The organism is Veillonella sp. oral taxon 158 (assembly GCF_018376515.1).
In the GTDB taxonomy this organism is placed as follows: Bacteria; Bacillota; Negativicutes; order Veillonellales; family Veillonellaceae; genus Veillonella; species Veillonella rogosae.
This window is the reverse complement of record NZ_JAHABE010000013.1, coordinates 1-52,308: the sequence shown is the minus strand read 5'-3', so window position 1 is coordinate 52,308 and position 52,308 is coordinate 1. Positions and strand designations below refer to the sequence as shown.

At 36.8% G+C, this 52,308-nt stretch carries 42 protein-coding genes; 10 read left to right on the top strand and 32 right to left on the bottom strand.

The annotated features are described in order from the left end of the window. Nucleotides 1-182: 182 nt before the first annotated feature. The 14 genes from KH364_RS08070 to KH364_RS08005 form a co-directional block, all read right to left on the bottom strand. Nucleotides 183-8,396 carry an ESPR-type extended signal peptide-containing protein gene (locus tag KH364_RS08070; protein ID WP_273299278.1) on the bottom strand — a complete coding sequence of 2,738 codons (8,214 nt, stop codon included), beginning with the start codon at nt 8,394-8,396 and terminating at the stop codon, nt 183-185. Nucleotides 8,397-8,769: 373 nt separating this feature from the next. Beyond that, a complete protein-coding gene (gene trxA / locus KH364_RS08065; protein WP_009351711.1) occupies nt 8,770-9,090 on the bottom strand; it encodes a thioredoxin in 321 nt (106 codons plus the stop codon). 9 nt (nt 9,091-9,099) lie between these two features. Continuing rightward, nucleotides 9,100-9,474 (bottom strand): CoA-binding protein, encoded by a 375-nt coding sequence (locus KH364_RS08060; protein ID WP_273299277.1) that lies wholly within the window; start codon nt 9,472-9,474, stop codon nt 9,100-9,102. Nucleotides 9,475-9,612: 138 nt separating this feature from the next. Further along, nucleotides 9,613-10,581: a tRNA glutamyl-Q(34) synthetase GluQRS gene (gene gluQRS, locus KH364_RS08055; RefSeq protein ID WP_273299275.1), complete on the bottom strand. Its 969-nt coding sequence runs from the start codon at nt 10,579-10,581 to the stop codon at nt 9,613-9,615. A gap of 79 nt (nt 10,582-10,660) precedes the next feature. Beyond that, nucleotides 10,661-13,570 (bottom strand): insulinase family protein, encoded by a 2,910-nt coding sequence (locus KH364_RS08050; protein WP_273299274.1) that lies wholly within the window; start codon nt 13,568-13,570, stop codon nt 10,661-10,663. Between the two features lie 138 nt (nt 13,571-13,708). Continuing rightward, the gene (locus tag KH364_RS08045) at nt 13,709-14,026 is read right to left on the bottom strand and encodes a hypothetical protein (protein ID WP_009351749.1); all 318 of its coding nucleotides are present in this window, start codon (nt 14,024-14,026) and stop codon (nt 13,709-13,711) included. 7 nt (nt 14,027-14,033) lie between these two features. Beyond that, a complete protein-coding gene (locus KH364_RS08040; RefSeq protein ID WP_009351703.1) occupies nt 14,034-15,263 on the bottom strand; it encodes an aspartate kinase in 1,230 nt (409 codons plus the stop codon). 190 nt (nt 15,264-15,453) lie between these two features. After that, on the bottom strand, nt 15,454-15,843 hold the full coding sequence (locus tag KH364_RS08035) for a class II SORL domain-containing protein (RefSeq protein ID WP_273299270.1): 390 nt from the start codon (nt 15,841-15,843) through the stop codon (nt 15,454-15,456). Nucleotides 15,844-16,077: 234 nt separating this feature from the next. Then, nucleotides 16,078-16,620, bottom strand: coding sequence for a cob(I)yrinic acid a,c-diamide adenosyltransferase (cobO, locus tag KH364_RS08030; protein ID WP_105098684.1), 543 nt, complete (start codon nt 16,618-16,620; stop codon nt 16,078-16,080). 2 nt (nt 16,621-16,622) lie between these two features. Next, complete coding sequence (locus KH364_RS08025; protein WP_273299268.1) at nt 16,623-18,002, bottom strand: cobyrinate a,c-diamide synthase; 1,380 nt, start codon at nt 18,000-18,002, stop codon at nt 16,623-16,625. 29 nt (nt 18,003-18,031) lie between these two features. After that, nucleotides 18,032-18,739 carry a precorrin-2 C(20)-methyltransferase gene (gene cobI, locus KH364_RS08020; RefSeq protein WP_273299266.1) on the bottom strand — a complete coding sequence of 236 codons (708 nt, stop codon included), beginning with the start codon at nt 18,737-18,739 and terminating at the stop codon, nt 18,032-18,034. Nucleotides 18,740-18,824: 85 nt separating this feature from the next. Then, nucleotides 18,825-19,679 carry a sirohydrochlorin cobaltochelatase gene (locus tag KH364_RS08015; protein ID WP_273299265.1) on the bottom strand — a complete coding sequence of 285 codons (855 nt, stop codon included), beginning with the start codon at nt 19,677-19,679 and terminating at the stop codon, nt 18,825-18,827. Nucleotides 19,680-19,883: 204 nt separating this feature from the next. After that, nucleotides 19,884-20,765 carry a sirohydrochlorin cobaltochelatase gene (locus tag KH364_RS08010; RefSeq protein WP_273299264.1) on the bottom strand — a complete coding sequence of 294 codons (882 nt, stop codon included), beginning with the start codon at nt 20,763-20,765 and terminating at the stop codon, nt 19,884-19,886. Between the two features lie 119 nt (nt 20,766-20,884). Next, entirely contained in the window at nt 20,885-21,241 is a 357-nt protein-coding gene (locus tag KH364_RS08005; RefSeq protein WP_273299262.1) for a hypothetical protein, read from the bottom strand. A gap of 1,173 nt (nt 21,242-22,414) precedes the next feature. Between KH364_RS08005 and KH364_RS08000 the strand changes: the two genes are divergently transcribed. After that, nucleotides 22,415-23,404 (top strand): sirohydrochlorin cobaltochelatase, encoded by a 990-nt coding sequence (locus tag KH364_RS08000; RefSeq protein ID WP_273299260.1) that lies wholly within the window; start codon nt 22,415-22,417, stop codon nt 23,402-23,404. Between the two features lie 51 nt (nt 23,405-23,455). Beyond that, entirely contained in the window at nt 23,456-24,397 is a 942-nt protein-coding gene (locus tag KH364_RS07995) for an ABC transporter substrate-binding protein (protein WP_273299259.1), read from the top strand. Nucleotides 24,398-24,465: 68 nt separating this feature from the next. Here the strand turns inward: KH364_RS07995 and KH364_RS07990 are convergent, their stop codons facing one another. The 12 genes from KH364_RS07990 to KH364_RS07935 form a co-directional block, all read right to left on the bottom strand. After that, nucleotides 24,466-25,248, bottom strand: a complete 783-nt coding sequence (locus tag KH364_RS07990) for an ABC transporter ATP-binding protein (protein WP_273299257.1) — start codon at nt 25,246-25,248, stop codon at nt 24,466-24,468. Continuing rightward, entirely contained in the window at nt 25,248-26,243 is a 996-nt protein-coding gene (locus KH364_RS07985; protein WP_008601262.1) for an iron ABC transporter permease, read from the bottom strand. Before KH364_RS07985 ends, KH364_RS07990 begins: the two co-directional genes overlap by 1 nt. A gap of 70 nt (nt 26,244-26,313) precedes the next feature. Continuing rightward, a complete protein-coding gene (locus KH364_RS07980) occupies nt 26,314-26,979 on the bottom strand; it encodes a precorrin-8X methylmutase (RefSeq protein ID WP_105082102.1) in 666 nt (221 codons plus the stop codon). Further along, nucleotides 26,966-27,754, bottom strand: a complete 789-nt coding sequence (cobK, locus tag KH364_RS07975; RefSeq protein ID WP_273299255.1) for a precorrin-6A reductase — start codon at nt 27,752-27,754, stop codon at nt 26,966-26,968. Before cobK ends, KH364_RS07980 begins: the two co-directional genes overlap by 14 nt. Beyond that, nucleotides 27,751-28,440, bottom strand: a complete 690-nt coding sequence (cobJ, locus tag KH364_RS07970; RefSeq protein ID WP_273299282.1) for a precorrin-3B C(17)-methyltransferase — start codon at nt 28,438-28,440, stop codon at nt 27,751-27,753. The genes cobK and cobJ overlap by 4 nt, the downstream gene beginning before the upstream one ends. A 29-nt stretch (nt 28,441-28,469) precedes the next feature. Continuing rightward, nucleotides 28,470-29,615, bottom strand: a complete 1,146-nt coding sequence (locus tag KH364_RS07965) for a cobalt-precorrin 5A hydrolase (RefSeq protein ID WP_273299281.1) — start codon at nt 29,613-29,615, stop codon at nt 28,470-28,472. Between the two features lie 4 nt (nt 29,616-29,619). Further along, nucleotides 29,620-30,381 carry a precorrin-4 C(11)-methyltransferase gene (gene cobM, locus KH364_RS07960; RefSeq protein WP_273299253.1) on the bottom strand — a complete coding sequence of 254 codons (762 nt, stop codon included), beginning with the start codon at nt 30,379-30,381 and terminating at the stop codon, nt 29,620-29,622. Between the two features lies 1 nt (nt 30,382). Continuing rightward, nucleotides 30,383-30,970 (bottom strand): precorrin-6Y C5,15-methyltransferase (decarboxylating) subunit CbiT, encoded by a 588-nt coding sequence (gene cbiT / locus KH364_RS07955; RefSeq protein WP_273299251.1) that lies wholly within the window; start codon nt 30,968-30,970, stop codon nt 30,383-30,385. After that, a complete protein-coding gene (cbiE, locus tag KH364_RS07950; RefSeq protein WP_009351756.1) occupies nt 30,967-31,593 on the bottom strand; it encodes a precorrin-6y C5,15-methyltransferase (decarboxylating) subunit CbiE in 627 nt (208 codons plus the stop codon). Before cbiE ends, cbiT begins: the two co-directional genes overlap by 4 nt. Next, nucleotides 31,569-32,687 (bottom strand): cobalt-precorrin-5B (C(1))-methyltransferase CbiD, encoded by a 1,119-nt coding sequence (gene cbiD / locus KH364_RS07945; protein ID WP_273299249.1) that lies wholly within the window; start codon nt 32,685-32,687, stop codon nt 31,569-31,571. The genes cbiE and cbiD overlap by 25 nt, the downstream gene beginning before the upstream one ends. A 71-nt stretch (nt 32,688-32,758) precedes the next feature. Continuing rightward, on the bottom strand, nt 32,759-33,253 hold the full coding sequence (locus KH364_RS07940; RefSeq protein ID WP_004696277.1) for a YajQ family cyclic di-GMP-binding protein: 495 nt from the start codon (nt 33,251-33,253) through the stop codon (nt 32,759-32,761). A 293-nt stretch (nt 33,254-33,546) separates the two neighbouring features. After that, nucleotides 33,547-35,163 (bottom strand): WG repeat-containing protein, encoded by a 1,617-nt coding sequence (locus tag KH364_RS07935; RefSeq protein ID WP_273299248.1) that lies wholly within the window; start codon nt 35,161-35,163, stop codon nt 33,547-33,549. A 173-nt stretch (nt 35,164-35,336) separates the two neighbouring features. Here KH364_RS07935 and KH364_RS07930 point away from each other — a divergent pair, with 173 nt between their 5' ends. The 3 genes from KH364_RS07930 to KH364_RS07920 all read left to right on the top strand — a co-directional run bounded on the left by KH364_RS07930 (nt 35,337) and on the right by KH364_RS07920 (nt 39,035). Next, entirely contained in the window at nt 35,337-36,305 is a 969-nt protein-coding gene (locus KH364_RS07930) for an RluA family pseudouridine synthase (protein WP_273299246.1), read from the top strand. Between the two features lie 240 nt (nt 36,306-36,545). Then, nucleotides 36,546-37,475: a class II fructose-1,6-bisphosphate aldolase gene (gene fba / locus KH364_RS07925; protein ID WP_265138839.1), complete on the top strand. Its 930-nt coding sequence runs from the start codon at nt 36,546-36,548 to the stop codon at nt 37,473-37,475. Between the two features lie 3 nt (nt 37,476-37,478). Next, nucleotides 37,479-39,035 (top strand): polysaccharide biosynthesis protein, encoded by a 1,557-nt coding sequence (locus KH364_RS07920; RefSeq protein ID WP_273299245.1) that lies wholly within the window; start codon nt 37,479-37,481, stop codon nt 39,033-39,035. A 67-nt stretch (nt 39,036-39,102) separates the two neighbouring features. On the opposite strand, the gene KH364_RS07915 is transcribed toward KH364_RS07920, so the two are convergent. After that, nucleotides 39,103-40,140, bottom strand: a complete 1,038-nt coding sequence (locus tag KH364_RS07915) for an AEC family transporter (protein ID WP_273299244.1) — start codon at nt 40,138-40,140, stop codon at nt 39,103-39,105. Nucleotides 40,141-40,346: 206 nt separating this feature from the next. On the opposite strand from KH364_RS07915, the gene KH364_RS07910 reads away from it, so the two are divergent. Continuing rightward, nucleotides 40,347-41,078 carry a gamma-glutamyl-gamma-aminobutyrate hydrolase family protein gene (locus KH364_RS07910; protein ID WP_009351763.1) on the top strand — a complete coding sequence of 244 codons (732 nt, stop codon included), beginning with the start codon at nt 40,347-40,349 and terminating at the stop codon, nt 41,076-41,078. Between the two features lie 49 nt (nt 41,079-41,127). Here the strand turns inward: KH364_RS07910 and KH364_RS07905 are convergent, their stop codons facing one another. Then, complete coding sequence (locus KH364_RS07905) at nt 41,128-41,958, bottom strand: hypothetical protein (RefSeq protein ID WP_273299242.1); 831 nt, start codon at nt 41,956-41,958, stop codon at nt 41,128-41,130. Between the two features lies 1 nt (nt 41,959). Further along, a complete protein-coding gene (locus KH364_RS07900) occupies nt 41,960-43,303 on the bottom strand; it encodes a hypothetical protein (RefSeq protein WP_273299240.1) in 1,344 nt (447 codons plus the stop codon). 124 nt (nt 43,304-43,427) lie between these two features. Here KH364_RS07900 and KH364_RS07895 point away from each other — a divergent pair, with 124 nt between their 5' ends. From KH364_RS07895 to KH364_RS07880, 4 genes are all read left to right on the top strand, one after another. After that, complete coding sequence (locus tag KH364_RS07895; protein WP_273299239.1) at nt 43,428-44,087, top strand: HAD family hydrolase; 660 nt, start codon at nt 43,428-43,430, stop codon at nt 44,085-44,087. Nucleotides 44,088-44,523: 436 nt separating this feature from the next. Next, entirely contained in the window at nt 44,524-45,135 is a 612-nt protein-coding gene (locus tag KH364_RS07890) for an acetate uptake transporter (RefSeq protein WP_273299280.1), read from the top strand. Between the two features lie 247 nt (nt 45,136-45,382). Further along, nucleotides 45,383-46,786 carry a hypothetical protein gene (locus KH364_RS07885; protein ID WP_273299238.1) on the top strand — a complete coding sequence of 468 codons (1,404 nt, stop codon included), beginning with the start codon at nt 45,383-45,385 and terminating at the stop codon, nt 46,784-46,786. Between the two features lie 14 nt (nt 46,787-46,800). Next, nucleotides 46,801-48,030 carry a threonine/serine exporter family protein gene (locus KH364_RS07880; protein WP_273299237.1) on the top strand — a complete coding sequence of 410 codons (1,230 nt, stop codon included), beginning with the start codon at nt 46,801-46,803 and terminating at the stop codon, nt 48,028-48,030. 125 nt (nt 48,031-48,155) lie between these two features. Here KH364_RS07880 and KH364_RS07875 read toward each other — a convergent pair whose 3' ends face one another. From KH364_RS07875 to KH364_RS07865, 3 genes are all read right to left on the bottom strand, one after another. After that, on the bottom strand, nt 48,156-48,752 hold the full coding sequence (locus KH364_RS07875) for a hypothetical protein (protein ID WP_273299235.1): 597 nt from the start codon (nt 48,750-48,752) through the stop codon (nt 48,156-48,158). Nucleotides 48,753-48,876: 124 nt separating this feature from the next. Further along, a complete protein-coding gene (locus tag KH364_RS07870; protein WP_265138823.1) occupies nt 48,877-50,223 on the bottom strand; it encodes a hypothetical protein in 1,347 nt (448 codons plus the stop codon). A gap of 541 nt (nt 50,224-50,764) precedes the next feature. Continuing rightward, on the bottom strand, nt 50,765-52,054 hold the full coding sequence (locus tag KH364_RS07865; protein WP_273299234.1) for a hypothetical protein: 1,290 nt from the start codon (nt 52,052-52,054) through the stop codon (nt 50,765-50,767). Nucleotides 52,055-52,308: the final 254 nt, after the last annotated feature.

Sequence of the window (52,308 nt, the reverse complement as noted above, 5' to 3'; positions counted from 1 at the left end):
AACTTCATTCTATCACTAGGAGGTTCTTTCCTTTTCTCTAAGAATTTTTACCGACCCCCAGTTTAACTGGGGGTTTAGTCATGCCTATTCGGCGTACAAAAAGAAAACCGCGTAACATTGCTGTTACGCGGTTTCTATACCTACGATAGATCAAAGAATTAATCTATCAATTGGGAGGCTAATTATTTAGTTGTTTTTACAGCTGCTTGTGGAGCTTGTTGTGGTTGTTGTGCAAGCACTTTATCAAGAAGATCACGGATTTCTTTATTTTGAGCTTGTAAATCAGCCACTTTATCCTCAAGAACTTTTACAGTTGCTGGGGATGCTTTAGGAGCTGTAGGAGCATTACCAATACCGATTGTTACACCAGCATTTGCCATTACACTATGGTCACCACCATAAGCTGCGCCAGCATGGATTAACAAATCAGGATTTGCATAATGAGCTACACCCAATGCAGTAGATGTTTTACCTTTGTAAGTACCAACAGCTGCCATAATTTGAGCTTTTTGACCTTCGTGGTATTCGATAGGTTTCAATGCTGCCAATGCGGCTGCATTAGCACCAACTGCTTTCACATCGCGTTCTACACTGCTAATACGGCGAGAGTTTTCTGCGATTTGAGCATCGTGTTGAACAAGAGTTGCATGGTCTTGAAGAGCTATATTAGAAGCTTTCAAGCTGTAGTTTGCAGCCTCTGCTAAAGTACCGATGTCTTGAGTATTTTTGTTTACTTGTAAGCCTAATACATTAACTTTTTCATTGTTTTCTAATGCCAATGTACCTACTGCTTTAGTCAATTTAACGTTTTCATCAACTTTAGTATTTACATTTGCAATTGCTGCTGCATTGTTAGAAATGTCTTCTGTATTTTTGTTTACCTGTAAACCTAATACACTAACTTTTTCATGATTTTCTAGTGCTAGAGTACCAACAGCTTTAGTTAATTGTGCATTTTCATTAACTTGGTTAGCTACTGCAGTTACACGGTTATCTACCTTAGTGATATTTGAAACATTAGTATCTACTTTAGCATTGAGAGTGTTGATGTTTGTAGTATTTGTATTAACTTGGCTAGATACTTTGCTAATATTGCTTGTATTTGCATTAACTTGGTTAGTTACATTTGTAATATTAGTTGTATTTTGGTTAACAACATTATTAATATTAGCAATATTAGTTGTATTAGTATTAACTTGTTTAGATACATTGTTAATAACTTTACTATGTTCATCAACTTTGTTGATTACTTTTTCTACAGTTACATTAGTATTTTGAATTGCTTCAGCATTTTGCTTGATCGCTGCTTTGTTAATATTGATGTTTTCAGTGTTATGTTTGATTGCTTCAGTATTAACAGAAACTTGGCTTTGAACAGTTTTAATGCGTTCTTCGTTAGCATTTGCTTTTTGAGTATTAGCATTAACTTGTTCTTTCACTTTGCTTACATCAGCACCTACGTTTTGTAAGTTTTTGATTGCTTCAGTGTTTTTGCCAACTTGGTCTTTCAAGCCAGATACATCAGTTTTGATATTGTTGATTACAGTATTTTGATTATTTACTCTTACATCAATATCAGTCACTTTGTTGTCAATATTAGTTACTTTGTTATCGATGTTAGTCACTTTATTATCAATGTTTGTAACTTTTGCATCAATATTCTTAACATCATTTTGAACATTAGTAATATTGTTGTTTACAATATTAAGTTGTTTATCAACTTTAGCACTAATATTGTTGATATTGTTATTTACAATATTGATTTTTTGATCAACTTTAGCATTGATGTTTGTGATATCAGCTTTAACTACTGTCACATCAGCTTTAATATTGTTTACATTCTTTTCAACGTTAACAACATTAGCTTTAATGTTATTAATATTGGAAGTGTTATTTTGAATGTTTACAGTATTAGCTTGGATGTTGCTGTTTTGAGCGTTAATGTTTTGAGTGATATTTTCTACTTTTTGAGCTACATTAACGATTGTAGTATTACCTTTACCAACTTGACCTTTTAAGGACTCAATAGCTTGAGCATTAGCATCAACTTTACCGCTTAAGTTGTTAATAGTAGTTGTATTAGATTCAATACGACCAGTATTAGCATTTACTTTAGCAGTTACATCAGTAATGTTAGCAGTGTTACCAGCAACTTGCTTACTAATGTTTGCAATAGCTGTTGCATTATTAGAAATGTTAGTTGTATTATTTGTAACTTGTTTACTTACATTAGCAATAGCTGCAGTGTTATTAGCAATATTAGTAGTGTTGTTAGTTACATCTGTGCGGATAGCTTTGATATCTGCAGTGTTAACATCTACTTTATTGCTGATGTTTGTCACATTAGCTTTAATGTCAGTAATAGCTTTACTATTATCAACGATTGCTTTTGTGTTAGCATCAACTTTAACATTTACTTCATTAACTTTACTGTTGATAGTTTTATTGATTTCTGTGTTGTTATTAGCAATCTTAGCATCAATATTTTGGTCAACTTTGTTAATGATTGTTGTGTTGTTTTCGCTAATAGCATTTGCAATATTTTTATTAATAATAGTGTTGTTATTATTAATTGCAGTGCTGATATCGTTTCTAATTACTGTGTTGTTAGCTTCAAACTTAGCATTGATTGTGTTTTCAACATTAGTAACTGTTGTACCAACTTGGCCTTTTAATGCTTTAATAGCATCTTCATTAGCACTGATACGTGTAGAGTTATCTACAATATTACCTTGTAAGTAGTCTAAACGTTCATCATGACGATCTACACGACCTTTAAGGCCATCCAAATCACCTTTAACGCCATCAATCTTAACATTTACATCACCAATCTTAGTATTGATTGTATTGTTGATTTGTTTGTTGTTTTCATTGATTTTTACATCGATGTTTTTATCAACTTTGTTAATGATTGTTGTGTTATTAGCAGTAATCTTAGCATCGATATTTTGATCTACTTTGTTAAGAATTGTAGTATTGTTAGCTTCAATCTTGTTATTGATAGTAGATTCGATGTTAGTGATAGTAGTACCAACTTTGCCGTTCAATGCTTCGATAGCTTTTGTATTCTTGTCGATAGCAGCTTTGTTATCACCAATGAATTTACGGTTTTCGATAGCAATTGTACCAGCTACATTAATATCTTTTTCATTTTGGTCAACACGTTTAGTAAGACCATTCAAATCACCTTTAATACCGTCAACTCTAACATTTACATTGTTGATTGTATTGTTAATCGCTTTGTTGTTTTCAGCGATCTTAACATCTACAGATTTATCAACTTTGTTAATAATTGTTGTGTTATTTTCGTTGATTGCATTTGCAATGTTTTGGTTAATTACAGTGTTGTTAGCTTCAATCTTAGTATCGATATTTTTATTAATAACTACATTGTTTTCAGTAATTTTGTTATTAATAGTAGTTTCGATATTTTGAACTGTTTTACCAACTTGACCTTTTAATTCATCAATAGCTTTTTTGTTATCGCCAATGAATTTACGGTTTTCGATAGCAATTGTACCAGCTACATTGATATCTTTTTCATTTTGATCAACACGTTTAGTAAGACCATCCAAATCACCTTTAATACCGACAACTTTTACATTTACATTGTTAATAGCTGTAGTGTTATTAGCAATGTTTGTAGTGTTGTTTGCGATGTTTGTAGTGTTTTCAGTGATGCGTTTGCTATTGTCAGCAATTGCTACTACATTAGCTTGAATATTTGTAGCATTGTTAGCAATGTTAGTAGTGTTATTTTCTACTTTACCATTGATATTAGTAATTTGGTTTTTAATATCGTTGATTACTGTAGAAGATTTACCTACTTGACCTTTTAATTCATCAATAGCTTTTGCATTAACATTGATATTTGTAGTGTTATTTGCAATTGCAGCTTTGTTATTTGCAATAGCAGCTTTGTTATCGCCAATGAATTTACGGTTTTCAATTGCAATTGTACCTGCTACGTTGATGTCTTTAGTGTTTTGTTCAACTTTAGCAGTAAGGTCTTTCAAGTCACCCTTAACACCGTCAACTTTAACGTTTACATTGTTGATTGCAGTAGCATTGTTAGCAATGTTAGTAGTGTTAGCATCTACTTTCACATTAGTTGCATCAATACGTTTGCTATTATCTACGATAGCCTTTGCATTAGCATCAACTTTAACGTTTACGTTGTTAATCGCAGTTGTATTGTTAGCAATGTTTGTAGTGTTAGTATCTACTTTCACATTAGTTGCATCGATACGTTTGCTATTATCTACGATAGCCTTTGTATTAGCATCAACTTTAACGTTTACGTTGTTAATTGCTGTAGTATTTTTAGCAATATTAGTTGTGTTATTAGCAATATTTGTAGTGTTGTTTTCTACTTTACCGTTGATATTAGTAATTTGTTTCTTAATATCGTTGATAACTGTAGAGGATTGACCTACTTGACCTTTTAACTCATCGATAGCTTTAGCATTGATATTGATATTTTTAGTGTTGTTTGCAATAGCAACTTTATTATCGCCAATGAATTGACGGTTTTCCATTGCAATTGTACCGACTACATTAATATCTTTTGCATTAGCTTTCACACCATCTTCTACTGCGGAGATACGTGTGGAATGATCAACAATGTTACCTTGTAAGTAATCTAAACGTTCATCATGACGATCTACACGACCTTTAAGGCCATCTAAATCACCCTTAAGACCTTTCAAGTCACCCTTAACGCCATCAATCTTAACATTTACATCACCAATCTTTGTATTGATTGTGTTGTTGATTTGTTTGTTGTTTTCATTGATTTTTACATCGATGTTTTTATCAACTTTGTTAATGATTGTTGTGTTATTAGCATTGATTTTTGCATCAATATTTTGATCTACTTTATTAATGATTGTTGTATTGTTGCTGTTAATTTTATTATCAATGTTTTGGTTGATAACAGTGTTGTTAGCCTCAATCTTAGTATCGATATTTTTATTAATAGTTACATTGTTTTCAGTAATCTTGTTATTAATTGTAGTTTCGATATTTTTAATTGTAGTGCCAACTTGACCTTTTAATGCATCAATAGCTTTTGTATTTTTATCAATAGCAGCTTTGTTATTGCCGATGAATTGACGATTTTCCAAAGCAATATTGCCAACTACATTGATATCTTTAGCATTAGCTTTAACACCATCTTCTACTACAGTAATACGTGTAGAATTATCTACAATATTACCTTGTAAGTAGTCTAAACGTTCATCATGACGGTCTACACGACCTTTAAGGCCATCCAAATCACCTTTAACACCATCAATCTTAACATTCACATCACCAATTTTTTTGTTGATTGTATTGTTAATTTGTGTGTTATTTTCGTTGATTTTCACATCAATGTTTTTATCAACTTTGTTAATGATTGTTGTGTTGTTAGCATTGATCTTAGCATCAATATTGTTATCTACTTTATTGATAATAGTAGTATTGTTAGCTTCAATCTTATTATCGATAGTTTTATTAATTACTGTATTGTTTTCGTTGATTTTATTAGTAATTGTATTTTCGATATTTGTGATTTGATTGCCAACATGACCTTTTAATTCATCAATAGCTTTTTTATTGTCGCCGATGAATTTACGGTTTTCAATAGCAATTGTACCAGCTACATTGATGTCTTGTGTGTTTTTCTTAACTTGAGCTTCAAGATCTTTTAAGTTACCTTTAACACCATCAATCTTTTGATCAATTTTGATGTTATTGGAATTAATCTTAACATCGATATTATTATCTACTTTGTTAAGAATTGTAGTATTGTTAGCTTCAATCTTATTCTCGATATTTTTGTTAATTACTGTATTATTTGCGTTGATTTTATTGGTAATTGTATTTTCGATATTTGTGATTTGTGTGCCAACATGACCTTTTAATTCATCGATAGCTTTTTTGTTGTCACCAATGAATTTGCGGTTTTCAATAGCAATTGTACCAGCTACATTGATATCTTTTTCCGCTTTATCTACACGTTTAGTAAGACCATCCAAGTCACCTTTAATACCATCAACTTTAACGTTTATGTTGTTGATATTATTGTTGATTACTTTATTATTTTCAGTAATCTTCGCATCAATATTTTTATCTACTTTATTGATGATTGTAGTATTGTTAGCTTCAATTTTATTGTTGATTGTAGTTTCAACATTTGTAATTTGTGTACCAACATGTCCTTTCAAATCATTAATCGCTTTTTCATTGTTGGAAATACGAGCAGAGTTAGCATCGATGCGTTTACTATTATCTACAATGTTTGTAGTATTAGTTTTCACATTATCCTCAACAACGGAAATACGTGTAGAGTTGTCAGTAATATTATCTTGTAAGTAGTCTAAACGTTGATCATGGCGATCTACACGACCTTTAAGACCATCTAAGTCACCTTTAACACCGTTAACCTTTACATTAACGTTATTAATTGCAGTTACATTTGCGTCCACTTTGCTATTGATATTAGTAATATTGTTTTTAATATCTTTAATATCTACTTGAACATTGCCGATGTTTTGACCAACTTTACCTTTTAAATCAGCAATATCTTTAGTGTTGATATTAACTTGGTTTTGAGTGTTGGATACATCAGTTTTGATAGTTTTGTTATCTTGTTCAAGCGCCTGGATGCGACCTTCATGATTGCTTAACGCTTCATTGTGATAGTCGAATCGCTTCATCAAGTCAGTATAATTTTTATCAACTTTAGTATTTAATTCAGTGATTGCAGTCGCATTTTTGTTGATATTTGTAGTGTTATTAGTGATGTTAGTAGTATTAGCATCAACTTTTGCACTTACATTATTTACATTATTAGTAATTTTTGTAATGTCTGTTTTTACTACATTGATCTTAGCATCTACATCATTATTGACTTGATTAATAATTTTTGTGTTATTTTCAGTAATTTTATTGTCAATTGTTGTGTTGATGTTAGTAATCGTTGTACCAACTTTACCTTTCAAGTCTTCGATGGCTTTTTTATTTTCACCGATAGCTTTTTTGTTATCAATGATACCTTTGCGGTTTTCCATCGCAATAGTATTGTTGAAAGTAATGTTGTTAGTGTTTTCTTCAACTTTAGCAGTCAAATCAGTAATAGCTTTGCTATTATTGTTAACGTTAACAGTTAAATTATTGATAGCTTGTTTGTTGTCGTTAACTTTAATCTCAACGTTGTTAATGTTATTGTTCAACTCAGTTTTAACATTAGTAATATTGTTATTTAACTCAGTTTTCACATTGTTGATATTTGTTTTAATATCAGCAATTTTAACATCTACATCTTTGTTAACATTATTGATAATAGTTGTATTGTTATTTTCAATAGTCTTATTAACTTGATTTAAAATTGTAGTGTTATTATTTTTAATTTCAGTATTAATGTTTTGATTTACTTGGTTAATAATATTAGTATTATTAGCTTCGATGTGTTTTTTAACACTTGCATCGATATTAGTGTTTACATTATTAACAACATTGTTCGTGATGTTAGTAACTTGTTTATTGATTTTTGTATCGATGTTGTTGTTGATTTCAGTAAATCTAGCATCGATATTATTGTTAATATTCGTAATATCTTGTCGAATATTAGTAATTTGAGTACCAACTTTACCTTTTAGGCCTTCAATATCTTTACTATTTTGATTAACTTTAGCATTGATATTAGTAATATCATTTTTAATGCCTGTAATGTCAGTTTTAACATTACCAACTTGCTTGTTAATATTCGTAATATTAGTAGTATTATTTTCTACTTTTTGGTTAAGAATATTAATGTTAGCTGTGTTTTTCTTAACATTTTCAACATCAGTAGTTACATATGTATTGTAGTTATTAACAATAGTAACTCCGTTAGAACCACCTTTTTTAGGTTCTTGTTGTTGCTGTTGTTGTGGCACTTGTTGTTGCCATTGTTGTTGCTGTTGTTGTTGCTGCTGCTGTTGTTGCTGTTGTTGCGGCACTTGTGGACGTGGACGTCTTTGTTGCTGCTGTTGTTGTTGTGGCACTTGTTGTTGCCATTGCTGCTGCTGTTGCTGCTGTTGTTGCTGCTGTTGTTGTTGCTGTTGTTGTTGCTGTTGCTGTTGTTGTTGCTGTTGTTGCTGACTTTGCGCTTGTGGATCAATTGGATGTTGATATTGGTTATGACCCCAAGCATTTTGCTCAGGTGTTATCCATCTTTGGCTACCAATAAGATCAGCTCTAGCCCAATCCTCAGGGCTGGATGCATTAGCAACACCTCCAGAAAAGCTAGCCGCCAAAATAACCGCTGCTACGATTGTAGTAGCGGATTTTTGATGTGACTTAGCCAACTCAGACGTTACTACGTAAGCGTGCTTAGTTGCACTCCAAACAACTTTGAATACCTTATTCATATAAGTTCCCTCCCAACATTTGTGGCTCTCACCCCACAATGAAGAAATAAATCAAATATTGCACTCTTTTCACTAAATATTCACAATATTTAACATAATATTACCATATAATATTTTAAACTTCCATAAAAAATTTAATAAGTTAAACTTATGCTTCATTTTTTATTCATCGTAAAATCAATAGAAACACATATAAATACTAGGGGTTTGAGTTAAGAGCATCGTATAAAATGAAATTTTAAATTTTAAACTAAATTTACTTTTATAGTTTTCATTTTATTCCTAAGTATTCAAAACATGAAAAAGACCTCATCAATGTATCACTTATACATTGATGAGGTCTTTTTTACTCTATATAGTTTTATCTATAATATTAGAATTTAGATTCGATAGCACCTTGAAGGTCGCCTTTTGGCAAGAAACCAATTTTACGATCTACAACTTCGCCATCTTTCAAGATAACGAATGTAGGCAATACTTCTACTTGCATATTACGTGCTAATTCTGGTTCTTCATCAGCATTTACTTTTACAAAGTTAGCTTTACCTTCAAGCTCACCTGCGATTTCTTCGATGATTGGCATCATACGTACGCAATAACCGCACCATGGAGCCCAGAAATCAATAACAGTAACGCCACCTTGATTTACTAAATCTTGATATTCAGCAGTTTTTAATTCTTTTAATTCGCTCATTGTACCCTCCTACGGTAATTGAACTAATACACAATCTTGAATGACATGCAGGTTTAAAGCATGTGCTTTTTCAACAACAGATGGTTTATCCGCTCCTGGTTGCAACCACACAGTAGAAATGCCAAGTTCTTTACATTCATCTAATGCAGCCAAACCCGCTGCTTCTGGTACAACAAAATCTACCACAGCTGGTACAACAGGAAGTGCAGAAAGACTAGAGTAACATTTGTCTCCATCTATTTCTGCAATATTAGGATTAACTGGATATACTTCATATCCGTGATCTTTAAGACGTTTATAAATCTTATAGCCGAACTTTTCGGTTTTATGAGTGGCTCCAATAACGGCCCACACTTTTTGATCTAAAGCTTGTTGAATTGTCATTTTGACCACCTCTTATATACTATTATATAGGAATATCGAATATTGTCAATATAATATATCGAATTTTATAACCAAAGAATTATTCTCTTTTAGCAAACATCCTATAAGATAAAGCAATAGCCGTTTTATGCTCTTTATCTATATTTTTATCTCAATCGTTTTCTGACTAAGACTAGGTAAATTTAAATCAATCTTAATTAATTCAGAAATACTTATTTCCCGATTATTTAATGTATTAGCATTAACTAACCCGCCTACGATAGCTAATTCACCGACGATTCTATTAGCAGACCATTGATTATCACGCAATTCCCGAATAGTAATACTCTTCTGTCGTTTAGACAATCTATGCCCTTCAGAATCAATTAAGAGCGGTGCATGACCATACGATGGTACTTTTATATGTTTAGAGTGTAAACACTGTTGTAATGTTTTATATAAATATATTTGCTGTCCTGTAGTATCTAGCAAATCATCTCCACGAATGACCTCCGTGATTCCCATTGCAATATCGTCTAGAACAACGGCTAAATTATAGGCATACATACCATCACCACGACGTAATACATAATCATCTAGCTCACCTTCTAAATGAATATGTTGAACACCTTGCCAGCGATCTGTAAATTCTATATCACAAGAATCTATGGATAAGCGCAACGAAGGATCCTTTTCAGCAGAAAACGTTTTCACCTTTTCCTCATCTATATGGCGACAATGTCCATCATATCGATGAACTACCTCTCCCACATGAGGGGCTGAAGCAATAGACTGTAATCTAGCACGATTACAAAAGCATGGATAAATTAGTTTTTCTAATGCAAGACTTTCTAATATATTAGCATAGTATTCTTGTCGTTCACTTTGCCAATATGTTGATTCTGGTCCGCCAATACGCGGACCTTCATCCCATTCAAAGCCAAGCCACTCTAAATCATCTAAGAGTGCGTCCCCTAATTCCCGTTTAGAACGTTGAAGATCTATATCCTCCATTCGAACTACATAAGTTCCCTTTTGTTGTCGCGTAGAAATATATGATAATAAAGCAATCCACACATTGCCAAGATGGATATATCCTGTTGGGCTTGGTGCAAACCGGCCTTTCATATTAGCCCTCCTACATTACAAAACAAGTGGCATATTCTGTACAATCAAACAGAATATGCCACTATATTATATTAAATAATTAGCCTAAAGAAATGATATTATCAAATACATCACCAGCGTCTTTAATTTTTTGTTCGTTACCCATTGTACAAATATAATTATCCTTTAATACAGGTTCAACCACATCTGCTAAAGCAACAATATCCTCTGGCTTACAAGCGATAACTTGTTTACGGAACTCTACCTTATCCTCTAGTTTAGCACCGCTAAAGTACATGCCCATTGCACGTGGACCACGCAACGCTGGAGTCATAGGCAAGTCTAAGGAGCTCATCGTACCAATAATATATTTACGCATTTCACGGTCAGTTAAGGTAAACTCACGAAGGTACTGAGGTAACTCTTTGTACACATTCAATGTTTCTACCAAATTTGGATCGCGATAGCTACAGAAAATCATATTACCATCGTCATAGAAATTAGCAAAGGCACCGTAAGCACCACCTTGAACACGAATTCGAATCCAAAGGTACTCATACCGCAAAATCGTTTCTAGTACACTCATAGGACCAACATGCTTAAACCCATGATCGACAAAGTTACCACCTTGTGCTACGTATTGCACCTTACCAGCTGTAACGATACCGTCATTACCGGAAAGTCGAGTAATTTGTAATACATTATTGCTTAACTCAGTAGTATCCCAAGTTTCAACTAATGGTTTCATTAGGTTTTCAAAAGCCTCTAATTCGCCTTCTTCACCAACAAACATAATATCTACGTTGTTAGCACGGAAAATCTTACGAGCTACGTCGGCTAATTTTTCTGGCAGTAATGGTAATGCTGCGGGGTTAGAAGCTAATTCGCTAATCTTCTGATAGTAACCAAAGTTCCCATTGTCTCTAAATTTACCAACCGCAGATACTTGTGCCATAACGCGTTGGCTTACGATGGAGTTACCGCGACGGAATGCTTCGTTATCCCAAATGGCTTTACTTTCTTGAACAAGCTCAGTCAAACGACGATCATCGCTATAATCTGCTTTTTGTACTACTTCATTTATCAAGCGACACAAATCAGGTAATTTAGAATGCAATGCTTTAGCACGTACAATCATAAGTGGTGTAAATTCATCGCGCTTACCATCTTTGCTGATTGCTGTAACATCAGAGCTTAAACCACCAAGATTCATATTGATATCTTTAGCCAATGCTTCATAGCCGCGTTCAGATGTATCAATGCGACCAAGGATATCACTTAAAATATCCGCGTAAAACAATTCATCTTCTGTGAGGCAACTCAAGTTAAAGTATAAACCTACATAGTTAATACCTTTTGTGAAAGTTGGCACAAAGTGTACTTTCGTATCGCCAATCTTGCTTTCACGGCGTTCTACAGCTTCAATATTAGGATTTAAATCAGATAACTCAAGCAATGGAATCGATGCCAATGCTTCTTCACTATCTGGAGTTTCTTGACGGATTTTAAGGCGTTTTGTTTGTTCTACAATCACGTCAATCTCCTCTTTTGTCATATTCGCTTTTACAGCAGCTAAATGTTCTTTAACCTCTGCATCTTTGCGCTCTTGAAGTCCACGTTCAGGATAGATAGATACGAGTACTTTGTGATTGTTATTTAAAATAGATTGACGAATCAAATCTTCAAAGTACGTACCAGATAAGCCTTTTCGAATATTCACTAGCGCTTCTTCGTAGTGTAAGAGCTCAAGCGGATCATTATCGTATAACCAGTTATCCATCATGCGGATGACATAGGCAAGACCGATTGGACGACCACCAAAGTCGCTTTCACGAAGAGCAAACTCAATGCTATTCAAGGAAGCTTCTAATAATTCTTTATCTAAACCTTTATCACAAAGCTCTTGCAATGTAGATTCTACAATGCGTTGCAAGTCAGCTTGTTTATCTAGATTAGAGCCAGTTGCTTGTACAGTCCACATAGGTTGGCGAATGCTATCTAAATAATAGCCACTCACATCAGAGCCGATACCTGCTTTTACTAAAGCCTGTTTTAAAGGCGCCGCTGGGGACGTTAATAAAGCATGTGTTAAAACCTCGAAGGCCAAGCTATGCTCAGGAGTCACACTAGGTAATACATAGGCAAAGGAATGCAAAGTACGATTCTCTGTTGGTTCCTCAGAACCTACACTATACGGATAACTCACCACTTTACCTTCTGTAAATGGAGCTTGTAAACCTACCTCAGTATGAACCTCAATAGCATCAAAGTGACTTAAGTACTCATCATTCAAAAATGCTAATTGTTCTTCAATATTCATAGCCCCATACAAGAAAATATAACTATTGGATGGATGATAGTGAACGCGATAGAACTCTTGGAATTCTTCATATGTTAAATCTGTAAGATGATCAGGATCCCCACCAGAATCAACACCATAAGTAGTATCTGGGAAAAGTTCGCGCATCATTTGACGCTCTAATACAGAGTCTGGAGAAGAGTAAACACCCTTCATCTCATTAAATACAACGCCTTTATAGGTAAGCTCATCATCGGAATGATCTAACTCATAATGCCAACCTTCTTGCATTACGATTTCTGCATCGTCACGTACGCGAGGATACAATACAGCATCAAGATACACGTCCATTAAGTTGCGGAAGTCTTTATCGTTCTTACTCGCCACAGGATACATCGTCTTATCAGGATATGTCATAGCGTTTAAGAACGTATTCAAAGAACCTTTTACGAGCTCTACAAAAGGCTCTTTCAAAGGAAACTTGCGAGAACCACATAATACGGAGTGCTCCATAATATGCGCTACACCAGTACTGTTGTGAGGTGTTGTTCTAAAAGCAATATTGAATACTTTATTAGAATCTGGTGAATCGATATAAATTAATCGGGCACCAGACTTTTCGTGCTTCATTTCATAAGCGGTACCATTGATCTCATCAATGCGCTCAATGCGGTCAAGGCGAAAGCCAGAATAAACCTTATTTATTTCCATGCTGTCCCTTCTTTCTATATAAATAAAATGATTTCTTTCTTAACAATTAATTATACCATATCGAGTACTTTATATATAGATGTTAAGAATAATTATCGAAACACAAAACCCCATAGGCATAGGCCTATGGGGTTTATATTATTTAGTATGTTGCATTTGCCACTTTTGATTGCGGCGCAAGGTTAATAAGCCTTCTAGTACAGCTTGAAACTGTACAAAGCTCAATGTATAGGGTTCATACATATCCGGTACTACCTTGTAAGAAATAGTAACCTCTGCTTTATCATAATCGTAGAAGATACCATGTAAATTACTTACCGTAGTATAACCAGTTTGAGCTTGTTCCAATGTTGGAATAGGCTGATTTTTTAGATTTCCTAGTAGATCGCTAATGAAACCTTCCTTACGACCTTGGTCATTGAGCATTTCATCCATAAAACTACGTAGACTATCCATAAATAGATTAACCTCTTTGGTCTAACAATAAGCCGTTGTGAATTACGCGAACAGCATCTTTTACACGGTCTTCAGCAACAAGGCAGGAAATACTAATTTCAGAAGTAGAAATGATTTCGATGTTAATACCTTCTTGGCTCAAAATATCAAACATTTGTGCAGCTACGCCAGGTTGACCTAGCATACCAGCACCGATAATAGAAACTTTTGCCATGCGTTCGTCAATATTAACAGCTTCAATATCAACCGTTTCTTGCAATTCTTCCAATACTTCGCGCGCCAAAACTACGTCATCCATAGCTACTGTAAAGATAAGGTCAGTTTTTGGTTCACCAACGGAACGGATAGATTGAACAATCATATCTACGTCTACGTTTTTCGCAGCCAATGCTTTGAATACAGTTGCTGCCACACCTGGTTTATTTTCAACGCCTACAAGGGCTACTTTTGCAGTATTTTTATCATCAGCTACGCCAGTAATTACGCGTTTATTTGCTTCCACAGTATAATCCTCCCGAATAATAGTACCTGGTTTATCATTAAATGTAGAACGTACATGAATAGGCACGCCATAACGGAAGCCCATTTCTACGGCACGTGGTTGCATTACACCTGCACCAAGGCGAGCCATTTCGAGCATTTCGCCATATGTTACTTCTTCTAATTTGAAAGCTTCCTTCGCTACGCGAGGGTCTGTAGAATATACGCCGTCTACATCTGTGAAGATTTCACATACATCTGCCTTCATAGCGCCTGCCAATGCAACTGCTGTTGTATCAGAGCCACCACGACCTAATGTAACCATATCACCATATTCAGTAATACCTTGGAAACCAGCAACAACTACGATGTTGCCTGCATCCAACGCTTCAAACACGCGATTTGGATCAACACCCAAAATGCGGCCTTTATTGAAACTATCACTAGTTGTGATGCCTGCTTGGTCACCTGTTAAGGATACAGATTTTTGACCACGTTCGTTAAAAGCCATTGCCATCAATGCAATCGTTACTTGTTCACCAGTGGATAACAAGCGGTCCATCTCACGACCATAAGGCTTGGATGTTACTTGTTTAGCCAATGCTACCAAGTCATCCGTTGTATCACCCATTGCGGATACAACAATAACGATTTTATCGTCTGCTTGCTTCTCACGAAGGACGCGATCAACAATATTAAATATTTTTTCTGGTGTAGCTACGGAACTACCACCAAATTTTTTAACGATTAAGGCCACAATAATCCCTCATTTAACTATGTTTACTAAATATCAATATGAATATACTTTACCACAAACAAATAGCACTGTAAAGGGATGTACAGCAACCATTCCACTGGACTAATACAAAAATCCTTTTTCTGCGGACATTAAGATATATGCAAAAAGACCAGCCCTAAGGCTGGTCTTTATTAGTTGTTTTAGTTAATTAAGCAACTGTAATTTCTTTTTCGGATTCCCACAAACCGTGAAGATTGCAGTAAGATACAGCAATCAATTTACCAGATTTGTTCAAGGAAACTGCCAAAGAACCTTCAGAAATTGCATGTACAGGGCCTTCGTTTGCAGTTGCGCCATCACCATGTACGTTGAAGGAAATTTCACCAACTTCGAATGGCAATTGAGTACCTTCAGCTACGAAGTACAATTTGATCCATTCAATGTGATGTTCTACAGTGTTAGGATGTGCGATATCTTTACCAACGGACAAAGTTACGTGGAAAGTTTCACCTGCTTTTACAGTGTCAACTGTTTCGATAACAGGAACGTGTTTTTCAGTAGCGAAATCGCCGGATTTAATGTAATCATGTACAGCCATAGTTAACCTCCTGGTTATTGTTATATACATACTTAATGTCAAGAATATTGAGCACTACTGTGCTTATGACTATATTATACATTTTCGATATAGTTTTAGCAAGGACTTTTTCGAAACTTTTAGATTTAATTATAGTTAAAACTCATAAATACAAAATATTAGTTGCTAAATGTACTACTAAACATGCTACTACACATGCCTTTAGCAGTATCCTTAAGATTTAAGTACATATACTTAAAACTCAATACCTTTAGCAGCCTTAATGCCCTTCTCATAAGCATGCTTTACTACGTTCATTTCTGTTACCGTATCCGCTATTTCAATAATTTCTGGTTTAGCATATCGGCCCGTCAAAATTACATGAAGTCGTTCTGGCTTATTCTTTAGCATATCTACTACAGAATTTACATCAATAAGCTCGTAATTAATGGCATTGTTGATTTCATCCATTATGATAAGATCCCATGTATCAGAGTTAACCTCCTCTACCAAAGTATGCCAAGCAGTTTGAGCCGCCTCTTTGTGTCTTGCGAGCTCAGCCTCTCCTACTTCATCACGTTTATAGTAAATAAAGCCTTTACCCATGGAGCGTATTTCTACTTGGTCACCTAATTTAGCGAGACCTGCTAATTCACCATAGCCATTACCACTTTTTATAAATTGTAGTATGAGAACCTTAAAGCCTTGACCAACAGCACGCAATGCAACACCTAAAGCGGCCGTAGTTTTACCTTTACCATTACCTGTGTTGACTAAAATTAAGCCTCGTTCACTCATAATTAGCTCCTTTTAGCTTTATACGTAGCACATATATCTACAAAGTGTTGTGCCCCTTCATCAGAACCAGCAAAGTTCAAATGTAAATAGGATGCTAATACATTATTAGTAGCATAGCCGCCATCATAAGATTGAGGTTTACGGCCTCCTTCTAAATGGAATGCCCATGGGAAGTCTTCTACTGTGGGCTCCATCGTAGAGAAATGGAACTCATGCCCACGAAGGGATGTATTTGCGTCTCCTAATAAAGTGTCTCTTTTAGCAGTAGCCGTAACATAGCCAACCTTTTGCAGTTTTTGTTGCATTATACAGTTAGCCGGTACAATCCCTACTGTTTCATATACAGAGCCTTCAAAATCGTGAATCGTTTCACAAAGGTACATAAGCCCACCACATTCAGCATAAATCGGCATACCTTGTTCATTTGCTTGGCGGATAGACTCCTTCATAGATTCATTGCTAGATAATTGGAACAAGAACATTTCAGGGAAGCCCCCACCAAATACAAGGCCGTCTACTTCGGGAATCATTAGATCATTAAGAGGGCTAAAATAAACGAGCTCGGCCCCCTTCTCTTCTAAGGCCGCTAAACTTGCGGGATAGTAGAAAGAGAATGCCTCATCATAGGCTACGCCAATTTTAACTCGCTTTTCAACGGATTTAGCATCTACAGCCTCCGGTAACTCAATAGCAGGTGCACTAGAAGCAATGTCCAACAATTGATCTAGATTTACCATTTTCTCAACGGCTTCGCGAATCGTGTTGATGGCCTCTGTTGGATCTATTTCAGTAACAGGTGTGAGTCCTAAATGGCGCTCAGGAGAGTGCATACGGTCATCTCGATAAATAGCACCAATAACAGGTACACCAATTTTATCCATGCCTTCACGAACCATGCGCTCATGGTTGGCAGAACCTAAGCGGTTCAAGATGACGCCACCAAAGTTTACCTCTGGATCATAATCACGGAAACCTTTGGCAATAGCAGCCGCACTTTCACCCATAGCCTTGCAATCGATAACAAGCACCACCGGTGCATTCAATTGCTTAGCAATTTGAGCTGTGGAGCTAACACCTTCTCGACCACCATCATATAAACCCATAACACCTTCAATAATAGCAAGGTCTACTCCATGCGCCATAGTAGCAAAGAAAGGATTTAATTTGTGAGGTGGCACGAGCCACGTATCTAAATTATAGCTGTCACGGCCGGATGCAATTTTATGAAAGCCCGGATCAATATAATCCGGGCCCACTTTAAAGGATTGCACCGTACGTCCACCATTTGCATAAGCAGCCAATAAGCCCGCTACGATAGTTGTTTTACCTACACCAGAGTTAGTGCCAGCAATGACAACACGTGGAATATGTACTGTGTTCATAAATATTACCTCGTAATACGACGTGTTTGTTAACGGTCCTTACGTTTTGCAAGGATTGTAGACAAATAGTTGAGTTTAGTATCTTTTGGCATATTATCAAGGCCTACGAATACTTGCTCATCTGGCAAACCTACACGGCTGATCATAACCGCATCATCTGCCATATTGTGTTTAATCAATGTTTCTTGTACTTCATCAAAGTTTTTGTACACTTTCATGATTACTGCATCATCAGCTACGGCTAATACAGCATCAATTTTTTCTTTAGATGCTGTAGCAGGAACGATAGCTAATACTTCTTCTTTCTCTACGATTGGATAACCAAGGTGGGAACCAATAGCACAGAAAGCAGTAACGCCAGGAATTGTTTCAATTTCATGGACTGTATTTTCAATCAAGCGATATACATACATGTATGTGCTGTAGAACATAGGATCACCCAATGTTAAGAACACAACGCTTTTACCTTGATCTAAGTAGGACAAGATAATGCGTTTTGCTTCTTGCCAGCCTTCCTCTTGTGTAGCATCATCCAATACCATTGGGAATACTACAGGAACGATTTCTGTATGTTCTTGGATATATGGGGATGCAATATCAAGGGCTACAGAGCCATCTTTCTTTTCTGTTTTAGGTGTGATAATAATATCTGCTTCACCTACGATGCGAGCAGCTTTCACAGTCATTAATTCAGAATCACCAGGGCCTACGCCAATGCCATATAATTTACCTTTCATGGGTATCTCCTATTCTTATAGTTACAGTTTATTTATAATTGCATATCTATTATTATAACCAATTTATGCAAGATATACAAAGGCACTATTTAATATTTGGAATTGCAGGGCGATGTGGGCTACGTTTGCCATACAAATCATCGATGCAGTCTTGTAAATGTTGACGGAAGATATCTTGGATAACTTCATACTCACCTAGACCAGCATTAATAGGTTTAACCTCATAACCAGCCTTAGTCAATTCATTTACTACACTATCCTCTTCATCTCCGAAGAGATCATTTTGGGCATGATCCCCTAGTACTAATAATAATGGATGTAGGTGAATTGTATTTGGACGCTTCCCATCAAGCCATTCCCATGGCATAGCTACATCAGCCACATAAGGAGCATTCTCTAAAACGGCGATACGTACATTTGTAAGGCCATCACGAATCAATTTGAACTGTAAATTACCATACGAGGAGTTGCCAGAGCCTAGGCCACCATGACCAACCAATAGTAACCCGTCTTCTTTAGAAATATTAAGAGATTTAATGAAACGGTCAATTAAGATTTGGTAATCATCTGGATGCTCTTCTTGGCCCATATAGTATACGAGAGGTCTACCTACGCGCAATACTTCTAGCTGTCCTTCCCCTTCATGGGCAAGGATATTATTTTTCAATTTATCAAACTCTTCACCGCCAGTGAAATGAAGTGGTTGTACATACACATGTGTATACCCTTCTTGGATGAGTTTTTCTAACGCCCCTTGTTCAGTAGGTACCTCAACACCGCGTTCACGTAAACGCTTAACGATGATACGAGAAGAAAAAGCTAATTCCACAGTATAGTCCGGATACGCTTTACGGATATATTCTACTACGGAATCAATATTATGTTCACGAGCACTGTCAACAGTGGATCCAAAGGCAACAACTAAAATAGCTTGTTTCATGAAAGTCTCCTTATATTAATTAATAATGTATCTTAATCATACCATAGAGAACCTTTTCAGGGCATACCGTGGTACGTATAAATTGGAAATTATTCTTATCTTTCATAGTAAAAGTAAAACTCCTCCCCATTGGATATCCAACAAGGAGGAGTTTTGCTTATGGAAAGGAGTGGAGTGATATGTCTAATTATGTAATAGTAAGTATTAAGAAATCATACCTTGTACTTCTATACGAGAATTTGTCATTACAGGTTTTACAGATTCACGAGGCATGGGACGCTTCCGATCAGACATCCGGATAGCTTGGCCTAAATGCTTCAAGAATAAATCTTGTACATAAGGATTTTCACCAAGACCTTCATTCCAAATATCTACATTGTAACCCTCTTCAGCGAGCAATGCATAAATGGAGTCAGAACGCTCACCGCCAAGATAGTCCATTAAATGTGTAGAACCAATAAGAGCCAACGGTACTACTAATAAATCTTTATGCCCCATTCGATCTAACAAAGTAAGTGCTTGTTTAAAAGTAGGGAACCCATTTGTAGTAAATACCACAACATTTGGTGCCGCACCGTACATAGCTTTCAATTGTAATGTACTAAATTCCAATTGATTTTGACCATTTGCCATAAGCACTACAGACTTATTAAGTGCTTTTGTATTAACGTGGCGAACAATACTTTCTAATGTAGCTTCATAATCGTCAGCATAATTCTTTACACCTAAAGATGTGAGTAACGGCTTACCAATATTCACTTGGCTAAAACTATATTCATTATTATGTAAAAACTTTAATGCTTGTTTACGCATTTGTTGGTAACACTGATCTGCTACCAATGTAACTGGTTGAATGTATACTTCATCAACGCCCTTGCGAGCGAAATCTTGCATAGCCTCTGTGAAAGAAGAAATCTTATCATCATACTTCTCGTTCCACTTCTCTACTAATGCATCAGATAAGAATACACGGCGTACCTCCATATCGCTATACATGGAACGTACTTTTTTCTCTATACTGCCAATGGATTTCTCCACAGCATCTTGATAAATTGATCCAAAGGATGCAATGATTATGCCTTTCATATGTGACCTCCATATTGCTCATACATGATACAATTTTCACAACTGAAAATTGTTATCAACTACTCTGTAATAATAGTACAAGATTAGTACATGAAAGTCAATGAGAAAAAATATCAAAATCAACCAAAATAATGTATAACCGATGCAACACCACATAAAAGAAGAAAAAATATAACAATAAACTTAATTCGACCTGTAAAGGTATCATACCTTCTCTTGTCGCTAGCTGTGATTTTGCCAGAGCGATTATGACGCCATAGATCAAAGACACAAGCAATACAAAGAATAATAATTAAAATATACTTCAAATCAATCATATAACTTGGTAAAGCAATATAATCGCTAAACAATGAAAGTCCAAAGAAACAATTCCCTAAGATACCAATTACAATTTTAACTATTCGTTGCCTAGCTATAATGACGAGATAATTCACCATTAATAAGCCAAAGAGACCAATTAGAATATCCTTAAACATATCTACCCTACTAATTTAAAACCATAGTACTCTAATCTATTTAATATATACATTACACTATTACTTCAAGATACACAAAATGGTGTTGAACTCAAAGGAGTCCAACACCATTTTCTTAATTCAGAATCGAATTAAAATTTAAAAGAATATCACCCAAACAATTACCAAACCATATAAAAATATAAACGCATGAATAGTTAGAATTGAATTAAGTATACTTTTCTTTTTTCTTTCATCGTCAGTATTTTTATATCTATATCGATGTAACCCTAATATACCAAGATACATAACAATCGCTAATACCATACCTGAATAAAAATATGTATCTGATGTAAAATAGTTAGTTTCATACAGTTTATTTATTAAGTATCCAGAAATTAATAAAGTAAGCAATATAAACTCTATTAGGACTTGTGATTTATTCTTTGCTTTATACATAAGAAAAATATCATACAATAACCATATGCTAATGCCTAAAATTAATAAGTCATATATCATAAACTATTTCCTATTTCATAGAACATAAACCTAGAGGTCTTTTACAAATTGCCAAGAGCCATTACCAAATAATAAATAAAAAAGCTTTTCTACCTATCCTAGTATTATGTAGTAGATCGTATACATTTTGTTTTAAAAGAATTTGTTCTCTCTCAATAAAACCAAACATTATCCATCTCTCTTTAATATGATACATTTATTTTAGTAAAATTTTATATTTATATTTATTATATATCATATTTTGATGGGACGCCTACATAACTACAGTAATAAAAATGATGCCCTGTACTTGTGTAGCGACATCAGGAACGAGGAGCAAACAAGTATAGGGCATCATTTTTAATATATTTGTAGTAATGTTATGGGGCCCCATCAAAGTATTCTAGATATCAAGAAAATAAAATCACTTATGTATTCACATATTCATATCCTTATAACCAAAAAGAATATAATTATAAAATCTATTACTATACTATATTCATCACATTAATTTCTTAAAAAATCCTTAATTTCCCTATACTTCTAGGGGTATGGGGTTTATTGACACCCCATTTCCCCTTTGTTACGATTAGCTTAAGGTTATATATATGCAATAAATCTACATTTTTCAATATATTAAAATTATGTAAATAATTGCATACCCCTGTAGTTTTAGTTTTGGATAGGAGTATAGAAATGAAAAAACAATTAGCTTTAGCATCCGCTATTCTAGGTCTTGCAGTATCCTTTGGTGCACCTGTTGTATCTAATGCTGCATATCAATTAAATGAAGAAGTAAAAGATCCTACACCTGCATTAAAAGAGGCATCTACTATTGGTGTTCGCACACATGAAACTAAAGAACTTCAAAATCTTCAAAACAAAGATGCTATCGTAGTTATGAGCTTTGGTACAACTTATAAAGAAACTCGCGCTAAAACAATTGATGCTACTGTAGCAGCTATTCAAGCGGCTCACCCTAATACTAAAGTGGTAACTGCTTTCACAAGCCACATTATCCGTGACCGTATCCAACAAAAAGAAGGTATTACATACCCAACTCCTGAAGAAGCATTAGCCCAATTGAAAGCTGAAGGTTATACACGCGTTGCTCTTACATCATTAGATGTTATTCCTGGGATGGAATATAACTATGATGTAGCTGTTTATAACCTTTACAAAAACAACTTCAAAAAAATGACATTAGGTACTCCACTTATGTACTGGATGGGTCAAGAAGGCCAAACTGATGAAGTTATTCAAACAATTAAGGCTGTACAATCTCAATTCCCTCAAGTAGGCAAAGAAGATGCTGTTCTTATCATGGCTCATGGTACTCCAGATCCTGCAAATGCTTACTATTCTGTAATTCAAGACCGCATCCATACTCTTGGCTTGAAAAATGTATTTGTCTACACTGTAGAAGGTACTCCAAATCTTGAACAAGTTATCCCTCAATTAAAATTACATGGTATTAAGCACGTTACATTGATGCCATTCATGATGGTTGCCGGCGACCATGCTAACAATGACATGGCTGGTGATGAACCAGATTCCCATAAATCCATCCTTGTAAAAGAAGGCTTCAAAGTAGATACTTACCTTCATGGCTTAGGTGAAAACCAAAATATCCGTAACTTGTTTGTTGAACGTGCAAACGAATCTTGGGACGCATTACAAAAATAATCAATCCATAATTTAACTAGTATCGTTATATAACGTACATAGGAGTACATCATGAAAAAACTACTACTTTGTAGTCTCGCTTTGGTCATGGTTGTACTAGCAATAGCTGGGTGTGGTAAAACCACATCCAGCTCTTCTGCTACTACGAAGGAATTGACCTTTAATGGTCAAACCTATACTGTACCAAAGGATCCACAAAAAATTGCTGTATTATCTAATTCTGTTTTATCTATGCTTTATGCTGTCGATGGTAAAGCCATTAGCCGTGCCAATACAACGGATAAATTAGCCCCAGAATTAGAAGCTCTACCCGCTCTTGGTCAAACTGCAAATATCAACATGGAACAACTATTAGGCTTGAAGCCAGATGTGGTATTGGGCTTAGTAAATCAACATAAAAAATATGAATCCCAATTACAAGCTAATAATATTCCAACCGTACTTTTTGATTACGATGGTATTAAAGATAATGTACCAATGTTAACATTCCTTGGCGAGTTAACCAATCATCAAGACAAGGCTAAATCTGTTATTACTACCTATGAAAGCAATATCACCAAGGTAAAAGATGCAGTTAAAAATCAACAGCCTGCACGTGTTGCCGTGTTACGTGCCACAGGGAAAGGTGTAACTGCCGAAACTGATGAAGCAGTGACTGCATCTATGGTAAAAGAACTAGGTATGACAAATGTTGTTGCCTCCCACCTAGAGGGTACAACCAAGGATAAAACTGTCCCTTACTCTCTTGAAACATTGACGGCAGATAATCCTGATATTATCTTTGTTGTTACAATGGGCAAAGAAGAAGAAATTACAAAAGCTATGAAACAAGCTATGACAGATAATCCTGCATGGGCTAATTTAAAAGCTGTACAAAATAACCGCGTAATATATTTACCATCTAAACTATTCCTATTAAACCCAGGTCTACAAACACCTGAAGCTATGGCACGTTTAGTTAAAGAAGCATACGGTATTAATGTTACATTCTAACATATTGCATCATGCTAAAGAGGGCATCCCCCAAATAGGGAATGCCCTCTTTTTCTATTAGTATCAAGCTACTCAACTAATCCTTTTACACGCACATATTTTTTATTATCAAATGTATCAAGTTGTACATCTACAGAGAAAACATCTCTAAACAACTCATCTGATATTATTTTATTTGTTTCTCCTGACGTTACTAAATGGCCTTCTTTTATAACAGCCATATAATGTGAATATTGAACCGCCTGTGTTAGTTCGTGAAGTACCATGAGAACGGTTAAATTTTGCTCCTTATTTAAGCGTTTCAATAACTCCATAATTTCTAATTGGTGATTAATATCTAAATATGTTGTTGGTTCGTCTAATACTAATAATTTTGGTTGCTGTGCTAGCGCCATAGCAATCCAAACGCGTTGCCGTTCGCCACCAGATAGAGATGGGATTAATTGTTCTCTCAAATGATTCGTTTTTGTAATGTCTAGTGCATAATCAACAATTTCACGATCTTCTTTAGCCGTGTTTTTCCACCACGTTTGGTATGGATACCGTCCACAATATACCAATTCTTCTACAGTCATATCCTTTGGCATATTAGGAACTTGAGGTAAGAATGCCATTTGACGAGCTAATTTATTCTGCGAATACGAGGATAATGGCTTATCAAAGATGGTTACACACTCACTAGGACTAGAAATATACCCGATCATAGATCGTAAAAGCGTACTTTTACCACAACCATTAGGCCCTATTAATGTCGTAATTTTACCGATAGGAACCGATACATTAATGTCATGTAGAATATGACGATTACCAAGAGTTACGGATAACTGTTTTACATCAATAGCGGTATTCATTAGTTATCCCTCCTCAACAAATACAAGAAGAACGGCGCTCCGAAAAATGCCATAATAATGCCTACTGGTACCTCTATAGGGCTCCACATAACACGTCCTATTGTATCACTGACAACAAGAACTAGTGCGCCTAATAATGCGGATCCAGGCAGTAAATATGCATAGTCGTTACCGATTATAAGACGTAACATATGGGGAATAACCAAACCTACAAATCCGATAAGCCCAGCTATACTTACAGCACCAGCCGCTAAAAGAGCAGCCACTGCAGTCATAATAAACCGTGTTTGTTCTACCTTAAGGCCTAATCCTTTTGCAGTTTCATCACCTAAGCTTAAAATGGTAAGTCGTTTAGCTCCTAAACAGGCAAAAATAAGACCAATTATAGCATATGGAAACAGCACTTCTACCTGAGGCCAACTGCGTGCAGCGAGTCCCCCTACCATCCAAAGCAATGCCCCTTGTACACGATCACCGAAGAATACAAGTAGTGCTGAAATACCTGAGCCTAAAAAGGCTGCGACCGCAACACCAGCTAAGATAATACGACTAGGTCGCACTCCATTTTTCCATGCTAATGCATACACCATAAGTGCTGCAGCCATAGCACCTAAAAAGGCCACTAAAGGAACTATATGATCATACCCAGGAAATAAAATAAATATGATAACACCAGCTAGTCCTGCACCAGAGGATACCCCTACAATTTGTGGATCCGCTAGGGGATTTTTCATAACTGCTTGCAAAATTGCACCAGATACAGCTAGACAAGCTCCCACTAACGCAGCTACAATATTGCGAGGCAATCGAATATTCCAAATAATTTGTGAAGATGTATCAGTTAGCTCACTAGACCATAATGTATGCCAAATCTCAGCTAATGATACGGGTGTTGATCCCCAAATAAGAGATATAATCATGCTCATAATAACGGCGATGATTAAGATACAAATCACTGATACACGAAATAATTTTCGTTCATTACTTGATGCCATATGAATCCCCTCTCAATAATATACAGTAAAACCCGAATCGCAAAACTACATATACGATTCGGGTTTTGTATTATTTAGATTCTTTGCCTTCTACAAAAAGCATGTCATTGCGTTTTACGTCTGTGTAAAGCAATGCATTGCATACGGAAGCAGCGATTGGGCTACCACCTTTGTTGCCTTTTACAGTGATATAAGGAACTGGGGATACTTCCATCAAATAATCTTTGGATTCTGCAGCGCCTACAAAGCCTACAGGGATACCAATGATAAGAGCTGGTTTAATACCTTCTTCAAGAGCTAAGCGCAATACTTCGTACAATGCAGTAGGAGCATTGCCGATAGCAACGATTTGTCCTTCTAATTGTTTGCCAAATGTACGCATAGCCGCGATGGAACGAGTTACACCCAATTCTTTAGCCATTTTAGCTACGTTTTCATCTTTGATCAAGCAGTGTACTTCGTTACCACGAATTTTAAGAGCTGGCTTAGAAATACCGGTGCGCACCATTTCTACGTCAGTGTAAATGTTAGCACCGTTTTCCAAGGCTTCGATACCTTTTTGAACAGCATCAGGGCTCATTTTTACGAGTTGTGCGTATTCAACGTCACCAGACGCATGTACAGTACGGGATACTACGCGTACTTCATCATCTGTTAAACCTAAATCTTTTACATAATCGTAAATGATTTGCATACTTTTATCTTCAATCTCTTTAGGATTTTTAACGTAATCCATTAGTGTCCTCCCATAATTTGAAAAATTCATCATTCGTTGATACCACGTGACTTTCAAGTTTAACACGGGGTCTATCAATAACAATAACATGGATACCAAGATCCATAGCTGCTTGTAATTTTGTATCAGCACCACCTACAAGACCAGAGTTTTTCATAACTACAACGCTAGCCTTTGTATCGTGGAACATGATGCGGTTCATATCGTAAGAAAATGGACCTTGTACAGCAACAATGCGTTTAGGACTTACATTGAGGTCTTCCATCATTTGTAACACCTCTGCAGTTGGCAAAATACGTGTCCATACTTCGCAATCTTGCAAGGCTTCAGATTTAGCAAAGATGTGCATTGTCTTACTACCAGTAGTCAAATACACATGGTTATTATTTTCTTTTGCTAACTTGCCTGCCAAATTCGCTGCTTCAACTTCATCCACTACGATATGTAATTTATCATAATCAGGTAATGGTACCTCTTTACGTTCAAAACGAACGAATGGAATACCTACTGCCTTGGCTGCCTCTTGTGCCGTTGCGGTCACAACTGCGGCGTACGGATGGCTTGCATCAATTAATAGGCGCACATTGTGCTCCTTAATTAAGTTCTGCATAGCCTGTTGATCAAGACGACCCATATGTACAGTAATGCCTTTATGGGCAGCAAGCTCTGCCCCATATTGACTAACTACCGTAACAAGCACATCTTCACCTGTCCGTTCTTGAATATCTACCGCTAAGGTGCGACCATCCAAGGTACCGGCAATGACCCAAATCATAATTTGTAGCCTCGAGGAGTAATCATGCGACCATTTTCAACATAGGTTTGGCTGTTACCGATGATAACAAGTGTTTGCATATCTACTTCTTCTTTTGTGAAGTTTTCAAGGTCAGAAATTACCATTTGTTGACCTGGACGACCTGCTTTTTGCACGATGCCAACAGGTGTTTTAGGATCGCGGTATTTAAGAACGATGTCGCGAACTTCATCTAAGTGAGTAACACGTTTTTTACTGCGTGGGTTGTACAAAGAGATAACCATGTCACCTTGTGCGCAAAGGTCAGCACGTTTTTTAATAAGATCCCATGGAGTCATCAAATCGCTCAAGGAAATGACTGCAAAGTCATGCATCAAAGGTGCCCCCAATACAGATGCTGCTACGTTTACAGCACTAAGACCAGGTACGATGTCTACGGAAGGACGTTTTTCAGCTGGCACTTTATTAGCAAGTTCCAACACAAGACCTGCCATACCGTATACGCCAGAGTCACCAGAGGATACTACTACTACTTGGTGACCTTCTACAGCCAAATCAACGGCTTGTTGGCAACGATCTACTTCTTGCATCATTGCAGTACCTACAGTCTCTTTACCTTCGATAAGGTCTTTAATCAAGTCAAGGTATGTCAAATAACCTACCACGCGATCAGCCGCTAAGATAGCTTCGCGCGCTTGAGGCGTCATAAACTCTTCATCGCCAGGGCCGATGCCGATTACTTTGATGTTACCTGTGCAATGGCTACCGTTGTTTTGGGATAAATTGTTTTGTGCTGTATTAATGTTCGGCTCTTGGCCGCTAGTAATGCCGTTGTCTCGCATACGTTTCCTACTCCTATAGTTCCTTTTACAAAATTAGATTCTTTTAATTTTTCTTCTTCAATGAGTGGTGCCATCTCGTCCTGTGTATAGAACACGATAGTCCACCCCATAATTTGCATAGCCTCTAAGAGGCCTACTTCGTCTTGTTTAACGATAACCGATGCTGCCGTTACAAGGCTCTTTGGTGAAAGCTTATGCGCTGCTAGCGACTGTTGTATGGCGTCAAGGATTAATTCCTTCGGCGTATCTCGACGACAGCCAATGCCCATCGTATAAGTCCGAGGGCGCAAAATCAATTGATGACCATACTCGGTTATTACTTTGTCCGTAATGACCACCCGAGAAGCCCCCTCTTCAGAGCTTTCATGTTTACATGGAATAGAATCTAGTTGATCCAAAGATACAACATGAACCATGCCATGTTCACCAATATGAGCTTTTGTAACGTCCTCTAAATGCGCAGCATTCACTAAGCTTTCATCGATATAATAATCAACGCGCTCTCCCCCAACGATGGCAGAGTTCACATTGATTAAGGTTTGGAAATCATCCACCAACAGATGCTCATGGCGCGCCAACACGTCAGGCGCTGGCAATCCGTTTACATCCGTTGCGGTTGTAATAACTGGGTCCGCATCGATGGCCAGCGAAATGGACTGCGTCCATTCGTTGGCGCCCCCCAGATGACCAGATAATAAGCTAATTACATGGTGTCCTACTTCGTCCATTACGACTACAGCAGGATCCTTGGATTTATGCTCAATATATGGTGCAATCATGCGCACTACAATACCGAGTGACATAATACATAACACTTGGTCGTAATCTTTGAAAATCTGTCCTATATGGTTTTTGAGGGAATCAAAATAAATGGCCTCTCCACCAGAGGGACGATTTTCTTTTTCAAAGCAATCCGCATGAGGGGCCACCAAAGACTTGATGCGTTGACCTAGCTTTGCACCTCGTTCAGACACAGAAAGAATAGCAGTTCTATTCTTCTTGCTTCCCGTCAAAGGCGCAACAGTTTCTAGTTCTTTCATCATACTAGTCCTTAGCACTGCGGTACATATGAGCAAAGCCTTTGTCGTAAAGCTTAGATAATTCGTATTCACTATCTAATACATGGCTTACTACGATCATAGCTTGGCGCAATACGCCTTCTTTCGCTACAATGTCCGCAATAGTTTCCAATGTGCCGCGGATAATGCGTTGGTCTGGCCAAGACGCTTTTACCACGATAGCCACTGGAGTCGTTTTGTCATAACCGCCCTCGATGAGTTCAGCTACAACCTTATCTAACATTTGAACGCTAAGGAAAATACACATAGTTGCTTCATGAGATGCTAACATGCGCAATTTTTCCTTTGGAGGCATCGGTGTACGGCCTTCCATACGCGTAATAATCACTGTTTGAGATACATTAGGTAGTGTATATTCTTGTTTCAAAGCCGCTGCTGTAGCAAGGAATGAACTTACACCTGGCACGACTTCATAAGAAATACCCATGCCAGCTAGTGCATCCATTTGCTCTTGAATCGCACCGTAAATAGCAGGGTCACCTGTGTGAAGGCGAACTACGCTTTTACCGGCCTCAACAGAAGCTTTCATAACAGCCAACACCTCATCAAGGTTCATAGTAGCACTGTTATGAATTTCACAGCCTGATTTACAAGCCTCTAAAATGGCAGGGTTTACCAAGGAGCCAGCGTAGATAACAACGTCTGCCTCTTGCACTAAACGATACCCTTTGCGAGTAATTAACTCAGGATCTCCAGGGCCTGCGCCTACGATATGTACGTCAACCATATTACTCTCCTTCTGCGATACGCGTTGCAGATACAATGAAAATTGGACTCAATGGGTCTAACAAATGATATGGACCAGCCTTGCGGTAACGGCTGATAGACATTTGGTAACCTTCATAGGTGAAAGGACGACCTTTCAACTCTTTTAAGATTGTATAACCAGTTTCCATCGTTACAGCAGTAACCACTAGACGACCGCCTACTTTTAAAAGACGTTGCGCTTCATCCATGATGCCTGTCATACCACCAGCACTACCGCCGATGATAACCGCATCAAGGTCAGACAATTCTTCCATGCCTTCAGGAGCTTTGGATTTAATCACTGTCATATTATTAACATTGAATTTCTTCATATTTTCATTGATAAGGTCGATGCCTTTATCAAAGCGCTCAATCGCATATACATGCCCTTTAGGAGCTGCCAAGGCTGCTTCAATGGAGATAGAGCCTGTACCAGCACCTACATCAAGAACGATGCTATCCTCCTCGATGCGCGCCTCGTTCATAACGGCTTTGCGAATCTCGCATTTCGTCATCGGCACGTCGCCGCGGATAAATTCTTCATCAGGAATTCCGAAAAAATGTCTCATCCTAGTACCACCATTACAGAATGACCAAAGCCTTCAAGCTCAGTTAATACCTCTAACGTGGAGTCTACAATTTTTTCATCATCATAGCTCAAACGCTCAAGGGCTGCTGCTCTCGTTTCTTTTGGCCAACCTGCATCTATTAAAATACGCGCAATATGCGCTGGATTATATTCAGGATCCGTCAAGAACCCCATCTTTTTACCTGCTTCATATACGAGTTTCTCTGGTGCCGGTTGGCGACCGTGAAAGCTCATTAAATCCGCATCATGCCATACCTCATTGAGGCGTGCAAAGGCAAAGGTCATAGAACTAATGCCGGGCACAACCTCAATAGGGTTAGCAGTAAATTTCTTTTTCAAATACGGCAACAAGCTATAGTAGCCTGTATCACCACTAACCATAACTACAACGTCATGGTCGTTGAGCTCACGCTCAATTTGCTCAGCCAGTAAGCTAAGCTTACCCGTTACAGGATATGTAATTTGGCCAGGCTCTTGAAAGTCCTCTAAAGAACGTTCGCTACCAACCAATACTGTGGCATGTTTAATTAAATTAAGGCCTCTAGGCACCACATAATCAGGATTACCTGGACCAATGCCTACGATATACAAGGTATGTGCCATTGTTCAAGCTCTCCCATCTCTTTTGCACGTTTATCCATAGCCAAAATCTCACCTTTCAAGGTAGTGATGATAATGCCCACCTCTGCTTCGTTAGCGATATATCGCTCACTACGAAGAGATGCGCGGTCTACTATCCGTTGGTAAACACCATTAAGTCCTTCCCTAGCTAAAATAGGGAATGTAGACTCTGTGGTTTGGCAATTAAATAACTCTTCACACACCGCTTGAGACGCTCCTTCTAAAGCAGCGTAGGCCACAATACTTTCCATGCGGCCATCACTCATACGATTGTGTGTGTGGAAGCTACCATTAGCAAGTTTTATTAACTTACCGATATGACCGATAATCAAGATACGCTTAAAGCCAATTTCAACTGCCTTTTCCAGCATAAAGCCGATAAAGTTGCTGGTTTCTGCCATTTGATTCTTATGAATACCCAGCACTTGCTCTGCCAGATCCTGGCCAATACGACCCGGCACAAGAACAGCCGTTTCACAACCATTGGCTTTCATAACTTTTAGCTGAGGTACTAACGAGTTTTTAAACCCTTCTTCACTCATAGGCTTAACGATACCCGTAGTACCGATAATGGAAATACCACCTTCGATACCGAGGGTATGATTTAAGGTTTTCTTAGCTAAGACCATGCCGTTTGGTACGCTCACCGTTACTGTCACGCCTTGACCGCGAATGCAAAGCTCTTCAAAAACGATGTTCATCATCGTACGGGGCCCTGGATTGATAGCCGGTTCTCCAGGCGGCATAGCAAGGCCCGGTTTCGTTACCGTTCCAACGCCAAAGCCCGCTCGGAATCGTAGTTCACCAGTATCATCAAGGGTCACCGTCGTTTCCACATCATTGCCATGGGTTACATCAGGATCGTCGCCGCCGTCTTTCATAACGGTCACCTTAGCTTCTGTATCGGATATAACCTCTACGGCTTTAATAGGCACCTCAATATACTGACCTTGAGGATTTTCAATGACCACTTGGTCCACGATGTTCTTATCTAAGAGGGCCAATAAACCAGCTTTCATACCTGCCGTAGCACATGAACCTGTGGTATAGCCACCCTTCATGTCCTCTACTCTCATAAGGCCTCCTACACCGATAGGGTTAGCGACTCCAATGAATCAAACTAACCCTATCTTATGGACATATGTTATTAGGAACGGAAGTTAACGAATTGCAATTCTACAGGGATATCCAATTGTTTTAACATTTGGATTACTGCTTGCAAATCATCTTTATCCTTACCAGATACACGCACTTGATCCTCTTGGATAGATGCTTGTACCTTAATTTTCATGTTTTTAATTGCTTTTACTACTTCTTTAGCATTTTCTTTTGTAATGCCTTTTTTAATAGTAATGATTTGGCGAACTGTAGCACCAGCAGCTGGTTCAACTTTGCCGTAGTCAAGATTTTTAATCGCTACGTTACGTTTAACCATTTTGCCTTTTAAAACATCGATAATGGCATTCAATTTATATTCATCATCACCGATGATTTTGATAGTGTCACCTTCAAGACTAATTTCCGCTTTAGAACCACGGAAATCATAGCGTGTACCAATCTCTTTTTTCGCTTGGTTTACCGCATTATCTACTTCCTGCATATCCACTTCGGACACAACATCAAAGGAACAATCTTTAGCCATTTTATACCTCCTACACCTGAACCCATTGGGCATGGGGTTCATAGCATTACTTTCATCATCCTCATATTCCAAGTGAAAGTGTAAAAGTACACCAAATTGGAATACATCTCTATAATTATACCTTAAAATAGGCTTATTTTCTAGGTAAATCGATTTTTTTAATTATAACTGTTATTAATCATAAAAGGATTATGTAAGCCATAGACGTGAGATGTAATTAAGATATTTATTTGTACAATATATTCGAAATAAGAAAAGACTGCACTCTTTCAAATGCAGTCTTAAGATTATAATTATAAAATTGTGATTTCATCGTAAGTAGGTTGAACTACTAACTCGCCTTTAGAGTTGATAATCCCCCATTTACCTTTAATTTTTACAGGGCTATAGCCATGAGAGAAGCTACCAGTACCAGAAATATCTTTCATAACTGGAGTTTCTGTCACTGTACCATCAAGCGATAAGATTTTATAATTTCCTTCTTTGTTATATACCCATGTATAGGTATCACCAATGAAGGCTTTTACATTTATAGATTTATCGCCTTTATAGATAACTCGACCAGTTGCCATATCTACTACATAACGATTTGTATCATTAGTAACAGACATTTCATGCTCACCCACAAACTCGATAGTATCGTATTTAAACGGTACCTCTTGTTTACCTGTTTCCATATCAAAAATACCATATTTATTAGTATCTTTATTTTTCAATGTCAACAATACGTTATTCATATCGATAGTGCCTGCTTCATAATTACCAGGTTGAATAACATATTGACCTTGGCGATTCATGAAGCCTAACTTACCTTCATTACGAACCAAAGTGCCATGCTCTTCCATTGGGTATACATAATCGTTCTTGCTATCGATTACAACAGTACCATTACGATCAATATAGCCACGCTTCATTCCATCATCTACAAGACCACCAAGACCCTCAAGATATACGCCACCATGATTATATAAGTAGCCCATGCCTACAAGACCTAGAATACCACCAAGTCCAAAGTGGCTTACTTTACGGCGGAATTCAGCCAAACCATTTTTGTATGGATACACTTCATTAGATGGAGCATTAAACAATACAGTACCTTTACCATCGATAGCAACTACTTTGCCATTAGCTTTTACAAAGGCACGGTCCTCACTAAATTTAGTTTCTACATCAGATAGAGCTTTAAATTGAGGCTGAATTACCACATTGCCATTAGCATCTTTAAAACCTAGTTTACCTTTTTCTGTGAAAGCTACATAAGAATCACTTGGATAGCTTTGACCAACAGTTTTAGGATTAAAATCATTTAACTCTTTAACAGCTGTATTCTTCTCATTAAGGCTGCTATATAAAGCGTCTTGTGCTTCTTTACCAGATTCTAATACAGTACCATCTGCTTTAATGTGAGAAATTTTATTTTTTCCTTCTTCAACAAAGAACGTACCATCCTTCTTACTAGATGCGTCTAAGGATTTATAGGCTGGAGCTAGTACAACTTGACCATTAGTACCTACGATACCCCATTTACCCTTTTCTTTTACAAGACCTAAATATCCTTGTTGTAGTAAAGAATCGTCTTTTAATACCTTCATAGCTTTTTTTACAGCAGCTGGCGGCTCTTTAACAGCACCAGAAATAGGAACAAAGGCATCAAGTCTGCCAATACCAACACCTACGCCTACAGAAGTACTGCTAGAACGACTTGAAGATCTTTCTGTAGTCGTTGTTGTAGATGTAGATACAGTAGAACTATGTTCTTCACGTGTAACTCGAGTACTAGTAGATGTTGGTGTATCTTGATTCATCACTGTTGTACTAGTAGTAGATGTTGTTGTAGATACTGCAAAAGCACTTGTAGACATAGCCGCCAACACACAAGCGACTAATAAGGATTTCTTGTTAAGTTTCATAAACCTCTCCTTTTACAAATTAAACTCAGGTACAAAACAATAATAACTATACCAAAGCCATATATTAAAAATATATAAAATTTATTAACACAAATTATACTATATAGACCTTCAAAAAAACAACAAAGGATGAAAAATTCTTCATTTACCATTTATTTGATATAATAAAAGCTATGAAAACAGCAACGATAATCGACTTGATTGTAGATTCTGATGTACATACACAGTCTATGAATCATATTATAAAACAACAACATATTTCTCAGCGCATGAGGCGGCGTCTACGAAACGAGGGCATTATAACGGTTAATAATGAACCTGCCACATGGAACACTCTAGTTCACGGTGGCGATCATCTTGTCATGAAGTTAACGCCAGAACAGGAATTCAGCCTCAGTCCTATGGATTTAGATATCGTCTATGAAGACGAGCATATCTTGGTCATTAACAAAGCGGCTGGTGTTCTTATGCATCCCACCTCGACCGTGCGAGATCATACCTTAGCAAACGGCGTTCTACATTACTACGAAAAGACAAATCAATATTATGACTTTCATCCGGTCCATCGATTGGATAAGGACACCTCTGGAATTGTTATCATTGCTAAAACCTCTGTAGTACAACATGCGTTTAATAAAAAGCATACACACTTCCATAAATGTTACGATGCCATCGTTGAGGGAAAACTCCCCTCTGTGCCTTTAACCATTAATTGGCCTATAGGTCGTAAGCCAGGCAGCATCATTGAACGCTGTTGTACTAATGAAGGAAAGCCAGCTCGCACCGATATAAGAGTTATTAAGCATACTACAATCAATGGTGAGAATACTATTATTGATAGCAACCCCCTTAGTAATAGTAACCCTATTACTGGTAGTGAAACTATGGTTAATAAGAAATTTAAACAGCACTTCACGCACGTGCAGTGCTTATTACATACAGGGCGCACCCATCAAATTCGAGTTCATCTCTCTCAACTAGGTTATCCCCTTGCAGGCGACGACTTATACGGTGGCCATTTGGATTATATCCAGCGCCAAGCACTACACGCAGCGCGCGTTAGCTTTCACCATCCAATGACAAATGAATGGCTTGAGCTAAGTGCGGCCATGCCAAAGGATATGAAAGATCTATTACAGTAATTTATAAAACAATCAATAAATCACTAAAAATTTACCCACATGGGCCACGTAATAGAGGCAAATTTTATGCATAAGTTATACAAAAAATATTGGCCCTTTATAGTGTTTCTTGATATACTTAATTTGATTGATATATGATTGCAATAACACTAGTATTTCATCTAGTTTTTAGTTGCTCAAAATACTGCAGTCACAGTATTCATAACAGATATGACAGGCCCTAGGGCCAAGGAGGACAACATGCCATTAGTTACTACTACAGAAATGTTTAAAAAAGCCTACGAAGGTGGCTACGCTATCGGCGCTTTCAACGTAAATAACATGGAAATCGTACAAGGTATCGTAGACGCTGCTAAAGAGGAACAATCCCCTCTTATCTTGCAAGTATCTGCAGGGGCTCGTAAATATGCTAAACATATTTACCTTGTTAAACTTGTGGAAGCAGCTCTTGAAGACAGCAATTTGCCAATCGCTCTTCACCTTGATCACGGCGATTCCTTCGAAATTTGTAAAGACTGTGTAGACGGCGGTTTCACTTCCGTAATGATTGACGCTTCTCACCATGATTTTGACGAAAACGTACGCATTACTAAACAAGTTGTTGAATATGCACACGCTCACGGCGTAGTAGTAGAAGCAGAATTGGGTCGTTTGGCTGGTGTTGAAGATGATGTAAACGTATCTGATGCGGATGCACGCTTCACTGATCCAGAACAAGCTGCTGAATTCGTTCACCTTACAGGCGTAGACTCCTTAGCAATCGCTATTGGTACTAGCCATGGCGCTTACAAGTTCAAAGGCGACCCTTACCTCGACTTCGATCGTTTGAAAAAAGTTGGCGAATTGTTGCCTAACTTCCCAATCGTATTACATGGTGCTTCCTCCGTATTGCCTGAGTTCGTAGCTAAATGTAACGAATTCGGTGGCAACATTCCTGGTGCACAAGGTGTTCCTGAAGCAATGCTTCGTCAAGCAGCTCAAATGGCAGTTTGCAAAATTAACATCGATACAGACCTTCGCCTTGCTATGACTGCATCTGTACGTGAATACTTGGCTCAAAACCCATCCGAATTTGACCCTCGTAAATACTTAGGACCTGCTCGTGATGCTATTAAAGGCATGGTAGCACACAAAATCAAAAACGTGTTAGGTTCTTCCAACACTCTATAATCTATGGCTAGCGGATTTTTAAAAGGAACATTAATCCTCACCATAGCCGGCTTCGTAGTGAAAGCCATCGGTAGTATTAACTGGATTCTTCTATCTCGCATCTTAGGTGGTGAAGGTATCGGTATCTATCAGATGGCCTTTCCTATCTATTTGTTACTATTACAAATTTCGAGCGCAGGTGTGCCAATTGCCATCTCTATTTTGACGGCAGAACGATTAGCCTTACACGACTTTGGTGGTGCTAAGAGAGTATTCAATATATCTTTTACAATGTTAACCATTACAGGCTTTATCGCCAGTCTTGCCATGTACTTTGGTGCAGATTGGTTAATCTCTAGTGGCCTCATTGCTGAAAGCCGTGCCTACTACTCTATCATCGCGCTCTCTCCGGCAGTATTCTTTGTAACATGGATTTCCTGCTTCCGTGGGTATATCCAAGGCTATGAAATGATGACGCCAACAGCGGTCAGCCAAATTGTAGAACAACTGTTACGTGTTATTGTCATGCTCGGTGCAGCAGCTATCTTGTTGCCATACGGTTTACCTGAGGCAGCTGGTGGTGCTAGCTTAGGTGCTGGTGTCGGTGCCTTTGGTGCTTTCCTAGTGCTCTTGTACTATTACTACAAATTGCCTAAGGCAAGTAGCACGGGTGAGAGCTACGATGGTCCTCGTGAATCAGCTAAAGAAATTTTGTCACGACTCTTAACATTGTCCATTCCAATTTCCTTAGCAAGTATCATGTTGCCATTAACAGCCAATCTCGATTTGCTCATCGTACCACGTCGCCTCTTAGATGCTGGTTTCCCGATGAATGAAGTAACAGAACTGTTCGGTTACCTTACAGGTATGGCAGTGCCGCTCATCAACTTGGCAACCATTATTACTGCGGCCCTTGCAACAAGCATTGTTCCAGCTATCTCTCATGCCTTTGCAAAACGCGATCATGATGGTATTTATGACCGTACTGCAGGATCTATGCGACTAACATTCATGGCAACTGTACCATTTACAGTGCTATTATATGTACTTGCTGCTCCAACAGTTACCTTGATTTATAATGCACCTAAGGCGGAATTAGCTACGCAAATCACTGCGTTCTCGATCTTCTTCCTCGGGGTACACCAAGTAACAACAGGTATCTTACAAGGTCTCAACAAGCCGCGTATTCCTGTAATTAATATGGGTATTGCTTTAGTTATCAAGGTCATCCTTAACTGGAACTTAACGGCTATCCCATGGCTTGGTATCGGTGGTGCTGCGTGGGCAACCGTTGCTGATATTGGCTTTGCAGCGTTACTCAACTTGATTTACATCAAAAAATACACAGGCTACTTCCTCGATATTTCCCTACTTTGGAAAAACGTGGTTAGCGCCGGTGTTATGGGTATACTCATCTTTATGAGTTACCACTATTTAACAGATATCTTACCTATGTGGGCTAACTTTATACTCACTGGTATCGAAGGCTTATTGCTTTACATTATTATCATGGTTCTTCTAAAAGGCCTTGATAAAAACGACGGTGCTAGCATGCCGCTTATCGGTAGATTCTTTAGATAAGCTGTATATACTTACAAAATGAAATAGGTTCCTAATAGTCACCTATGTGACTATTAGGAACCTATTTTTATGCCGTTATCCCTATCTTCGTAAGGATTTCCATTATTATGGGTATAACTACCACAAATAGTATGGTACTAATCATGACAAGACCTGTAGCAAAAGGCAAATCAGATTTTGCTTCGTTTGCCACAATTGGCAATACTGCAATAACTGGTCCCGCCGATTGTACTACAAATGTAATAATAGCGATTGGCTCTAGTACTATGCCCGCTCCGTATTGTAAGCCCATAATTACGCAAAACATAATGATTGGTGAGATCACAAAACGACCTACAATACCACCAATAGCATCTTTATTGAGGCTCATGCTCTTTAATCCCGCATCATGTAAGACAATACCGATGTAAATCAAAGATAATGGCGTTACCATATCACCTAAATAATTAAGTGTGTTATGTAATATAGGTGCTAATGGAATCTCGAAATACAAGAATATCAACGCTACGATAAAGCCAATAAGTGGTGGTGGTAATAACTTTCTCCAATCAAACTTAGGCTTTTTAGCTGTAGTGGACTGAACTGAGGAGCTATCCCTAACTCGATTACACTCATCATTAGCCAAACCATTTTCCACAGTTGGAAGTGGATCGAGTTCGATTAAAAATACCCCTACGAGCCACACAGATATGGTATTACCAATATAATAGAGCAAGAAATATGGTAACGCTTCAGGTCCAAAGAGTGCAATCTGCACAGGTAAACCTATAAATAAACAGTTATCATTCACCACCATATTGATAAAAATACCGCGCCGCCCTTTAGGCACTTTCAACAATTTCATCATGATAAAAGCAACGATATACGCAATAGCATACGTCAACCCCACTACGAGCAAGCCATATCGCAAGTCCCATAGATCAGACATATGTAAGTGATGTAATACAGAGACAAAGACGCCGGCCGGCAAGATGACGGACATGATAAATCGCGATAAATTGCCACTAAAGGTAGGGTTAAACATGCCCTGCCCTTTTAAGAAATATCCTAACGAAATGAGTAGCACTATCGGTATGATACTCTGTAAGGATGTAAGAAAAACCATAATAAACCTCCCGAACAGTTGATTCGTAGTCTATCATATCACGTTTTTCAGTAAACATATACACAAATAAATAAGATACTATAGTTATGTTGTATTAATATATACATAACTTTTATAATTATATAAATTAGTAGTATGATTTATTAAAAAAATCATCTATACTAAAAGAGCAAATATACAATATAGTCCATACATGAGGTGATAGTATGAAAAAACCATATATCGGTATCTCTGGTAGTATCCTACTTGGCAGCGCTGGTTCTGATGTAGATCTTCCACGCTCCTATGTAAACCTTGATTACACTCGCTCTATTGAAGAAGCTGGTGGCATCCCTATTATTATTCCTTTCACAACAAATCTTGAAATCATTCAAGATACAGTAGCTCATCTCGATGGCCTACTATTATCTGGTGGTCATGATGTGTACCCACTCCACTATGGTGAGGAACCATTACAAAAACTGGGTGAAGTGTGGCCTGAGCGTGATCATTTTGATTTTGCTTTGTTGAAAGCTGCTGAAGAAAGACAAATTCCTATCTTTGGTATTTGTCGCGGCATGCAAGTATTAAATGTATACCGTGGCGGCTCCTTGTATCAAGATTTAAGCTACGACGAAACCTGTACAATAAAACATGCTCAAAATCAAACGCCTGAATTAGGTACGCATACAGTTGATATCGAGTTCGAAACTAATCTTGCTAGCGCAATTGGTCGTTCTACTTGGGTTACAAACTCTCACCACCATCAAAGTGTAAAAACAGTTGGTAAGGGCTTACAAGTTGTAGCTCGCGCTAAAGACGGCACTGTAGAGGGATTAGAAGATTCCTCCTACCCATGGATGGTAGCTACTCAGTTCCACCCTGAAATGATGACACCAAAAGATCAAAGTGCAACACGTTTATTTGATGCATTCATTGCAGCGGCTCAAAAAAACTAAAGAAAATAATAGCAAAGCTCCACACCTTAGGCGTGGAGCTTTTGTTGTGTTATATCTCTTCGTTATAATCCTCAGAAAGGTCTTCTTCAATATAGCCTACATCATCGGAAACTTCGTCTTCATCCCGTGTATCAATATAGATACTGATAAGAGCTAGCGCTCCCTCTTCATTAAGCGTAGCTATGAGACTCATTGGACCATATGTCAAAATGAGTCCATCCTCTTCATCACGGATGATATGAGGCACCGCATCAAAGTGTTGGTTCATAAGCTGATCAAAATAATCCTCTACATCGAGGCCACTTTCAAGGGTTATAGATTCAGCATCGCCCTTTTGGAATACTACACGAGTATCTTCATCGATATATTGATAGAAATCATCGACATCAACATTCGCCGTTTCAAGCCACATACTTAAGGCTGTAAGCCAATCTTTCACAGTCGTTGGCGGCGTAATAAAAGCATACTCACTTTCATCAGCACCAAAGCGAAGATCATCATAGTCAATACTATAATTTTCCTGACTCGAAACGATGCGGTCTACAAGGCCCTCATCGTTGACATCTACGAAAATCATATATACATAATTGTCGCCACTTTCATAAGAAACAGTCAAACCATGACGGTCCTCACGGAATAACGCATCCTCTTCGTACACATCGGCAATGTGCATCACCTTACATGTAACAGGCACATTGTCTGCCTTGATGGACTCAGCCATAGATGACAAGAACTCAATCGTTTCATTGCGATTGCGACCAATAATGCCCCGACCAGTGGACATGTATTCGCAATCCTCGGCTAGAATATTTTCAATGCCGTGAATATCTGCGGATTCGAGAATAGATTTTATCAATAAAAGAGCTTGTATTTCCGTCATACTACTTCTCCAAATTTTTTTTAACTACATCTTCAATATTAGCAAGATCAACATTGCCCTTGAATTTCTCAGGAATAGTAACTAACTTAACATCAGTTAACATATTACGAAGTTGTTCTTTAGTATAAGACATATTTCTATTATAACTCAATATACTAGTTAAGGCTGTTGTTCCGTCTTGAATATAAAATATCATTCTCCCCTCTTTATTAGCTTTCTCTTGTTCCACTAAAATACCTGGTACACCATCATTCCATACAATGCGTTTAGAGAAATGGACATAGCCTTCAGGCGATTGAATTACATTCATAATCACCTCATCCATAAAGCTAGCTACCGCAATAGAATCAGTTCCCCGCTCCTTAGCTATGAAATCTATAAAGATAGTTTGTGTAATACCAGAAGGGCTTTTATAAAATAAACCACTTTTAAAATCTGCTAAAGTGGCACTAACTTTTGCATCATTAAGAATGCGATAAATAAAATTTTCACCGTCTATTTTTGTTGTATGAGAATATACATTGCTATCTGTTAAAGGTTTAATAGATGGTAACACATAATTAACAAGAATAGGACTAACTACCTGTCCCGTTTCCTGTTTAGCTTCAGTTAGACCTACATGATATCGAATCATCGAATCATTCGCAAAGGCAAAATTTAAATTAGAGTAAAATTGAGCTTTATTATTTTTCTTAATTTTGCCATACAAAGAATCCCAATAGCTATCTATTAAACCAGCATATGAAAAACTCGCTCCGTGAATATCTTCTGGCTTATAAAATAGTGATTTAAACTCTTTTATATTTATAGGTCGCTCATAATCTTTACGTAAATCATCTTCCGTAATCGAATCAAAGGACTTACCCATATAATCAGAACTTTGCCAATTTTGTTTATTCTCAACAATTAAACCTATTGTTATATCATTAGAGAAAATATCATAGGCTGTAAATTTATCAGTTATATTATTTTCCTGCACTTTATAATAACTCATATACGGTACAAGAAAACGAATCCCTTTTCCACTATGGTCAATAATCTCTGTTTGTCCCTCATATATATTAAGGGGTCCCACATAGCTTTCTCGAATTGCTAGTTCAGCTTCCTTCTCAGACAATCCATTTTCTATGTACAATTGCTTAGTTTTAGCATACTGTTTGCTCTTTTGAAAGTCTTTCAATGCGCCCTCTTGTATGTTTTTAATTGAGGAATCGCGATGTACATAACTTTCATAAGCATTTGCAGAAATTCTATTATCAGCACCAGGAATATTAACGTCAACAGCTCCTACCAAAGCAGTAACCAAACTGATATATACTGAAAGTGCTATTGTTTTACGAATCATGTATCTCTCCAATTTTAAAACTCTCAACTATAGTATATTAATTGTAACATAGTCTAATTTTTTATGAAATTTTTCTCCTTCTGTCTTATAATAGAGTCGTTAATATATACATTTGGAGGCCTTTATGAAATATACAACTATCGTTTTCGATTGCGACGGCACATTGCTCGATACATCTACAGATTTATTTAATTCCGTGAACTATGTACTGCGTAAACATAATTTTCCTGAAAAATCTTTATCTGAGGTGAAAGCGGCGCTAGGCAACGCAGTAACGTACTTAATGCGTCAATGCTTACCTAGCACAGTAGCAGATCATGAATTAGAACCATATATTGAAGAATTCAAAGCTTACTACGGAGAGCATTTAAAAGATACCACTGCACCCTATGATGGTATTCTAGACATGCTAGACCTATTACGTAAAAAAGGATATAAAATAGCTATTGTGTCCAATAAAATACAAGAAGGTGTTACGCCCCTAAATAAAGAATACTTTGGCAATCGATTGCCCGTTGCTATAGGTGAAAGACCGGGCTTACAACGTAAACCAGCACCCGATATGGTACTCCAAGCATTAAAAGAGTTAAACTCTACGCCAGAAGAATCTATCTATGTTGGCGATTCTGAAGTAGATGTAGCTACGGCAGAAAACTCTGGCTTGCTTTGCATCGGTGTTACATGGGGCTTTAGAGAGGAAGCCTTACTTCATGAGCTCGGTGTTAAATACATCGCCCGTAAAGCAGAAGATATCATTACCATCATTGAAGAACTAAATAAATAATAATTTTAACTAATTCTTGTGAAATAATTACTATCGCTCCTTATCACTGTACCAATATATCGATATATTAATAAATCAAAATATAGTTATCACTTTATTTTGTACTCAGCACTATAACAAATTCATATAAATTAAAGCATTTATAACGTAAAACCGTAATAATATGGGAATTAATTTATGTCATTCCCTATTTATCGGGATTTTTCTTTTATTTTCTCTAATTTATTTCAACTTTCATATTATACTTTTTACGCATAGATACCATTTCTAATCTATTGCCTTAAAAATGTGATATATGTTACATTTATGAGGCAGTACTTTCACATAGGTTATCTGTCAATTCAGTACACATAGTATTGATCGGAGATGGCAGTACATATACCCGTGAAGATTTGGCTGTATAGTTGTAGTTAGTTAATGGAGAAATGTGAAACAAATGGAAAACGAAGTAAGAAAAGTTGAAATGAGCGAAAATGTAGCTGATCCTACCGGTCTTGGTCTACTTGGTCTCGCTGTAGTATGTTTTGTAGTATCTACGTCCCGCGTAGGCTGGTCTGGTCCAACAACATCTGTTATTATCCCTTGGGCAGTTTTATTAGGTTCTATTGCCCAATTAATGGCAAGTTATTTTGATTTCAAGAAAAACAATCCATTCGGCTCTGTTGTATTCGGTGCTTACGGTTTGTTCTGGTCCGCTATGGCTGGCGTTTGGTTGATCCAAATGGGCTCCTTCGGTCCTGAAATTCAAAAAGGTTTTGATGTAACACAATTGGCATTCGCTTTTGTAGGCTTCTTAATCTTCTCTATCTTTGGTACAATTGCATCTTTGAAAACAAACAAAGTTGTATTCGCTATCATGTTCTTAATCTGCTTCCTATTCTTTGGTCTTGCAACAGACCTATTCTTAGGCGGCAAAACAGGCTTCTTCGCTCTTGCAGCATGGTCTGAATTATTTATTTCCCTATTGGGCTTCTACGGTTCTGGTGCTGTACTTGTAAACAAAGTATTCGGCAAAACTGTATTCCCTATGGGTAAAAGCATTCTGTAATAGTTTAACAACTATACAAATTACTTGCACGATAAAAGAGGTTCCAATTGATCACCTAGGTGACTATTAGGGACCTCTAATTTATTTACTTTTACGTTCCACATAGCTATATTGAAATTGAAGCCTATAAATAGCTCCATTCTTAGCTAACTTTATAGAAATTGGCAGTAAGATTTTCATCAATTGAATCATTAGTATGATATAATATTAGATTATTAAGTTATATATTTGAAAGGCGGAAAATATAATGCAACAATCATGGAAAATTGCATTTGCCTACATAGGTGTTATTGTAGGTGCAGGACTCTCGAGTGGACAAGATCTTCTACAATATTTTATAAGTTTTGGCCAAATAGGTCTTATTGGTGTTCTATTACTAGGTCTATTAAATGCCGCATTTGGTAAAATCATGCTTTCTTTGGGGAGCTACTATCGTGCAGACAATCATGAAGAAGTTTTTACACAGATTTCCCATCCTATTATTACAAAAATACTTGATTTTGTACTAATCGCTGGTAGTTTTATTATGGGCTTCGTTATGATAGCCGGTGCAGGATCAAACTTAGAACAACAATTTGGACTTCCTTTTTGGGTTGGCGGATTAATTTGCTCACTTTTAATCATAACCGTATCATTTATGGACTTTGATAAAATTACCAGTGTTCTAGGTGTTTTTACACCTATTATGATTGTAATGATATTCATCATTACAGGTTACTCTTTTATTGGTAAAAGTCATGATTGGGCTGCGTTAGATACTATAGCCCACACAATCAAACCAGCCACAAGCAATGTATGGTTTTCTGTCATTAATTATTATTCTCTATGTGCTATGACAGCTGTTTCTATGGCCTTTATTTTAGGTGGTTCTGTTGTTCGTATTGGTATTGCTGAAAAAGGTGGCACTCGTGGCGGCCTATTAGTCGGATTAGTTGTTTTTATAGCAGCTATCTCTATTTATGCAAATCTAGATACAGTAAAAGATGCAGATTTGCCGATTCTTGCTATTGCCAATCAAATTCATCCTTGGCTAGCATATATATATGCAATCACAGTCTTTTCACTTATTTTTAATACAGCATTCTCTCTTTTTTATTCTATTGCTAGACGTTTTGCCAACGGCAGTACAAAAAGAATGAGAATTGTTATTATTTCTGTAGTAATCATAGGATATATATGTAGTTTCTTTGGTTTTAAAGATTTGATTAGTATCCTCTACCCAATTCTCGGTTATATGGGACTATTACTCCTAATTATTCTTATTTATGGCTGGCTCCGTGATCGTAAAGATATCATTATGGAAAAACTCTTCCGAAGAAAGATGCTCCATTTATCACTAAAAAAACATAGCCCTCACAAAAATCTTTCAGAAAAAGAACGTGAACTATTCCATACATTAGGTGATATTAGTCAAGCAGATACAAAAGCTCTTAAAGAAGATATTCATAATGAAGCAAAAGAAATACTTTCAAATACAGAAACGGTTCAAGAGTTAAAAGACTATGTGGAAGAGCATCTCTTAGTAGACGAAGAAGTTATACATCAAAATATCAATATTCTACAAGAACAACAGGAAGAATCAAAATCAACTGAATCTTCTAAAGGTAGACCTATCAAAAAGTCTAATATAAATAACAATGAAGTAAAATGAATAACGAGGAAATAATGACCAGTGTAGAATTAGAAATTATATTAAAAGCTGGGAAAATACTTCTTAGTAGTGGTGCTGAAATCAGTCGTACAGAGGATACTATGAACTACATAGCACGAGCTATGAATTTTAAAGATTTAGAAGCCTACGTATCCAATAGAGGTATTTTTGCAACTGCTAAGAAAGCTGATGGAACTGAAATTACTCGTATTTGTAACGTTCCTGAAGTCGATATTAACCTCAGTAAAATTGAATCTGTTAATGCTCTCTCCCGACGTGTCACACAAAAAAATATTACTATTGAGGAGATTGAAAGTGAACTTAATCAAATTGATACCATGTCAGACTATTCTTTTTTTTGGAGATTAGTAGCTTATACGTTAGGAGCTTCGGGCTTTAGCTATGCAATTGGTAGTTCTATAACAGACTCTATAATTGCCGGTATTATAGGCTTAATATTAGGCATCTATATGTGCACGATTAAAAGAATACTTAACTCAGATGTATTAATCACCATTTTAGGTAGTATTCTAATAGCCTTATTGGGTAATCTCTTTATCCACTTTGAATTAGGCTCCAACCTATCAGTTATATTACTAGGAGCCATGATTGACATTGTTCCCGGAGTTCCTTTCGTCAATGCGATTAGAGAGTATAGCCAGAATAACTATAATACAGGAATAACCCTTATGATGGGTGCGTTACTTACCTGTATTTCCATGGCTGTAGGGGTCGCAGTAGTACAATCACTACTCTTCAACATACAAATGATTCCTCTTTATACCTCTAATTTAGATACTAATTCCTTAACCTCTATGTTTATGCGTAGTATAATGGCGGGTATTGGTACTACAGCATTTGCAATCTTATTCCGTGTAGCTAAACAACATTTTATCGATTGTACAATATTAGGATTCATCTCATGGTTCTTGTTCTTAACATTATCTTCACTACAGTCTAATGTTATGCTCTCCATATTCATCAGTGGTTTTATCATTGCCATTTCTTCAAGAGTACTGGCAGTTAAACGAAAATGCCCTGCTATAGTCTTCCTAATGACTAGCTTATTCCCTTTACTACCAGGGCTCAGCTTTTATCGATCCATTTATTATATGCTAATGGGACAAGAAACTATTGCCATTAGCTTTGCAAAAGAATCCTTTTTGATAGCTTTTACAATTGCTATATCTATCGCAATTGTAAAACATATAAAACCACTACGAATTCCCAAAAAACACTTATAAATAATATAACCTTATAACAAATTCATATAAATTACTTGCACAACAAAAGAGGTTCCTATAAGTCACTACTGTGACCATTAGGAACCTCTTTTATTTATAACTATATTGTGCTAATTAGATATCACTTATTTATAACTGAACTGCGCATCCATAATTATTTGACGCAACTGCTCAATGCGAATACCTTCAGGTAGCTTGTCTCTATAAAACTGCAAATTATAATAGTAACGAGTATCTTCATAATCTGTAACTAATACCATATCCGTCCTATTATGTAATGGCCAGCCATACATAAATTCGGCTAGCAAACTACGCACACCATCATTATTGACCTCTATTACATCATGCTTAATAGGCAATACCATCTTTACGGTAGGTTCAGGAACCGTTCTATCTTTAATTATCTGCTTAACCTCTTTATCTAAGGATGCGCTACCATTATCAATAGATCTAGCCTTTACATGCATAAATACCCCATCAGAGGTTCTAAACACCCTACCATCGATGTCCTTTGTTTCACCCTGCGTTTCGATAGCATTCTTTAATACTCGGAATTGATACGGTCCATAAAACTTTATATCTGTAATAGCATCTAATGCCGCATCATATTGACCATTATGTACATTCGTAACATGCATAACAGGTTTTATATCGCTAGCTTGTGAAAGCATCGGTAAAGCTAAACACAAGCCCAGACTAAGTAGTGTAATATAACGCTTCATACAAATATCCCTCATTGAACTCTAATATTAACTGTATTGTAACATGATTTATTTATTTTAATGAATCTAATCATTATAAAAAAGGAACCTAAAAGCTCATTTCTCTTAGGCTCCTCTTCATATATTACCCATTTTCTACAATATTAAATATATCAATAGAATCAGAGTTTTTATTATATTGTTTAGATATAGTTACATCAATTAACATTTCACGTAGCTGTTGCTTTGTGAGATTTCCATCTAGTTTTTTATAGTGAATAGTATTAACAAACCTATCCTTTCCATTTTGTGTTATAAATTGCATTACACCACTACCATCAAAATTCTCCTGTTCTAGAAAAATACCTGGAGTATCATCATTCCAAACTAAATTATAATCATATTTTTTAATAAGATTCGATTTTACTGCACTCTCTCGCCCCAAAGAAAGTATATCATGAACATAGCCATATGGGTCTTCATTGTTACTTTCTAATTTTCTAACATAATCTACATATTGAAAAATCACATCGTTATAATTATAAGATTTAATATGACGACCATTAAATTCTCTATATCCAACTGAACTATTATTTAACACCCTATAAGTAAATATACTATTATCTTTTGATCCTATCTGTTTAGAATATCCATTCATATTAGCTAATGGTTTGATAGATGGTAACATATAATTAACCAATAAACTATTAGCTTTATCAATAGAAGGGTTATTATCTGCTTTTGGTTCTATAATAAAGCCAATATGGTATTGAACATTTGGCTCGTTTTCAAGAGAAAAATTAACTGAATTTCCCCAGAACACATCTTTTTCTTTTATATCATTAAATTCAGATATTTCCCAGTAGGAGTCTCTCAAACCTGAATATGTGAAAGGGCCACCTTTTAAAGAATCTTCAACTAAGCGTACATCAGATTTATTAGCTTGTTGAATTGCACGTTTAATGGCTTTTCTAATGTCAGAGACAGTTATAAACTCAGCTGGTTTTCCCATATAATCTCGACTTTTTTCATATGGATAATCTTCAATTTCTACAACTAATGGTATATATCTAGTATCCCAAGAATATATAATAGAATCATATGGATTATTAATTTTAGCTTTATAATCTAATACCAATGGCACTGTAAATCGTATCCCACCATCCTTAGAATGTAAAATTACATCAGTTTTTCCTTCAACTACACCTTGTAACCTTAGAGCATGATCTTCTATTACCTTTTGTAATTGTTGGTCAGATATAGAATGTTCTTTTCTAAAATCTACCATTCGTGGGTCATCTTTAATAGTCCGATAAGATTCACTTACCATTTTATGCTTATCCATTTGTATATACTTATCGGTATATACATAACTTTGATACGCATCATGTGGAATACTTGGATCTGCCCCTGATATATTCACATCAATAGCGAAACTAGAACCAGAAACAACGCCTACTACAATTGCACTTAATAATAATCGTTTTAACATATACTTCTCTCCACAAAATAATGATATTAACTGTATTGTAACATAGTTAATATATTTTTATGAAAATAATTACCAAATGAAAGAGGTTCCTATTGGTCACCCAGGTGACTATTAGGAACCTCTAATCTATTTACTTTTATTATGGACAGCACTATATTGAACTTGAGGCCTCTAAATGGGTCCAGCCTTTGCTAATCAACTCGAGGATTGGCGGTGATCAATATGAGTACATTCAAAGTGTTATCGTTGATGATTTCCTTTGGCATACTTGTGGCGACCATTATCATGGCAGCAAAGTGATTGACCTCTAGCTGAAAGCTAGCTTTCTAATTGGGGCATGAAAAAAGGCCCGACATAGAAGTCAGACCGTTTCTTCAATTTTAAAACTTTAGAAGCGAAGTCTGGCGACCAAACCATTTATGCCTCACTTTGATATAAATTATATCATATCTAAACAGGGAAAGGAATCCAAGGATTCCTTTCCCTGTTATCATTCTACGCCGATTAGGCATATATATTCTCATTAGACTCTTCTATTTTATTATAAATAATCCACTTCACCCTTATAAGTATTTCCTAAATTTGTAATTTTAGCATCGGAAATAATGGTATGAAGTAAACCAATATTATAATCACTTGTAGCACGGTTATAATCAATTGTATGAATATACAGATTATGAGCATCTTGAGTACTAAAATATAATTCACCAGTACCATCTTCATACTCAAACACTGTGAGCACACCAGGAGCGCCATCATTCCATATATACTTATGGCTGCCATGACGCATATTGGGCTTCAGTCTTAACTGTGCTTGTGTAATCCTTAGAATATCTGCCATATTAGCCCAAACCGGACCTTTATGTTCGTATGGGTGCACGCTAATAGTCTGTGTAATACCACCTGATGTTTTATACACCTTTATATTATCCGAACCAGTGCTCTCCTCTACCGCATTATTCAAAACCCTATACGAATAGTCATTATAACTTTCAAAATGACTAGACTCATTTAAACGAGCTAATGGAGAAATGGTTGGCACAAGATAATTGGCTATAATATCCTCAATGCCTCGCTTACCAATTCCCCGTTCACCATCTTCTCTAACCAATAAAGTAATAACATATTGTGTATTAGGTTCGTTCGGCAAAGCAAAAGAAATGTCATTGGCCACAAAACTAGGTGTCTCCTTTGTTTTCATAGTACTCCAACGTCCATTTATAATATTGTCTCTTTTGAAAGTACTACCATCAATACTGGATACATCATATTGATCTTGCTGTATATTTGTCCATTTTTCTTTCAACTCAGAGCGTACATCATTTTGCGTCAATGTATTATAAGGCTTGCCCAAATACTGTGCACTTTCTTCATAGGGACGAGATTCCATAGATAAACTTGTATAAATAAAAGGATGGTTAAATCTATAGAGAGAGCCATCAGTCCCAGCTATACCAGGAAGTGGAACCATTTGCGTGCCACCTCTAAAAGCTGTAAATGGCAACGTATAAGACAGCCCCCCTTCTGCAGTATGCATATGTACCTCTGTTACAGCATTATATTGAGCCCTCGATATAGAATAATTTAGATTTCTACGTTGGTCAGCAGTCATTTCATTAAGACGAAAGAGTATCTCCGCTTCTTCACGATCACCACCAGCACTTATAGCCTTATAGATTCTTTCGTTAAGAATCTTATCCATTAAATCATTCTTATACATTTCATTGCCCACAACTTTCGGATTATAGCCTGGTAACTCTTGGGAATTACCACACCCACTCAAACACAGGACAGTAATTAAAATGCCCAATAACAAAGATTTCCTAAACATAATTTCTCCTCAATAAGCACTAACTATATTTTGTATATTGTAACATACTCATATAGTAATAAAATAATAACAAAAAAGGTTCCTATTAGTCACCTAGGTGACTATTAGGAACCTCTAATCTATTTACTTTTATAATTAACGGCACTATATTGAAATTGAGGCCTCTAAATGGGTCCAGCCTTTGCTAATCTTCTAGAGATTGGCGGTGATCAATATGAGTACATTCAAAGTGTTATCGTTGATGATTTCCTTTG

Coding starts and splice junctions, on each gene's coding strand:
- KH364_RS07865 (WP_273299234.1), bottom strand. CDS start 52,054: ATGTTTAGGAAATCTTTGTTATTGGGCATTTTAATTACTGTCCTGTGT.
- KH364_RS07990 (WP_273299257.1), bottom strand. CDS start 25,248: ATGAATACCGCTATTGATGTAAAACAGTTATCCGTAACTCTTGGTAAT.
- KH364_RS08015 (WP_273299265.1), bottom strand. CDS start 19,679: ATGAAACAAGCTATTTTAGTTGTTGCCTTTGGATCCACTGTTGACAGT.
- KH364_RS07985 (WP_008601262.1), bottom strand. CDS start 26,243: ATGGCATCAAGTAATGAACGAAAATTATTTCGTGTATCAGTGATTTGT.
- KH364_RS07905 (WP_273299242.1), bottom strand. CDS start 41,958: ATGACGGAAATACAAGCTCTTTTATTGATAAAATCTATTCTCGAATCC.
- KH364_RS08060 (WP_273299277.1), bottom strand. CDS start 9,474: ATGACAATTCAACAAGCTTTAGATCAAAAAGTGTGGGCCGTTATTGGA.
- gluQRS (WP_273299275.1), bottom strand. CDS start 10,581: ATGAAAGGCCGGTTTGCACCAAGCCCAACAGGATATATCCATCTTGGC.
- KH364_RS07910 (WP_009351763.1), top strand. CDS start 40,347: ATGAAAAAACCATATATCGGTATCTCTGGTAGTATCCTACTTGGCAGC.
- KH364_RS07995 (WP_273299259.1), top strand. CDS start 23,456: ATGAAAAAACTACTACTTTGTAGTCTCGCTTTGGTCATGGTTGTACTA.
- trxA (WP_009351711.1), bottom strand. CDS start 9,090: ATGAGCGAATTAAAAGAATTAAAAACTGCTGAATATCAAGATTTAGTA.
- KH364_RS08010 (WP_273299264.1), bottom strand. CDS start 20,765: ATGAAAGGCATAATCATTGCATCCTTTGGATCAATTTATCAAGATGCT.
- KH364_RS07875 (WP_273299235.1), bottom strand. CDS start 48,752: ATGAAGCGTTATATTACACTACTTAGTCTGGGCTTGTGTTTAGCTTTA.
- KH364_RS07870 (WP_265138823.1), bottom strand. CDS start 50,223: ATGTTAAAACGATTATTATTAAGTGCAATTGTAGTAGGCGTTGTTTCT.
- KH364_RS07900 (WP_273299240.1), bottom strand. CDS start 43,303: ATGATTCGTAAAACAATAGCACTTTCAGTATATATCAGTTTGGTTACT.
- KH364_RS07885 (WP_273299238.1), top strand. CDS start 45,383: ATGCAACAATCATGGAAAATTGCATTTGCCTACATAGGTGTTATTGTA.
- KH364_RS08000 (WP_273299260.1), top strand. CDS start 22,415: ATGAAAAAACAATTAGCTTTAGCATCCGCTATTCTAGGTCTTGCAGTA.
- KH364_RS08005 (WP_273299262.1), bottom strand. CDS start 21,241: ATGTTTAAGGATATTCTAATTGGTCTCTTTGGCTTATTAATGGTGAAT.
- cbiD (WP_273299249.1), bottom strand. CDS start 32,687: ATGAGAGTAGAGGACATGAAGGGTGGCTATACCACAGGTTCATGTGCT.
- cbiE (WP_009351756.1), bottom strand. CDS start 31,593: ATGGCACATACCTTGTATATCGTAGGCATTGGTCCAGGTAATCCTGAT.
- KH364_RS08045 (WP_009351749.1), bottom strand. CDS start 14,026: ATGGATAGTCTACGTAGTTTTATGGATGAAATGCTCAATGACCAAGGT.
- KH364_RS07930 (WP_273299246.1), top strand. CDS start 35,337: ATGAAAACAGCAACGATAATCGACTTGATTGTAGATTCTGATGTACAT.
- KH364_RS07920 (WP_273299245.1), top strand. CDS start 37,479: ATGGCTAGCGGATTTTTAAAAGGAACATTAATCCTCACCATAGCCGGC.
- KH364_RS07965 (WP_273299281.1), bottom strand. CDS start 29,615: ATGAAAGAACTAGAAACTGTTGCGCCTTTGACGGGAAGCAAGAAGAAT.
- KH364_RS07880 (WP_273299237.1), top strand. CDS start 46,801: ATGACCAGTGTAGAATTAGAAATTATATTAAAAGCTGGGAAAATACTT.
- cobJ (WP_273299282.1), bottom strand. CDS start 28,440: ATGACGCCTCAAGCGCGCGAAGCTATCTTAGCGGCTGATCGCGTGGTA.
- cobI (WP_273299266.1), bottom strand. CDS start 18,739: ATGAAAGGTAAATTATATGGCATTGGCGTAGGCCCTGGTGATTCTGAA.
- fba (WP_265138839.1), top strand. CDS start 36,546: ATGCCATTAGTTACTACTACAGAAATGTTTAAAAAAGCCTACGAAGGT.
- cobO (WP_105098684.1), bottom strand. CDS start 16,620: ATGAGTGAACGAGGCTTAATTTTAGTCAACACAGGTAATGGTAAAGGT.
- KH364_RS08070 (WP_273299278.1), bottom strand. CDS start 8,396: ATGAATAAGGTATTCAAAGTTGTTTGGAGTGCAACTAAGCACGCTTAC.
- KH364_RS07980 (WP_105082102.1), bottom strand. CDS start 26,979: ATGGATTACGTTAAAAATCCTAAAGAGATTGAAGATAAAAGTATGCAA.
- KH364_RS07940 (WP_004696277.1), bottom strand. CDS start 33,253: ATGGCTAAAGATTGTTCCTTTGATGTTGTGTCCGAAGTGGATATGCAG.
- KH364_RS08025 (WP_273299268.1), bottom strand. CDS start 18,002: ATGAACACAGTACATATTCCACGTGTTGTCATTGCTGGCACTAACTCT.
- cbiT (WP_273299251.1), bottom strand. CDS start 30,970: ATGAGACATTTTTTCGGAATTCCTGATGAAGAATTTATCCGCGGCGAC.
- cobK (WP_273299255.1), bottom strand. CDS start 27,754: ATGATTTGGGTCATTGCCGGTACCTTGGATGGTCGCACCTTAGCGGTA.
- KH364_RS08035 (WP_273299270.1), bottom strand. CDS start 15,843: ATGGCTGTACATGATTACATTAAATCCGGCGATTTCGCTACTGAAAAA.
- KH364_RS07935 (WP_273299248.1), bottom strand. CDS start 35,163: ATGAAACTTAACAAGAAATCCTTATTAGTCGCTTGTGTGTTGGCGGCT.
- KH364_RS07890 (WP_273299280.1), top strand. CDS start 44,524: ATGGAAAACGAAGTAAGAAAAGTTGAAATGAGCGAAAATGTAGCTGAT.
- KH364_RS07915 (WP_273299244.1), bottom strand. CDS start 40,140: ATGGTTTTTCTTACATCCTTACAGAGTATCATACCGATAGTGCTACTC.
- cobM (WP_273299253.1), bottom strand. CDS start 30,381: ATGGTTGACGTACATATCGTAGGCGCAGGCCCTGGAGATCCTGAGTTA.
- KH364_RS07895 (WP_273299239.1), top strand. CDS start 43,428: ATGAAATATACAACTATCGTTTTCGATTGCGACGGCACATTGCTCGAT.
- KH364_RS08050 (WP_273299274.1), bottom strand. CDS start 13,570: ATGGAAATAAATAAGGTTTATTCTGGCTTTCGCCTTGACCGCATTGAG.